Origin of the sequence: Micromonospora humida (genome assembly GCF_016901255.1) — a bacterium.
Classification (GTDB): domain Bacteria; phylum Actinomycetota; class Actinomycetes; order Mycobacteriales; family Micromonosporaceae; genus Micromonospora; species Micromonospora wenchangensis.
On the sequence record NZ_JAFEUC010000017.1, the window covers coordinates 56,546 to 114,046 of the forward strand.

The 57,501-nt window shown below is 73.0% G+C and carries 51 protein-coding genes (2 of these 51 only partly in view); 22 read left to right on the forward strand and 29 right to left on the reverse strand.

Annotated elements, in window-relative coordinates; translation table 11 throughout:
- Positions 1-963 carry the 5' portion of a deoxyguanosinetriphosphate triphosphohydrolase family protein gene (locus JQX11_RS28040; protein WP_204927934.1) on the reverse strand. It extends 549 nt beyond the left edge of the window, so only the first 963 of its 1,512 coding nucleotides appear in the window; its start codon is at positions 961-963; its stop codon lies off the left edge, out of view.
- Between the two features lie 132 nt (positions 964-1,095).
- Here JQX11_RS28040 and JQX11_RS28045 point away from each other — a divergent pair, with 132 nt between their 5' ends.
- The gene (locus tag JQX11_RS28045) at positions 1,096-3,564 is read left to right on the forward strand and encodes a Tex family protein (RefSeq protein ID WP_204927935.1); all 2,469 of its coding nucleotides are present in this window, start codon (positions 1,096-1,098) and stop codon (positions 3,562-3,564) included.
- A gap of 59 nt (positions 3,565-3,623) precedes the next feature.
- Positions 3,624-4,058: a hypothetical protein gene (locus JQX11_RS28050; protein ID WP_204927936.1), complete on the forward strand. Its 435-nt coding sequence runs from the start codon at positions 3,624-3,626 to the stop codon at positions 4,056-4,058.
- Here the strand turns inward: JQX11_RS28050 and JQX11_RS28055 are convergent.
- From JQX11_RS28055 to JQX11_RS28065, 3 genes are read right to left on the reverse strand one after another with little or no spacing between them, the layout of a single operon-like run.
- A complete protein-coding gene (locus JQX11_RS28055; protein WP_204927937.1) occupies positions 4,033-5,292 on the reverse strand; it encodes a glycosyltransferase family 4 protein in 1,260 nt (419 codons plus the stop codon). The genes JQX11_RS28050 and JQX11_RS28055 overlap by 26 nt on opposite strands.
- A 5-nt stretch (positions 5,293-5,297) precedes the next feature.
- Entirely contained in the window at positions 5,298-6,227 is a 930-nt protein-coding gene (locus tag JQX11_RS28060; RefSeq protein WP_204927938.1) for an NAD-dependent epimerase/dehydratase family protein, read from the reverse strand.
- Positions 6,224-7,006 carry a sugar transferase gene (locus tag JQX11_RS28065; protein ID WP_204927939.1) on the reverse strand — a complete coding sequence of 261 codons (783 nt, stop codon included), beginning with the start codon at positions 7,004-7,006 and terminating at the stop codon, positions 6,224-6,226. Before JQX11_RS28065 ends, JQX11_RS28060 begins: the two co-directional genes overlap by 4 nt.
- A gap of 220 nt (positions 7,007-7,226) precedes the next feature.
- On the opposite strand from JQX11_RS28065, the gene JQX11_RS28070 reads away from it, so the two are divergent.
- Genes JQX11_RS28070 through JQX11_RS33510 form a run of 3 tightly spaced genes read left to right on the forward strand, consistent with a single transcriptional unit; the run spans position 7,227 to position 10,790 of the window.
- Positions 7,227-8,270, forward strand: a complete 1,044-nt coding sequence (locus JQX11_RS28070) for a polysaccharide biosynthesis protein (protein ID WP_204927940.1) — start codon at positions 7,227-7,229, stop codon at positions 8,268-8,270.
- Complete coding sequence (locus JQX11_RS28075) at positions 8,267-9,265, forward strand: dTDP-4-dehydrorhamnose reductase family protein (RefSeq protein WP_204927941.1); 999 nt, start codon at positions 8,267-8,269, stop codon at positions 9,263-9,265. The genes JQX11_RS28070 and JQX11_RS28075 overlap by 4 nt, the downstream gene beginning before the upstream one ends.
- A gap of 55 nt (positions 9,266-9,320) precedes the next feature.
- Positions 9,321-10,790, forward strand: a complete 1,470-nt coding sequence (locus tag JQX11_RS33510; protein WP_204927942.1) for an O-antigen ligase family protein — start codon at positions 9,321-9,323, stop codon at positions 10,788-10,790.
- A 56-nt stretch (positions 10,791-10,846) separates the two neighbouring features.
- Here the strand turns inward: JQX11_RS33510 and JQX11_RS28085 are convergent, their stop codons facing one another.
- Genes JQX11_RS28085 through JQX11_RS28100 form a run of 4 tightly spaced genes read right to left on the reverse strand, consistent with a single transcriptional unit; the run spans position 10,847 to position 15,724 of the window.
- Positions 10,847-12,100, reverse strand: a complete 1,254-nt coding sequence (locus JQX11_RS28085; protein WP_204927943.1) for a glycosyltransferase — start codon at positions 12,098-12,100, stop codon at positions 10,847-10,849.
- A 5-nt stretch (positions 12,101-12,105) separates the two neighbouring features.
- Positions 12,106-13,296, reverse strand: coding sequence for a glycosyltransferase (locus JQX11_RS28090; protein ID WP_204927944.1), 1,191 nt, complete (start codon positions 13,294-13,296; stop codon positions 12,106-12,108).
- Positions 13,281-14,771 (reverse strand): lipopolysaccharide biosynthesis protein, encoded by a 1,491-nt coding sequence (locus JQX11_RS28095; RefSeq protein ID WP_204927945.1) that lies wholly within the window; start codon positions 14,769-14,771, stop codon positions 13,281-13,283. The genes JQX11_RS28090 and JQX11_RS28095 overlap by 16 nt, the downstream gene beginning before the upstream one ends.
- Positions 14,768-15,724 (reverse strand): NAD-dependent epimerase/dehydratase family protein, encoded by a 957-nt coding sequence (locus JQX11_RS28100; protein ID WP_204927946.1) that lies wholly within the window; start codon positions 15,722-15,724, stop codon positions 14,768-14,770. The genes JQX11_RS28095 and JQX11_RS28100 overlap by 4 nt, the downstream gene beginning before the upstream one ends.
- Before the next feature lie 225 nt (positions 15,725-15,949).
- Here JQX11_RS28100 and JQX11_RS28105 point away from each other — a divergent pair, with 225 nt between their 5' ends.
- Positions 15,950-17,980 (forward strand): hypothetical protein, encoded by a 2,031-nt coding sequence (locus JQX11_RS28105; RefSeq protein ID WP_204927947.1) that lies wholly within the window; start codon positions 15,950-15,952, stop codon positions 17,978-17,980.
- 24 nt (positions 17,981-18,004) lie between these two features.
- Here JQX11_RS28105 and JQX11_RS33205 read toward each other — a convergent pair whose 3' ends face one another.
- A complete protein-coding gene (locus JQX11_RS33205) occupies positions 18,005-18,523 on the reverse strand; it encodes an acyltransferase (RefSeq protein WP_204927948.1) in 519 nt (172 codons plus the stop codon).
- 138 nt (positions 18,524-18,661) lie between these two features.
- Complete coding sequence (locus JQX11_RS28115; protein WP_204927949.1) at positions 18,662-19,870, reverse strand: glycosyltransferase family 4 protein; 1,209 nt, start codon at positions 19,868-19,870, stop codon at positions 18,662-18,664.
- A 250-nt stretch (positions 19,871-20,120) separates the two neighbouring features.
- Here JQX11_RS28115 and JQX11_RS28120 point away from each other — a divergent pair, with 250 nt between their 5' ends.
- Positions 20,121-20,837 carry a NeuD/PglB/VioB family sugar acetyltransferase gene (locus JQX11_RS28120; RefSeq protein ID WP_307826396.1) on the forward strand — a complete coding sequence of 239 codons (717 nt, stop codon included), beginning with the start codon at positions 20,121-20,123 and terminating at the stop codon, positions 20,835-20,837.
- Here the strand turns inward: JQX11_RS28120 and wecB are convergent.
- Positions 20,766-21,890 (reverse strand): non-hydrolyzing UDP-N-acetylglucosamine 2-epimerase, encoded by a 1,125-nt coding sequence (gene wecB, locus JQX11_RS28125; RefSeq protein ID WP_204927951.1) that lies wholly within the window; start codon positions 21,888-21,890, stop codon positions 20,766-20,768. The two genes, JQX11_RS28120 and wecB, sit on opposite strands and share 72 nt — an antisense overlap.
- Positions 21,891-21,954: 64 nt before the next feature.
- Positions 21,955-23,196 (reverse strand): glycosyltransferase, encoded by a 1,242-nt coding sequence (locus tag JQX11_RS28130; protein ID WP_204927952.1) that lies wholly within the window; start codon positions 23,194-23,196, stop codon positions 21,955-21,957.
- 181 nt (positions 23,197-23,377) lie between these two features.
- Here JQX11_RS28130 and gmd point away from each other — a divergent pair, with 181 nt between their 5' ends.
- From gmd to JQX11_RS28145, 3 genes are read left to right on the forward strand one after another with little or no spacing between them, the layout of a single operon-like run.
- On the forward strand, positions 23,378-24,391 hold the full coding sequence (gmd, locus tag JQX11_RS28135; protein ID WP_204927953.1) for a GDP-mannose 4,6-dehydratase: 1,014 nt from the start codon (positions 23,378-23,380) through the stop codon (positions 24,389-24,391).
- Positions 24,388-25,590, forward strand: a complete 1,203-nt coding sequence (locus JQX11_RS28140; RefSeq protein ID WP_204927954.1) for a glycosyltransferase — start codon at positions 24,388-24,390, stop codon at positions 25,588-25,590. The genes gmd and JQX11_RS28140 overlap by 4 nt, the downstream gene beginning before the upstream one ends.
- Positions 25,587-26,711, forward strand: coding sequence for a DegT/DnrJ/EryC1/StrS family aminotransferase (locus JQX11_RS28145; RefSeq protein WP_204927955.1), 1,125 nt, complete (start codon positions 25,587-25,589; stop codon positions 26,709-26,711). Before JQX11_RS28140 ends, JQX11_RS28145 begins: the two co-directional genes overlap by 4 nt.
- A 39-nt stretch (positions 26,712-26,750) precedes the next feature.
- Here JQX11_RS28145 and JQX11_RS28150 read toward each other — a convergent pair whose 3' ends face one another.
- The 5 genes from JQX11_RS28150 to glgC all read right to left on the reverse strand — a co-directional run bounded on the left by JQX11_RS28150 (position 26,751) and on the right by glgC (position 33,839).
- Positions 26,751-28,055 (reverse strand): MATE family efflux transporter, encoded by a 1,305-nt coding sequence (locus tag JQX11_RS28150; protein ID WP_204927956.1) that lies wholly within the window; start codon positions 28,053-28,055, stop codon positions 26,751-26,753.
- On the reverse strand, positions 28,052-29,374 hold the full coding sequence (locus JQX11_RS28155) for a hypothetical protein (RefSeq protein WP_204927957.1): 1,323 nt from the start codon (positions 29,372-29,374) through the stop codon (positions 28,052-28,054). Before JQX11_RS28155 ends, JQX11_RS28150 begins: the two co-directional genes overlap by 4 nt.
- Positions 29,374-30,738 (reverse strand): hypothetical protein, encoded by a 1,365-nt coding sequence (locus JQX11_RS28160; RefSeq protein ID WP_204927958.1) that lies wholly within the window; start codon positions 30,736-30,738, stop codon positions 29,374-29,376. The genes JQX11_RS28155 and JQX11_RS28160 overlap by 1 nt, the downstream gene beginning before the upstream one ends.
- 160 nt (positions 30,739-30,898) lie before the next feature.
- Positions 30,899-32,536, reverse strand: coding sequence for a phosphoglucomutase (alpha-D-glucose-1,6-bisphosphate-dependent) (gene pgm, locus JQX11_RS28165; protein WP_204927959.1), 1,638 nt, complete (start codon positions 32,534-32,536; stop codon positions 30,899-30,901).
- Positions 32,537-32,606: 70 nt separating this feature from the next.
- Positions 32,607-33,839: a glucose-1-phosphate adenylyltransferase gene (gene glgC, locus JQX11_RS28170; protein ID WP_204927960.1), complete on the reverse strand. Its 1,233-nt coding sequence runs from the start codon at positions 33,837-33,839 to the stop codon at positions 32,607-32,609.
- Positions 33,840-33,934: 95 nt separating this feature from the next.
- Between glgC and glgA the strand changes: the two genes are divergently transcribed.
- Positions 33,935-35,137 (forward strand): glycogen synthase, encoded by a 1,203-nt coding sequence (gene glgA / locus JQX11_RS28175; RefSeq protein WP_232378743.1) that lies wholly within the window; start codon positions 33,935-33,937, stop codon positions 35,135-35,137.
- Positions 35,138-35,198: 61 nt separating this feature from the next.
- On the opposite strand, the gene JQX11_RS28180 is transcribed toward glgA, so the two are convergent.
- Both JQX11_RS28180 and JQX11_RS28185 read right to left on the reverse strand, forming a co-directional pair.
- Positions 35,199-35,654, reverse strand: coding sequence for a type II toxin-antitoxin system VapC family toxin (locus tag JQX11_RS28180; protein ID WP_204927961.1), 456 nt, complete (start codon positions 35,652-35,654; stop codon positions 35,199-35,201).
- Entirely contained in the window at positions 35,644-35,883 is a 240-nt protein-coding gene (locus JQX11_RS28185) for an AbrB/MazE/SpoVT family DNA-binding domain-containing protein (protein ID WP_088645399.1), read from the reverse strand. The genes JQX11_RS28180 and JQX11_RS28185 overlap by 11 nt, the downstream gene beginning before the upstream one ends.
- Before the next feature lie 184 nt (positions 35,884-36,067).
- Here JQX11_RS28185 and JQX11_RS28190 point away from each other — a divergent pair, with 184 nt between their 5' ends.
- Positions 36,068-36,343 (forward strand): type II toxin-antitoxin system Phd/YefM family antitoxin, encoded by a 276-nt coding sequence (locus JQX11_RS28190; RefSeq protein WP_204927962.1) that lies wholly within the window; start codon positions 36,068-36,070, stop codon positions 36,341-36,343.
- The gene (locus tag JQX11_RS28195; protein ID WP_204927963.1) at positions 36,340-36,597 is read left to right on the forward strand and encodes a Txe/YoeB family addiction module toxin; all 258 of its coding nucleotides are present in this window, start codon (positions 36,340-36,342) and stop codon (positions 36,595-36,597) included. The genes JQX11_RS28190 and JQX11_RS28195 overlap by 4 nt, the downstream gene beginning before the upstream one ends.
- 9 nt (positions 36,598-36,606) lie before the next feature.
- Here JQX11_RS28195 and JQX11_RS28200 read toward each other — a convergent pair whose 3' ends face one another.
- Complete coding sequence (locus tag JQX11_RS28200; protein ID WP_204927964.1) at positions 36,607-37,809, reverse strand: helix-turn-helix domain-containing protein; 1,203 nt, start codon at positions 37,807-37,809, stop codon at positions 36,607-36,609.
- A gap of 16 nt (positions 37,810-37,825) precedes the next feature.
- Positions 37,826-38,023 carry a hypothetical protein gene (locus tag JQX11_RS28205; protein WP_204927965.1) on the reverse strand — a complete coding sequence of 66 codons (198 nt, stop codon included), beginning with the start codon at positions 38,021-38,023 and terminating at the stop codon, positions 37,826-37,828.
- Between the two features lie 216 nt (positions 38,024-38,239).
- Here JQX11_RS28205 and JQX11_RS28210 point away from each other — a divergent pair, with 216 nt between their 5' ends.
- Positions 38,240-38,467, forward strand: coding sequence for a winged helix-turn-helix domain-containing protein (locus JQX11_RS28210; protein ID WP_204927966.1), 228 nt, complete (start codon positions 38,240-38,242; stop codon positions 38,465-38,467).
- A gap of 172 nt (positions 38,468-38,639) precedes the next feature.
- A complete protein-coding gene (locus JQX11_RS28215; RefSeq protein WP_204927967.1) occupies positions 38,640-39,005 on the forward strand; it encodes a GntR family transcriptional regulator in 366 nt (121 codons plus the stop codon).
- Positions 39,006-39,128: 123 nt separating this feature from the next.
- On the opposite strand, the gene JQX11_RS28220 is transcribed toward JQX11_RS28215, so the two are convergent.
- Both JQX11_RS28220 and JQX11_RS28225 read right to left on the reverse strand, forming a co-directional pair.
- Positions 39,129-39,440, reverse strand: coding sequence for a hypothetical protein (locus JQX11_RS28220; RefSeq protein WP_204927968.1), 312 nt, complete (start codon positions 39,438-39,440; stop codon positions 39,129-39,131).
- A gap of 67 nt (positions 39,441-39,507) precedes the next feature.
- Positions 39,508-39,783, reverse strand: a complete 276-nt coding sequence (locus JQX11_RS28225) for a hypothetical protein (protein ID WP_204927969.1) — start codon at positions 39,781-39,783, stop codon at positions 39,508-39,510.
- Positions 39,784-39,976: 193 nt separating this feature from the next.
- Here JQX11_RS28225 and JQX11_RS28230 point away from each other — a divergent pair, with 193 nt between their 5' ends.
- The 3 genes from JQX11_RS28230 to JQX11_RS28240 all read left to right on the forward strand — a co-directional run bounded on the left by JQX11_RS28230 (position 39,977) and on the right by JQX11_RS28240 (position 45,855).
- Complete coding sequence (locus tag JQX11_RS28230) at positions 39,977-42,205, forward strand: alpha-1,4-glucan--maltose-1-phosphate maltosyltransferase (protein WP_307826386.1); 2,229 nt, start codon at positions 39,977-39,979, stop codon at positions 42,203-42,205.
- Positions 42,193-44,295 carry a 1,4-alpha-glucan branching protein GlgB gene (gene glgB, locus JQX11_RS28235; protein WP_204927970.1) on the forward strand — a complete coding sequence of 701 codons (2,103 nt, stop codon included), beginning with the start codon at positions 42,193-42,195 and terminating at the stop codon, positions 44,293-44,295. The genes JQX11_RS28230 and glgB overlap by 13 nt, the downstream gene beginning before the upstream one ends.
- 72 nt (positions 44,296-44,367) lie before the next feature.
- A complete protein-coding gene (locus JQX11_RS28240; protein WP_204927971.1) occupies positions 44,368-45,855 on the forward strand; it encodes a M48 family metallopeptidase in 1,488 nt (495 codons plus the stop codon).
- A gap of 15 nt (positions 45,856-45,870) precedes the next feature.
- On the opposite strand, the gene JQX11_RS28245 is transcribed toward JQX11_RS28240, so the two are convergent.
- Positions 45,871-46,911 (reverse strand): App1 family protein phosphatidate phosphatase, encoded by a 1,041-nt coding sequence (locus JQX11_RS28245; protein ID WP_204927972.1) that lies wholly within the window; start codon positions 46,909-46,911, stop codon positions 45,871-45,873.
- 149 nt (positions 46,912-47,060) lie between these two features.
- Here JQX11_RS28245 and yaaA point away from each other — a divergent pair, with 149 nt between their 5' ends.
- From yaaA to JQX11_RS28260, 3 genes are all read left to right on the forward strand, one after another.
- Positions 47,061-47,861, forward strand: a complete 801-nt coding sequence (gene yaaA / locus JQX11_RS28250) for a peroxide stress protein YaaA (RefSeq protein ID WP_204927973.1) — start codon at positions 47,061-47,063, stop codon at positions 47,859-47,861.
- Positions 47,862-47,958: 97 nt separating this feature from the next.
- On the forward strand, positions 47,959-48,624 hold the full coding sequence (locus tag JQX11_RS28255; RefSeq protein ID WP_204927974.1) for a hypothetical protein: 666 nt from the start codon (positions 47,959-47,961) through the stop codon (positions 48,622-48,624).
- Positions 48,625-48,719: 95 nt separating this feature from the next.
- Positions 48,720-49,682 (forward strand): TAXI family TRAP transporter solute-binding subunit, encoded by a 963-nt coding sequence (locus JQX11_RS28260; RefSeq protein WP_372444645.1) that lies wholly within the window; start codon positions 48,720-48,722, stop codon positions 49,680-49,682.
- A gap of 4 nt (positions 49,683-49,686) precedes the next feature.
- Here the strand turns inward: JQX11_RS28260 and JQX11_RS28265 are convergent, their stop codons facing one another.
- The 5 genes from JQX11_RS28265 to JQX11_RS28285 all read right to left on the reverse strand — a co-directional run bounded on the left by JQX11_RS28265 (position 49,687) and on the right by JQX11_RS28285 (position 56,826).
- Positions 49,687-51,108, reverse strand: a complete 1,422-nt coding sequence (locus JQX11_RS28265) for a sensor histidine kinase (protein ID WP_204927975.1) — start codon at positions 51,106-51,108, stop codon at positions 49,687-49,689.
- Positions 51,109-51,118: 10 nt separating this feature from the next.
- Positions 51,119-51,775 (reverse strand): response regulator transcription factor, encoded by a 657-nt coding sequence (locus tag JQX11_RS28270; RefSeq protein ID WP_204927976.1) that lies wholly within the window; start codon positions 51,773-51,775, stop codon positions 51,119-51,121.
- A gap of 172 nt (positions 51,776-51,947) precedes the next feature.
- Positions 51,948-53,702 carry a CDP-glycerol glycerophosphotransferase family protein gene (locus tag JQX11_RS28275; RefSeq protein WP_204927977.1) on the reverse strand — a complete coding sequence of 585 codons (1,755 nt, stop codon included), beginning with the start codon at positions 53,700-53,702 and terminating at the stop codon, positions 51,948-51,950.
- A gap of 252 nt (positions 53,703-53,954) precedes the next feature.
- Entirely contained in the window at positions 53,955-55,961 is a 2,007-nt protein-coding gene (locus tag JQX11_RS28280; RefSeq protein ID WP_204927978.1) for a DUF6077 domain-containing protein, read from the reverse strand.
- Between the two features lie 229 nt (positions 55,962-56,190).
- On the reverse strand, positions 56,191-56,826 hold the full coding sequence (locus JQX11_RS28285) for a TetR/AcrR family transcriptional regulator (RefSeq protein WP_204927979.1): 636 nt from the start codon (positions 56,824-56,826) through the stop codon (positions 56,191-56,193).
- 178 nt (positions 56,827-57,004) lie between these two features.
- On the opposite strand from JQX11_RS28285, the gene JQX11_RS28290 reads away from it, so the two are divergent.
- Positions 57,005-57,501, forward strand: the 5' portion of a protein-coding gene (locus tag JQX11_RS28290; RefSeq protein ID WP_204927980.1) for an ABC transporter permease. The gene runs 397 nt beyond the window's last position; 497 of the gene's 894 nt are visible here — the first part of the coding sequence; its start codon is at positions 57,005-57,007; its stop codon lies beyond the right edge, outside the window.

Sequence of the window (57,501 nt, forward strand, 5' to 3'; positions counted from 1 at the left end):
GTCGTCGTCGGCGATCCAAGCGTCCTTGCGGTGCAGCTGCCGGCGCAGCGCCTCGATCGCCGAGCCGGGTCGGCGGGCCGCGCCGGCCAGCGCGGCGTCGGTGACCGCGCGCAGGTGTCCGCCCTCGCGCTGCCAGGCCATCAGCTCGGCGGCGACGGTGCCCTGCTGGAGCACCCCCACCCGGTAGAAGTCCTCCACGTCGTGGATGGCGTACGCGATGTCGTCGGCGGTGTCCATCACCGACGCCTCGACGGTCTGCTGCCACTGCGCGATCCGCCCGGCGAACGGCGCGCGGGCCTGCCGCAGGTCGGCGAGTTCCGTGCCGTACGCGCCGAACTTCAGCGAGCCGCTGTCCGGGTCGTCGGGTGGGGCGGCGGCACCCCGGGGCGCGGGACGCAGGTGCCGGGGGTGCGGGTCGGGGTGGTCCAGCCGGGTCCACGGGTACTTCAGCATCGCCGCCCGGACGGCGGCGGTCAGATCGAGGCCCGTGGTGGCCGCGCCGCGAATCTCGGTGCTGGTGACGATCCGGTACGACTGGGCGTTGCCCTCGAAGCCGTCGGCCAGCCCGAGCCGCTGCCGGGCCAGCCGGTCGAGCACCCGTTCCCCCAGGTGCCCGAACGGCGGGTGGCCGAGGTCGTGGGCGAGGGCGGCGGCCTCCACCACGTCCGGGTCGCAGCCGCCCAGCTTGTCCAGCAGGTCCCGGTGCGTCGGGTCGGCGGTCAGCCGTTCGGCGATCGCGCGGGCCACCTGGGCGACCTTGAGACTGTGGGTGAGCCGGTTGTGCACCAGCAGCCCGGAGCCGACCGGGCTGATCACCTGGGTCACCCCGCCGAGCCGGGCGAAGAACGGTGAGGCGACGATCCGGTCCCGGTCGGCCCGGAACGGGCTCGCGGCCAGGTCGCCGAGGGCTCGGGCGCTGCCACCGAAGAGCCGACGGGCACGCGGGTCCGCAGGTTGCTCCATGATCGCCACGCTAGCGCAGCCGACCGCCCGGCTGCCGCGTCCCGCACCGGGTCACCGGCGGGGGTGGCACACCGCGTCGGGGGTGGGCGGCACAATGCAGCAGGGAACCCGAAACGAAGGCGGATCAACATCGTGACCCAGTCAGTCCATCAGCGGATCGCCGACGAGCTCGGCGTCGCCGAGCGCCAGGTGCGCGCGGCCGTGGAGCTGCTCGACGGCGGCGCGACCGTGCCGTTCATCGCCCGTTACCGCAAGGAGGCCACCGGCCTGCTCGACGACGCCCAGCTGCGCACCCTCGAGGAGCGGCTGCGCTACCTGCGGGAGCTGGACGAGCGGCGGGCCGCGGTGCTGGAGTCGATCCGCAGCCAGGGCAAGCTGGACGAGGCGCTGGAAGCGCAGATCATGGCGGCCGACTCGAAGTCCCGGCTGGAGGACATCTACCTGCCCTACAAGCCCAAGCGGCGGACCCGGGCGCAGATCGCCCGGGAGGCCGGGCTGGAGCCGCTGGCCGAGACGCTGCTCGGCGACCCGACCCGGGACCCGAAGGAGACGGCCGCCGGGTTCGTCGACGCCGGGCGCGGGGTGGCCGACGCCGCCGCCGCGCTGGAGGGCGCGCGGGCCATCCTCATCGAGCGGTTCGCCGAGGACGCCGATCTGATCGGCGCCCTGCGCGAGCAGATGTGGTCGCGGGGCCGGCTGGTCGCCCGGGTACGCGACGGGCAGCAGGACACCGGCGCGAAGTTCGCCGACTACTTCGACTTCGCCGAGCCGTACCCGAAGCTGCCCTCGCACCGCATCCTGGCGATGTTCCGGGGCGAGAAGGAGGGCGTGCTCGACCTCACCATGGCCCCCGACGCCGAGGAGGACCCGGACGCCCCGCCCACCGGCCCGACCCGCTACGAGGCGGCCATCGCCGGCCGGTTCGGCATCAGCGACGCGGGCCGGCCCGCCGACCGGTGGCTGGCCGACACGGTGCGCTGGGCGTGGCGTACCCGGATCCTGATCCACCTCGGGGCCGACCTGCGGATGCGGTTGTGGCAGGCGGCCGAGGAGGAGGCGGTCCGGGTCTTCGCCACCAACCTGCGCGACCTGCTGCTCGCCGCCCCGGCCGGCAGCCGCGCCACGATGGGTCTCGACCCGGGTCTGCGGACCGGGGTGAAGGTGGCGGTGGTCGACGCCACCGGCAAGGTGGTCGCCACCGACACGATCTACCCGCACGAGCCACGTCGACAGTGGGACGCCTCGATCGAGACGCTGGCCCGGCTGGCCGGGGCACACCGGGTGGAGCTGGTCGCGATCGGCAACGGCACCGCCAGCCGGGAGACCGACAAGCTCGCCGCCGACCTGATCAAGCGGTATCCGCAGCTCGGTCTGACCAAGGTGATGGTCTCCGAGGCCGGCGCGTCGGTCTACTCCGCCTCCGCGTACGCCTCGCAGGAACTACCCACGTTGGACGTGTCGCTGCGCGGGGCGGTCTCCATCGCCCGCCGGCTACAGGACCCGCTGGCCGAGCTGGTCAAGATCGACCCGCGCTCGATCGGCGTCGGCCAGTACCAGCACGACCTGTCCGAGGTGAAGCTGTCCCGCTCGCTGGACGCGGTGGTGGAAGACTGCGTCAACGGCGTCGGGGTGGACGTCAACACCGCCTCCGCCCCGCTGCTGACCCGGGTCTCCGGCATCGGTGCCGGGCTCGCCGAGAACATCGTGCTGCACCGGGACGCCAACGGGCCGTTCCGCACCCGCGCCGAGCTGAAGAAGGTGGCCCGGCTCGGCCCGAAGGCGTTCGAGCAGTGCGCCGGCTTCCTGCGCATCCCCGGCGGTGACGACCCGCTCGACTCGTCCAGCGTGCACCCGGAGGCATACCCGGTGGTGCGGCGCATCCTGGCCAGCACCGGGCAGGACCTGCGCTCGCTGATCGGGAAGTCGGCCCTCCTGCGCGGGCTGCGGGCCACCGACTTCGTCGACGACACCTTCGGCCTGCCCACCGTCACCGACATCCTCGCCGAGCTGGAGAAGCCCGGCCGGGACCCGCGACCGGAGTTCCGTACCGCCACCTTCGTCGAGGGGGTGGAGAAGATCGGCGACCTCACCCCCGGGATGCTGCTGGAGGGCGTGGTCACCAACGTCGCCGCGTTCGGCGCGTTCGTCGACGTGGGCGTACACCAGGACGGCCTGGTGCACGTCTCGGCGATGTCGCACACCTTCGTCAAGGACCCGCGCGACGTGGTGAAGTCCGGTGACGTGGTCCGGGTCAAGGTGCTCGACGTCGACGTGCCGCGCAAGCGGATCTCGTTGACCCTGCGGCTGGACGACGAGGTGCCGGCGGGCGGTGGCCGACCGGCCACCGACGGGCAACGGCGCGAGCGCGGCACCCCCCAGGGCGGGCGCGGCGACACCCCGGGCGGCCGGCGCGGCGGCGCGGCCGGGTCCGGCGGCACGGCCAGGTCCGGCGGCACGGCCGGGTCCGGCGGCCAGCGGGAGCAGTGGAGCGGTTCCCGGGGCGGGCCGCAGCAACGGCAGGGCCAGGGCCGGGGCGGCTCCGCGTTGGCACCCGCCAACGACGCGATGGCCGAGGCGTTGCGCCGGGCCGGCCTGGCCTGACCCCCGTCGCCCCGCCCGGCACCCACCGGGCGGGGCGTCGGTGGGCGTACCGTCGCGGCATGGACGGTGACGGCGATCCGCAGTGGCGGGAGCGGCAACAGCGGGCGGTCCGGGCGCACGCGGCGGCCGACGCCCGTCGGCGCGACGGCGAGCACGCGCAGGCCGAGGAACTGGTGGCCCGGTTCACGGCCGAGGCGACCCGGCGCGGGCTGCGCACCACCCGCCTGGTGGCCCGGGGCTACGACGGGCGGGGCCGGTACCGGACCGGGCTGACCGGCTGGTACGTCGACCGGGCCGGCCTGCGCGCGGTCGCCGTCGACGGCCGGTTCTACCTGCTCACCGTGCCGTCGGGCGTGCGCGCGCGGCTGTTCGGCGTCGACGTGCCGCCGGCCCGGCCGCCCCTGGTCGTCGGGCGCGGCGGACGCGACGGCGAGTCGATCCCGCTGGCCGACCTGCTCACCCGCCGGCTCACCGCCGGCGACGACTGGCCCTGAACCCCGGGTCCGCCACCATCTCGCGCAGGGTCCGCTCGACCCGGTCGGCACCCACGGCCACGGAGAACATCCGGTCGTAGTACGCCCGGCCGGCCTGCCCGAGCAGTTCCAGCTTCTCCCGGCCCAGGTCGCAGACCTCACGCAGGGCGTCGGCGATCGAGTCGGGGTCACCGGGCCGGGCGGTGATCCCCGCGCCGCTGTCCCGCGCCACCGCGGCGGCGTCGCCCTCCGCGGCGACCAGCAGCGCCCGTCCGGCGGCGAGGGTCGCCTGCACCTTGCTCGGCATCGTGTACGCGGACATGCCGCCCCGACGCAGGCTCACGTAGTGGACGTCACCGGTGGCCATCAGCGCGGGCATCCGTTCCCGGGGCAACTGCCCGAGGAACCGGACGTTGGACGCGCCCACCGCCGTGGCCCGGCGACGCAGCCGGTCCTGCGTGGTGCCGGAGCCGGCGATCAGGCACACCAGCCGGGGGTCGTCGGTACGGGCACAGGCGTCGACCAGCGAGTCGAGCCCCTGCGCCTCGCCGAGCGCGCCCGCGTACACCAGCACCACCTGGTCGGGCCGGAGCCCGAGTTCGGCGCGCAGGTCGGCGGCGCGGACACCCAACGTCTCGTCCGCCCACACCGGTATGTGCACGAGCCTGTCCCGGGGCACGCCCCGGTCGGCGAGCAGGTCGGCGGCACCGGGTGCGACGTGGGCGACCCGGGAGGCGCTGCGGTACATCGCCCCGCACCAGGCGGCCATCCCCCGCTCGACGGTCCGCGACACCGGGCCGGTGCCGAGGAACCCGCTCGCGACCACGCTGTCCGGCCACAGGTCCAGCACGTGCAGCAGCACCGGCACCCGGTGCACGTAGCGGGTGAACCACATCGGCAGGGCGACGCTGATCGGCGAGTTGCCGACCCAGAGGGCGTCCAGACCGCGCAGCGCCGGGGTGCCGGAGACCAGCGCGGAGACCGCGAAGGAGCCGTAGTTCGCCATCCGGCGCAGCGCGGAACGGTCGTGGCTGGGATAGAGGGCCACCCGGCGGACCCGGGTCGCATCGACGACCTCGTCGTGGCGGCGGGCCAGCCGGTAGCCGGGGGCCAGCCGGCCGGTCGGGTAGTTCGGGAACCCGGTCAGTACCCGGACCTCGTGGCCCCGTTCGGCGAGGGCACGGGCGAGCATCCCGGGCAGGGCCGCCGGGCCGGGCTCCGGGTCGTACCACTGGGTGAGCAGACCGATCCGCATCCGCCTCACCCCGCCGCCACGCCGGCAACCGGCCGCTCCGACCGTTCGCCGTCGGCCCGCCACAGGGCGCGCAGCGATTCGGCCAGGTCGTACGCGGGGGCCCAGCCGAGCACCCGGCGGGCGCGGTCGATGTCGGCGCACATCCAGGGCACGGCGGCCGAGCGGGTGGCGTCGGGCGGGAACCCGCCGGGGCGGATCTGACCGGTGAACCCGGCCACGTCGGCCAGCAGCCGGACGACGTCGCGGGTGGCCGTCGCCCGCCCGCTGCCCACGTTGACGACCCGTTGCGCGCCGACGGGGGCGCACCGCGTCGCGGCCAGCACCGCCGTCGCCACGTCCCGCACGTCGACCAGGTCCCGGTACGTGTCGTGCAGTCCCAGGGCGATGTCGTCCGCGCCGTCGGCCATCGCCGTACGGACCATCGCGGTCGCCCGGGCCAGCATGTTGCCCGCCGGCATCCCCGGCCCGACCGGGTTGAAGACCCGCAGCACGACCGTGTCGACCCGGCCGGCGTCGCCCGCCAGCTCGGCCAGCCGGGTGGCCGCCAGGTGGCTGAGCCCGTACTCGCTCACCGGTACGGCCGGATGGTCCTCCCCGACGGTCAGACCGTGCGGCACGACGCCGTACTCCGCCGCCGAGCCGATCCGGACCAGCCGTGCACCGGGCGCGGCGACGGCCACCGCCTCGATGAGCTTCGCGGTCGTCACGACGTGCGCCTGGACGAAGTCGTGTCCGGAGCCGACGATGCGGCCCGCCGCGCTCACCACCACGTCGGGGCGTTCCCGAGCGACCAGCGCGGTCAGCTCGGACAGCTCCATCCGGGCCGGGTCGCACCGGGTGCGGGAGGGGGCCCGGACGGTGGTGTGGCCGGCCAGCGTGGCGTGGATGTGCCGGCCGAGGAATCCACCCGCGCCCAGCAGCAGCACCCGGTTCATCGGGGCCGCACGACGTCCCGGTCGTCGACCGACGACCCGGTCCGCTGGCCGGCGGCCGGCCCGTCGGCGGGCCGGTCGTCGGCGGCCGACGGAGTGTTGCCGGTGAACTCGTGCCAGGTGGCCGCGCCGGGGGCGGAGATGCCCTCCCGGGTGAGCACCACCCTGACGGTGGCCAGCAGGATCCTCAGGTCCAGCAGGAAGGACCGCCTGTCGACGTACTCGACGTCGGAGGCGAACTTCGCCTCCCAGCTCAGGGCGTTGCGTCCGCGTACCTGGGCGAGCCCGGTGATGCCCGGCCGAACGTCGTGCCGCCGGGCCTGCTCGGGGGTGTAGAGGGTCAGGTACCGCACCAGGTGCGGGCGGGGGCCGACCACGCTCATCTCGCCGCGCAGCACGTTCCAGAACTCGGGCAGCTCGTCGAGGCTGCTCGCCCGCAGCCAACGCCCCACCCGGGTGAGGCGTTGCGCGTCGGTGACCAGGCCGCGCTGCGGGTCGGGGTGGCGCATGGTGCGGAACTTCACCACCTCGAACAGTTCGCCGTGCAGGCCGGGCCGGGTGTGCCGGAACAGCACCGGACGGCCGTGGGTGACCAGCACCAGCAGGGCGACCAGGGCCAGCAGGGGCGCACCGAGGGTCAGCACGACCAGCGCGCCGAGCACGTCGAGCAGCCGCTTGCACCTGTCGTACGGGCGGCGGGTCGACGGGTCGGTCGCCCGTCCGGTCACCGGGCCGGCGTCACCGGCGCGCGGCTGTGCCGCGGGGGCAGCAACTTTGGACATGGAACAGACCTACCACCTTCCCGGCGGCCGTTCCGCAGTTTCACATTTGCCGCACCGGCGGGTCGGCAATGGTCGCCGCGCAGCACCGCGCGAAACGTGAAACGTGATTGTTCCTCCCTTTACCGGAAGCGTGCACGGTCTCGTTATCGCAACAGTATGGTCACCATTGACGAGATCGTGATCCCCGAGGATGGTCCGACGGGAAAAGGCAGGAGGAGATATGCTTTCCTCGCTTGCGGACAGGCGTTTCCTGGTCACCGGGGGCACTGGTTCGTTCGGCCAGACAATGGTTTCCCGACTGCTCGACGCCGGCGCCGCCGAGGTGCGGGTCCTCAGCCGGGACGAGTCGAAGCAGGACGCGATGCGCCACCGCCTCGGCAACGACCGGGTCCGCTACTACATCGGTGACGTGCGCGACTACGACAGCGTGCTCAAGGCCGCCCGGGGCATGGAGTTCGTCTTCCACGCCGCGGCGCTGAAGCAGGTGCCCTCCTGCGAGTTCTTCCCGCTGGAGGCGGTCCGCACGAACGTGCTCGGCAGCGCCAACGTGGTGGACGCCTGTGAACGTGTCGGGGTGGAGACGCTGGTCCTGCTGAGCACCGACAAGGCCGTCTACCCGGTCAACGCGATGGGCATGACCAAGGCGTTGATGGAAAAGGTGGCGCAGGCGCACTCCCGTAACAACGCGACGGCCCGGACCAGGGTCTGCTGCGTGCGTTACGGCAATGTCATGTACTCGCGCGGATCGGTGATTCCGTTGTTCATCGACCAGATCCTGCGCGGTGGTCTGCCGACGGTCACCGAACCGTCGATGACCCGTTTCCTGATGTCGTTGCCCGAATCGGTGGAACTGGTGGAGCACGCGTTCACCTTCGGCCAGCCGGGGGACGTGTTCATCCGCAAGGCCGACGCCTGCACCATCGGCGACCTGGCCACGGCGCTGTGCAACCTGTTCGGGGTGCCGGCGAAGTTCACCGTGCTCGGCATCCGGCACGGGGAGAAGCTCTACGAGACCCTGGCCAGCCGGGAGGAACTCGCGTTCGCCGAGGACCTCGGCGACTTCCTGCGGGTGCCGGTGGACAGCCGCGACCTCAACTACTCCCTCTACTTCGAGGAGGGCGACGTCGAGCACGGCGGGCTGGCCGACTTCCACTCGCACAACGCCCGCCGGCTGTCCGTACCCGAGATCGAGTCGTTGCTGATGACGCTGCCCGAGGTGCGCGCGCAGGTCGCCGCCGCCACGGCGGCCGTGGTGACGAGTTGAGCGCGGGCACCGAAGCCGCCCGCCCGGACCGGGTGCCCCGCCGCCGCACCGACCACCGGGCGGACCAGCGGGCCGCCGACCCGGTGCGGCGGGTCCTCGTCGTCGGGGTCACCGGCATGCTCGGGCACGCCGTGCTGCGCGAACTCGCCGACGACCCGACGCTCGACGTGCACGGCCTCGCCCGCAGCATCGACGACCGGGCGGGCTGCTACCCCCCGCACCTGCTGGCCCGCATCGTCCCGGCTGTCGACGTGACCCGGTTCGACGACGTCCGGCGGCTCGTCGACGAGCTGCGGCCCGACGTCGTCGTCAACTGCGTCGGCGTCATCAAGCAACGGCCGGACGTGCAGGACGCGGTGCCGACGGTCACCCTCAACGCGCTCTTCCCCCACCTGCTGGCCGACGCCTGCGCACAGGTCGGCGGCCGGCTCGTGCACGTCAGCACCGACTGCGTGTTCTCCGGCCGGCGGGGCGGCTACCTCGAGGACGACCTGCCCGACCCGCCCGACCTCTACGGCCGCTCCAAGCTGCTGGGCGAGGCGACGGGCGCGTCGGCGCTGACCCTGCGCACGTCGATCGTCGGGCACGAGCTGACCACCCGCCGCTCCCTGGTCGACTGGTTCCTCTCCCAACGGGGTCAGGTGCGCGGCTTCACCCGGGCGGTCTACAGCGGGGTGACGACCGTGGAGTTCGCCCGGCTGCTGCGCACGGTGGTCCTGCCCCGGCCGGAGCTGACCGGCCTCTACCACGTCGCCGCCGAACCGATCACGAAGTACGACCTGCTCCGGCTGGTCGCCGAGGTGTACGGGTGGCCCGGTGAGCTGGTGCCGGACGACACGTTCGTCTGCGACCGGTCGATGCGCGCGGACGCCCTCGCCCGCGCCACCGGTTACCGTCCGCCGAGCTGGCCGGACATGATCACCGCGCTGCACGCCGCCCGGGAACGCTGGGCGTCCGACCCGGCCCGGCCGGGCCTTGCGGGCGTACCGCGCTGACGCAGCTAGCGACCATCGCCGGCGTTGCCGGCCCGTCGGAGTCGAAGGACATCACGTGGGGAACCGAGTGGGTCAACTGTGCCTGGTCGTCGGGGCGGTCCTGGCCGTGGTGCTCACCACCGTCGCCAGCGTCACCGTCCCGCTGATCGCGGTCGGCGCGGTGGCGCTGCTGCTGCTCGCGCTGTTCGCGCTCGCGCAGCAGATGGACGGCTGGCGCTGGCTGCTGGGCCTGACCATGGCGCTGCTGGTCTGCGCCTCGTCCAAGCTGCCGGGCCTGGTGGAGGCCAGCTTCTATCCCCGGTACGCGGCGGTGGCCGCCCTGATCGTCTGGGCGCTGGGCGCGCCGGGCCGGACGGCGGCACGGGTCGACCCCTGGACCCGCCTGCTCGTCGGCGCGCTCTGGGCGATGGCCGGCCTGGCCACGGTGAGCTTCACCTGGTCGGTGGTGCCGTTGGAGACCCTGCAACGGGGGGTGGCGCTGCTCCTGCTGGCCGCGCTGGTGCACGTCCTGGTCCGCCGCCGGTGGCCCGACCGGGCGGTCATGCTGGCCGACCTGCGCATGGTCTACCTGGTGCTCAGCGGGTCCGCCCTGATCAGCCTCGGCGTCGGGTTCACCGACGGCACGCTCGTCGCCGCGTTGTCGCGGACCGACCGGTTCGAGGGCCTCTACAACAACCCCAACATGCTCAGCATCGTCTGTGCCCTGACCACGCCGCTGGGCTGGGCGGTCTACCGGCAGTCGCGCCGGCGGGTGGAACTGCTCGGCATGGTGCCGGCCGTCGCCTGCCTGCTGCTGTCGCAGTCCCGCACCGGTCTGATCGCCGTGCTCGCCGGGGCCTGTTGGGTCGTGCTGCGCAACGGGCTGGGCCGGGTGGTCCGGCTGGGCGCCGGACTGGCCGTGGGGCTGCTGGTGGCGTACCTGTTCAACCTGCTGCCGGTCCTGTTCACCGGCCCCTGGGTGCGGCAGCTCGTGCTGCGCTTCACCGACCCCACCGGCGGTGACCTGTCCAACGGCCGCACCGAGATGTGGCAGGCCACCGTGGACCTGTGGTGGCAGAACCGCCCCACCCTGGGCTTCGGGTACGCCTCCCGCAACCACCTGTTCGCCCTCGCCAGCCTCGACGAGTCCTTCGGGACCGGGGTGAGCGTGGTGCACAACAGCTACCTGCAACTGCTGCTGGAGTTGGGGCTCGCCGCCGTGGCACCGCTGGTGCTGCTGCTGCTGGCCGTCGGACGGGTCGCCCTGCGCTCCCCGGTGCGCCGGGCCGACTCCGGGCTGGTCTGGCTCGTCGTCACCGGCCTGCTGATCCAGATCACCGAGTCGGCCATCTTCGGCACCGGGCAGACGTACCCGTACGTGTTCTGGTGCGTGGTCGCCGGGGTGCTGCTGCACCTGCCCGGCGAACGCGCCGACGCCGACGGACCGGACGCGGACCCGGCGGCGACCCCGACGACGGCGGCCCCGCCGGGGGTCGCTGCCCCGGCCGGCGACCTGACCCGCCTGCCGGTCCCCGCCCTGCGCTGAGGTCACCCGACGGTGGGCGTCCCGACCGGGACGCCCACCGCTCGTCCGTGCCCGGCTCAGCGCCGCTCGTCGGCCACCAGGAAGGCGCTGACCTCGTCCCGCCAGGCGCGGTGGTCGAACGACCCGCGGGCCCGGGACCGGGCGGCCCGGCTCATCGCCGTCCACTCCTCGTCGCGCAGCCGCAGCGCCCGCTCGATCCCCCACCGCACGTCGTCCGGCCCGTTGCCGTCGAGCACTAGCCCCTCGACGCCGTCGTGCACGTGGGCGGCCAGGTCGCTGGTGTGGTTGAGCAGCACCGGGCAGCCGGCGGCGAGGCTCTCCGGCACCTTGGACGGGAAGCCGTTGGCCGCGTACCCGCCGGTGGGGCGGACCAGCATCGAGAAGTGCGACTCCGCGAGCAGCGTCAGCACGGTGTCGCGGGGCACCCGACCGAGGAACCGCACCTCGGCGACGATCCCGTCGAGGACCGCGACGTCCAGGTCGGAGTGGGTGGCGGCATCCTCGCGGGTGACCCCGGCGATGGTGAGGCTGACCCGGCGCTGCTGCTGCGGGGTGAGCCGGCTGATTCCGCGCAGGATCACGTCCAGCATGTCCTTGCGGCCGGGGGTGCCGGCGTAGAGCAGCCGCAGGCCGGTGGCGAGCGCGGGTGGCCGGGAGGTCGGGAAGTCGTCGCAGTCCACCTGCGGCGGCACTACCAGCACCGTCATCCCGTGCCCGGTGAGGTAGCCGGCCAACGTGGTGGAGACCGCGGTGGCCCGGTCGACCAGCCGGGCGGCCAGGAACGTCGACCACCGGTGCCGGACGTAGTACGGGGTGAGCCAGCCGTGGCGGAACTGCCGCCGGTCGTGGCGCTCGCTGGCGTCGACCACCACCGGGCAGCGCAGCGCGAGCCGCAGGACCGCCCAGTTGCCCAGTGTCATCAGCGCCATCGGGAGCAGCACCACGCTCACGTCGCCCCGGCGTACCCCCTGCCGGCGGGCGGCCCGCAGCACGCGGACCGGGCGGGCCAGCCGGGCCGGCAGCCGGGTGAGCCGGTGCCGGCCCCGCACGTGCAGGGTGACCAGGTCGACGCCGGCCGGCTCGGGTGACCGGGCGGGGAAGGCCAGTTCGCAGGGCCAGTCGTTGACGACGAGCGTGCGGGTGCCCTCGGGCGCGGCAGACCGGGCGAGCTGCAACAGCCGGTTGGAGGTGGCGTCGCCGTGCGGGAAGGCGTAGGCCCCGACGAGCAGCGGACGCGGTGGGCCGGTCCGCCCGGTCGGTCCGCCGTCGGGCAGGGGTCGCCGACCCGCGACCACGGTCTGTTCGTTCATCTCTGTCACCGTCCCGAGCCGACCGGTGGCCGGCTGCTCTGTCGTGGCGTGCGGTCCGCCGCCGCCCACCGGTGGTAGATCTCCAGGTGGGTGGTGGCTGCCGTGTCGATGGCGAAGGCGCTCTGGAAGAACCGGTCGGCGGCCACCGCGGGGGCGGTCGACGCGGTGTACGCCGCCGCCCGGCCCACCGCCCGCGCCCACACCTGCGGCGGGGCGTCGACCCCGACGACGGTCACGCCGGGCAGCCGCTCGTCGATGAAACGCACGCCCGGCAGGTCGGCGGCGACCGTGCCGACGCCCAACGCGACGGGCTCCAGCACTCCCCCGGGCAGCCCCTCCAGGCAGGACGGGTGGACGACGACGTCGGCCTGCCGTAGCAGCCCGCCCACGTCGTCACGGGGACCCAGCAGGTGCACCCGGTCGCCCAGCCCGGCGGCGTCCGCCGCCGCGCGGACCCGCTCGTCGTCGGCCGGGTCACCCGGTCCGACGAGCACCGCGTGCGCGGACACGCCCCGGTCACGCAGCGCGGCCAGGATCGGCGGCAGCAGCCAGCGGCGTTTCTCGGGTGAGGCCCGGCCCACGGTCACGCAGACCAGGTCGGCCGGTCCCGCGCCGATCAGGGCCCGCAGGTCGTCGGGGCTGGGGCGACGGAGCCGGTCGAGGTCGAGCCCGTTGAGCACCACCCGGCACCGGGGGTCGGCCCGCCAGCCCGGGTGGTAACCGAACGTCAGCGAGCTGGGCGAGACACCGAGGATGTCGGTGGCGCAGACGCGCAGCAGCCGCCCGCAGGCCCACCGGTAGACCCGGCGGCGCAGGGTGCGCGAGGCGTTGTCGTCGCCCCGGAAGTGCGCGACCCGCCCGGGTACGCCGCGCAGCGCGCCCAGTGCGAGCGGCACGCCCGAGAAGTTGGCGCAGTCGGCGTGCACCACGTCCGGGCGCAGCCGCCCGAGCAGCCGCAGGAACCGCAGCGGGAAGCGCGGGTCGAGGGGGATCGCGGTGACGCTGCCGCCGTGCCGGGCGACGACGTCGGCCAGCGGTCCCGGGCCGATCCGGTCGCTGAGCGTCACCAGGTGCAGGTCGACGCCGCCGGCCGCGAGCCGGGGCAGCAGTTCGGCGGTACGCATCTCGGTGCCGCCGAAGTTCAGCTCGCCGACGACCCGCAGCACCCGCAGCCGGCCGGTCACGACGGACCGCACCGGGCCAGCGCCCGCCGGTAGCCCACCAGCGCGGCCGGCACCATGGTCGACAGGTACGCGACGCAGGCCGCCGCCGGCAACCCGGCCAGGCCGAACTGGCGCAGCCCCCAGACCTTGAGCACGGTGGCCAGCACCAGGAACGCCGCCCATCCGACGAACTGCGGCCGGAGCAGGCCGATGCTGTTCTGCACCATGATCAGCGGGGAGGTGACCGCGACCAGCAGCGACCACCCGGCCAGTCCGACGAGGACGGGCAGCCGGATCGTCGACCGGTCGACGGACCCGAGCCAGAGCGCGATCAACCGGTGGCCCGTCCCGACCAGCGCCAACCCGACCGAGCCCACCACCACCCCGTAGAGCAGCACCATGCGCCGGGTGTTGCGGCGTACCCAGTCCACCTCGCCCCGGGCCAGGGCGGCGCCGTTGACCGGCCAGACCGTCATGCCCACCAGCCCGACGAAGACCCACAGCACGCCGAACAGCTTCCCCACGACCGCGTAGTGCGCCGCCGCCGCGAGCCCCAGCACGTTGGCGACCAGCGGGTTGTCCACGTTCAGCGCGATCGACGACATCGTGGTGAGCACGAAGAACCGCACGCCCAGCCGGAGCAGGCCGACGACGGTGTCGCGGTGCACGAGTCGCGGCCCCGGCCGGTGTGCCGGCGGGCAGGACCAGAAGTAGGTGACGGTGTTGAGCAGGTTGGTCACCGGCACCGCCAGCACCGCACCGGCGACGACCACCAGCGGTGGCCAGCCGGCGGTGATGGCGGCGAGCACCACGGCCAGGGCGGCCAGGGCCCCGGCCGACTGCCAGGCGTTGCTCTGCACCATCTGGCCACGGGCGTACTGCACCCGCTGGACCAGCGAGAGCGGGATGTTGACGACGAAGGCGCCGAAGCAGATCAGGACCAGGGTGGGGGTCTGCGCGGCGACGCCCGGGTCACCGACGGCGAACAGCTCCACCCAGGGCACCACCGGCGTCACCACCAGCAGGGCGGTCAGCAGCAGCACCGCGACCACGCCGAGGGTGGCGAACGCGCCGGAGATCTCCCGGGCCTGCTGGCGGGGGTCGTCGGCCAGTTGGCCGAGCCGGGTGAGCAGCCCGTTGCCCAGCCCCAGGTCGGCGAACCAGGCCATCCCGGTGAGCGCGGTGATCGCCATCCATAGGCCGTACCGCTGCTCGCCGAGGTACCGGAAGCAGGCGGGGGTCATCACCAGCGGCGCGGCCAGGCCGATCCCCTTGGCCACCATCGCGGTGGCGATGCCCACCGTGACGGTCCGGTCCCGGCCCGGCCCCGACGCCGGGAAGCCGGCCGGCGGCGCGGCGGCGGCCACCGTCCCGGCAGTGACCATCGTGGGGGCAGCGGCCGTCGTGGCGGTCGCGGCGGTCGCCGTCGTGGCTTCGGCCTTGGCGGCTTCGGCCGTCGCGGCGGTGGGGGCCGTGCCGGCGGCGGCCCGGCCCACGGCCCGGGTCACCGGAGGGTGGCGGGGGCGACGGCCAGCCGCTCGGCCAGCCACTCGGCCGTGGCCCGCAGTCCCTGCCGGCGCGCCACCGGGGTGACGTCCGGGAACAACTCCCGCAGGGCGGTGTTGTCGGCCAGCGAGTGCGGGACGTCCCCGGTACGCGGTGCCACGTGTTCCCGGGCGATCGGCCGGCCGAACAGCTCCTCCAACTCGTCGAGGACCTGGAGCAGGCTGGCCCGCGCGCCGAAGGCGAGGTTGACCGGATGCGGATGGTGCACCCGGCGGCGCAGCGCGTCGAGGATCACCTCGCAGACCGTGCCCACGTAGGTGAAGTCGCGGGACTGGGTGCCGTCGCCGTGCACCTCGACCGGCTCACCGCGCAGGGCGGCGTGGGTGAACCGGGGGATGACGGCCGCGTACGGGTGGTCGTGGCGCTGCCCGGGGCCGAACACGTTGAAGAACCGGAACGCCAGCGTGGGCAGCCCGAACGACGCCTGGTGGGCCAGCGCGTACGCCTCGGTGGCGAGTTTGCTGGCCGCGTACGGGCTCATCGGGCGGGTCCAGGTCAGCTCCGCCTTGGGCAGTGCCGGGTTCATCCCGTACACCGACGAGGAGGAGGCGACCAGCACGTGCCCCACGTCGTGCCGGCGGGCCGCCTCCAGCACCATCAGCGTGCCGGTGGCGTTGGCGTGGTGGGAGGCGAGCGGGTCACGCAGCGACCGGGGCACGCTGGGCAGCGCGGCCAGGTGGACCACCGCCTCCCGGCCCGCCATCGCCGCGTCCAGGGCCGCCGGGTCCAGGATCGACCCCTCGACGAGGTCGACGTCCAGCCCGGCGAGGTTGCCGCGCAGCCCCACCGAGAAGTCGTCGAGGACGCTGACCTCCTTGACGGCCGGCTCGGCGAGCGCGGCGCGGGCCAGGTTGGCGCCGATGAAACCGGCACCACCCGTGATCAGAATGCGCATGAACCACCCCCATGTACGCACATCACCTGTACATCGAGCCGGGACACGGCGCGTTACGGCGGCGGCGCGAAATTCACCCTGCCCACGGTGGGGACACCGGCCTCCGGGCGGGCCGGCATCCGCCGAACGGCCGACGGTGCTGTCCGGGAGCCGACCGAGAAACGCCGTGAGCTGCGGAAACGCGCACAGTGACAGCATCGTCGTGTGTCGCGGTGGAGGTGTGGGATGCCCGAGCTGATCGTCTACCGGTCCAACGCCCTGATGTCGGTCAGGTCGCGGTTCGACGCCACCCGGGACGTGGTGATGCCGGCCAACCTCGCGTACCCCGAGGGGATGGTCGGCCTGTGGCACTCCGGCCTGCCGCAGGTGAGCCTCGTGCCCTCGACCGCCACCGACGCCCAGGTGTGGCCGGTCATGTCCGCCGTCGGCACCCGCATCCACGACACCTCCGACGACAACTGCCCGATCAACACCGGCTGGTCGTACGTCGGCGGCAACCACGGCTACAACGTCGGCAACCAGATCGTGGTGGCCAACCACGGCAAGACGACCGCCGACGTGGGGTCGCAGTGGAGCGACGGGACCCGCATCTTCACCCTGCTGGCCGTCACCAACGCCAGCAGCCTGCTGTTCGGCAACCCGTACACCGTGGTGGACGGCATCGCGCAGGGCGCCCGGGTGAAGCCGACCGGGCCGCTCACCCACGTGTCGGGGGCGACCAACCGGACCACCGTGCCGATCACCGGTCTCACCCCGGACGTGCAGATCCGCCCCGCCACCCACTCGCACACGGTCGCCGTCGAACTCGACGGCCGGCCGGTGCCCGACGGCCGGTCGACGGGCCTGGAACTGGTGATCCGGGAGTCCTACCTCATCCCGACCTACCAGGGGATGATCGACACGGCGCGGGCGAACGTCGGCACCCCGATCGCCACGATCATGCCGAGGATCCCGTCGCTGTGCCGGATCGCCAACGTCTACCGCTGGTCACCCGGCGGCGGCCTGCTCGTCACCCAGACGGTGACCGCCCTGACCCGGTTCACCCTCAACGCGGGCGTCACCCAGTGCACGCCGCTGACGCCGGTGACGGGCGGCTCCCGCCGGCAGTTCATGCCGAACGTGGGGGTTGCCGGCGGCCTGAACTGGTCGGTCTGGGCCAACATCGACACCCTCCCCGCCCTCACCGACTTCACCCCGGCGACGCTCACCGACCGGACGATGCCGGCGAGCAGTATGACCCAGTGGGTGGTCAGCAGCGGCGGGGTGCAGCAGTGGGGCATCGCCGTCGGGTTACTGCCGGTCGCGGACGGGGTCCCCACCGTCCGGGCCCGTTACACCACCGCCAAGAGCTGGTTCATCAGCTCCAGCCTGAAGAAGAACTACCCGCAACTGGTGTGGGGGCGCACCCTGGCCGCCGGTGAGTCGGTGACCGGCACCGCCTACCGTCGCTATCTGGCCCCACCGTCGACCGCCACCGAACTCGTCGTCTCCGCCGGCGACGACGACTTCGTGGTGATCGAACGGGTCGGCGCGGTCGCCCAGGCCGAACTGGCCGCGCCGCAGCTGTTCCACCGGCTGCTGGTCCCGGTGGGCCCGACGAACCTCACCGTGCCCGACCGGGTCACCGTCGCCGGGGTGCCGTACTCCGTGCCGGTCTCCCCCGGGTACGGGATGTGGCGCGCCGACCCCGACGAGGCCCTGCCGCAGTCGCTGCCGGGGGCGTACCGGACCCGGGGCGGCTACTTCCTCGTCCGGTCCGGCCCGACGGTGGAGAGCACCTGCACGGGTGCCTACCAGCGGCTGCTGCTGCACCCGTTCTTCCTGGCCGAGCCGGTCCCGGTCGACCGGGCGTGCGTGGAGGTGACCCGGGTCGGCACCGGTGTGCTGCGCCACGGTGTGTACGCCCACGACCCGGCCACCGGCCGGCCCACCCTGCTCGGCCCGGTCGCCGACTTCGGCACCGTGGTCGTCACCACCGTCGGGGTGAAGGAGTCGGTGCTGGGCGCGCCCGTCCTGCTGCCGGCCGGCTGGCACTGGTACGGGCAGGTGTGGCAGGTCAGCGGCGTCACCGCGCCCACGGTGCGGGCCGGTGGTGGCGGCTGCGCCACCGTGCTGAACCTGGGTTCGACGGCGGCGGCGATGACCGGCGACCGGTTCGGCTACGAGGCGACCGCGGTGACCGGCGCGCTGGGGGCGATCACCATCGGTGGGGTGCACCAGTTCCCCCCGCCGCAGGTCGCCTACCGGCGGGCCTGACCCGACTCCGCCGTGTCGCCGGCGTCAGCCGGTGGGGACGCCGTAGATCCGCTTCATCGCCTCGTGCTTGGCCGGGACGGGCAGGTGCCCGATGCCCAGCGACTTGGCCCGCAGCCGTTCCAGGTACTCGTCGGTGGTGCGCACCGGCCGGGCCGGGACGCCAGCCGCCACGGTGTTGTCCGGGACGTCCCGGGTGACCACCGAACCGGCCCCGATGACGCACCGGTTGCCGATGGTGACGCCGGCCAGGATCATCGCGCGCATGCCGATGTAGACGTCGTCGCCGATCGTGATCGGCGCGGTCCAGTCGAGGTCGGGGTACTCCTTGCGGAGGATCAGCGTGCCACCGTCGTGGGTGATGAACTGCACCTCGGAGGTGACGTAGACGTTGTCGCCGATGGTGATCAGCCAGGGTTCCGAGCCGAACATCGCCCGGTTGACCCCGTAGAACCTGACCCGGCCGGTGAGGTTGACCCCCAGGGACCTGACGAACGCCTCGGGGTCGCGCGACGCGGCCAGATGGTCCCGTACGCGCCGGGCCATCGTACGAACACGACTGGGCACTGACTGTCCTCGATCGCAGGTCAGGTACGGTCACGGGCTGCCGGCCCCCGCCGGGTCCGGTCACTGGTACAACGAGCCGGGTCCGGCCCCGGTGACGGGTGGCCGCCCCCTCGGCGGTCAGCGGCAGAACTGGCGGGCGTGTTCCAGCACGTGCAGTTCCCGGTGCCGCTGCCGCCAGTGCCGGTAGCGTCGCCCGGCGGTGGCCTTGGCCGCGGCGCGTTCGGCGGGTGTCCGGTCGGCGAGCAGGTCCAGCGCCCGGCTGAGGCCGGCCGCCGTCGCCGGCCGGACCACCATCCCGCCGGTGTCGGCGATCAGGTCGCTGAACGGCGTGTTGTCCGAGCAGACGACCGGGCAGCCCGAGGCCAGGCTCTCCAGGATCACGTGGCCGAAGTTCTCGCCGAGGGTGGGGAAGAGGAAGGCGTCGTACCGGCTGAACGTCGGCATGACGTCCGCCGCCACGAGTTCGCCGAGGTAGCGGACCCGGACGTGTCCCGGCATGCCCGCAATGAGCCGTCGGCAGCGCGACCAGTAGTGCGGGTCCTCCGGCGGGCCGAAGATGTCGAACTCCACCGGCCGGGTGACGCCGGCCACCGCCTCCAGGGCGGTGGACAGGTTCTTCATCGGCGAGATCCGGCCGACGAAGACCAGTCGCAGCGGACCGTCGTGCGCGACGGCGGGTGGGGGCGGGTCCGCCGGGATCGGGCTCTCGTTGCCGTTCACCATCACCTGCGCCCAGGGCAGGTTGGCCCGGATCTGCTGCTCCTCCAGCCCGCTGCACGCCTGCCAGCGCACCCGCAGCCGACGCAGCAGCGGCGCCCACAGCGCCAGGAAGATCCGCTTCTTGGCCGACCTGATCGCCAGGGCGCCGGGCGACAGCTCGCCGCGCGGGGCGACCAGCACGGCCCCGACCCGGACCAGCCGCAACGCCACCGCCAGGATCGCCAGCACCGAGAACAACGACCAGATGCTGTTGACGTAGAGCAGGTCGACCGGGCGGGCCCGGACGTGGCGGACCAGCCGGACCCAGTGCCGGGGCGTCCACGGGTTCAGGTAGAAGACGGCGGACCGCCCGTCGCGTCGCAGCAACCTTCCGGACAGACCGGGGTACGGTGCTGACGAGCCGAGGTCCCGGTCCCGGGTGATCAGGGTGACGTCGAGGTCCCCCGGCAGGGTGTCCAGGATGAACCGCAGCGAGCGGATCGGGCCGCCGCCCCGGAAGCCCGGCTCGAACACCCCCGCGGTCGCGACCACCCGGTAGGTGCCCACGGACCGTCGTGGCGTGCCGGCGACGTCCAGGGAGGGCAGCCTTGTCAACTTGTTCACCATCGGCCCACCTTCACCATGCCGCCCGGATGGGGGCATCCCGTAGGAATGTCTGCGCCGCACGGGCGGCGGCCGGAGGGCCCGGCCCGTGCCGGAGGTCGCCGTCGAGGGGAAGGGTGCGTTCGCGGGCCGCGGACTCGACCCGTGCCGCCGCGCACGTCGGACGGGCACCGGCGGTGCCGTGCGGGGCCGGCTGGCGGAACGCGACCGGTGTTCTCCGTGGCCGAGGGGGCAACGGTTGACCACCGACGTAGTGATCGTAGGCGCGGGTGGCATGGGCAGGGAGATGTTCGGGGTAATTCGGCTGCTCAACGCCCAGGCGGCCGGTTCGGCCCCGTGGCGGGTCCTCGGCTTCGTCGACGACTACCCGACCGAGGAGAACGTGGCCCGGGTGCGGCGGCTCGGTGTCCCCTTCCTCGGCCCCACCCGCTGGTTCGCCGGTGGCCAGGCGGGCCTGACGGTGGCGCTGGGCGTCGGGCATCCCCGGCTGCGCCGCGAGACCGATCTGGCCCTCCAGCGGTACGGCCTGCCCGCCGCCACGGTGGTGCACCCGGCTGCCGAGATCGGGCCGGACTGCGTCTTCGGGGAGGGGCTGTTCGCGGCCGGCGGGGCCCGGGTGACGACGAACGTGGTGCTGGGCCGTCAGGTGCACCTCAACCAGAACTGCACCGTGGGGCACGACTGTGTGCTCGGCGACCACGTCTCGGTCAATCCGCTCGCCGCGGTCTCCGGCTACTGCCGGCTGGACGACGGCGTCATGGTGGGCACCACCGCCGCCGTCCTGCCGGGACTGCGGGTCGGTCGGGACGCCGTGGTGGGCGCGGGCGCGTGCGTGACCCGGGACGTCCCGGCGGGCACGGTGGTCACCGGGGTGCCCGCCCGGCCGGTGACGCCCGGGTCAGCGGCGGATGCCCGCCCAGTCGTGGTGCCGGCGCACGGTCGACAGGATGAAGTCGACCACCCGGCGTGAGGTGTCCGGGACCCGGTAGTCCGGCGGGCAGTCGACCGGACCGGCCGCCACCTGGTCCACCACGACCCGTACGCCCTCCACCACGCCGGCCGGGTCGAGGCCGGTCATCACGATCGCCCCGGCGTCCAGCGCCTCGGGGCGTTCGATGGACTCCCGCAGGGTCACCGCCGGGAAGCCGAGGATCGCCGCCTCCTCGCTGACGGTGCCGCTGTCGGACAGCGTGCACCGGGCGTGCCGTTGCAGGGTCACGTAGTCGAAGAAGCCGAACGGCTCGTGGAAGGTGATGCCGTCCAGGAGCGTGCCGTCGACGGCGAGCACCTCCAGCCGCTTGCGGGTACGCGGGTGGGTGGAGACCAACAGCGGCAGCCGCCACTCGTCGCGTACCGCGCACAGGCAGTCGAGCAGCCGACGGAGCCGGTCCGGGTGGTCGACGTTCTCCTCGCGGTGGGCGCTGACGACGAAGTAGCCGCCCGGTTCGAGGGCGAGCTGCGCCAGGATGGTGGACCGTTGGATCTGCGGCAGGTAGTGGTCGAGCACCTCCCGCATGGGTGAGCCGGTGTGCAGGATGCGGCGCGGGTGCAGGCCCTCGGCGAGCAGGTTGCGCCGGGCGTGCTCGGAGTAGACCAGGTTGAAGTCGGCGACGTGGTCGACCAGCCGGCGGTTGGTCTCCTCCGGCACGTTGAGGTCGAAGCAACGGTTGCCCGCCTCCATGTGGTAGACGGGCACCTTCATCCGCCGGGCCATCAACGCCGCGATGGCGCTGTTGGTGTCACCGAGCACCAGCAGCGCGTCCGGCCGCAGCTCGCCGATCGCCTTCTCGGTGCCGACCAGCACCGCGCCGAGCAGGCTGCCGAGCGACCGGGTGTCGGCCCGCAGGAAGCGGTCGGGCGGGCGTACGCCCAGCTCGGTGAAGAAGATGTCGGACAGCGCCGGGTCCCAGTTCTGTCCCGTGTGCACCAACGTGTGCTCCACGGTGCGGTCCAGCGTGTCGATCACCCGGGCCAGGCGGATGATCTCCGGCCTGGTCCCGACGACGGTCATCACCCGGGTCACGGACGCCTCCTCGTGGTTGGTCTCGGTGGTTGCGGGCACCGCCGGCCGGACGGGGCGGCGATGGTCACGACGTCCGGCCCTGCGGGGGCACCCGGTGCGGCGGTTCGTCGACCGCCCGCCACGCCTGGTCGAGCACGCTGACCCGGGGCCGGCTGAGCCGCCACCGGCGGTAGGCCTCCCCCGCGCTGAGCCGGGCCGCCCGCCGCTGGGCGGGCGGGGCGGTGGCGACCCGGGTGAGCAGCGCGCCCAGCGCCGCCGGGGTCAGCTCGGTGAGCACCTGCCCGCCGCCGTCGCGCAGCACGGGTGTCCACGGCGTCCGGTCCGAACAGATCACCGGGCAGTAGGCCGCGAGGCTCTCCGCGATGGCGTTGCCGAAGTTCTCGCCCCGCGTCGGCAGGACGGACGCGTCGTACCTGGCGAACGTCGTGCCGACCTGCCCGGGGGACAGCTCACCCCGGTAGCTGACCACCGACGGGTCCGGCAGGGCCGCCCACAGTTCCCGGCACCGTTGCCAGTACCTCGGGTCCTCGACCGGGCCGTAGACGTCCAGCCGGACCGGGGCCGGGACGTGGGCGAGCGCGGCGAGCACCAGGTCGAGGTTCTTCATCGGGGAGATCCGGCTGATGAAGACCAGCCGCGTGTGGTCGGTGGCTGGCAGCTCGGCCGGGACAGGCTGCGGCTCGGGGCCGGCGGCGAGCGCCACCACCCCGATGCGGGCCCGGGGCAGCACCCGGCGGATGTCGGCGACCTCCTGCGGTCCGGTGGCGTGCCACAACACCCGGGGGCCGCGCAGCATCCATCGCCAGCCGGCCAGGAACACCCGCTTGCGCAACCGGTGCAGGCCGAGGGCGGCCGCGCCGAACTCGCCCCGGGGGGCCACCAGGATGCGTTCGGCCCGCAGCAGGCCGAGCCGGGCCGCGACGATGGGCAGGATCGAGAAGACCGACCAGACGCTGTTGACGTAGAGCAGGTCGAACCGGGCCGAGCGCAGCGAGCGCCAGAGCGTCCGCCAGTGCGCCGGGTGCCGTACGCCGAGATAGAAGATGTCGGTGCGGCCCCGGCGTACCCAGGTGCCGGACAGGCCGGGATAGGCCGCGGGGCAACCGAGGTCGCGGTCGCGGGTCAGCAGGACGGTGGAGACATCGGCGCTGGCCGTGTCGAGCACGTCGGAAATGGAGCGGACGGGCCCTCCGGCGCGCCAGCCGGGGCTGAAGTAGCCGGCCGTGACGAGGACCCGGAAACTCTTCCCCCCGGCTTCGGCCAACCGTTCGTCGACTTCCGTCGCGGGGCTGGTGTCGCCGGCCATCCTCGCTCCTCGCTGAAGACACGAAACTGAATGGCTCAACGAGTGGAGGCGCTTTTCGTGACTGTGTTCCGCAATTATCGCGAAGCTGTCGAACATTAGCCGGGAAATCCGCAGCCAGCAGGGCGTCAGCCGGTATAAGGAAGTCGGCGCACACACATCGACCCGGCACGAGAGGACCCCCATGTCGCGAGTGGCACTCATATCCGGCACCACCGGTCAGGACGGTAGTTATCTGTCCGAGTTCCTACTCGACAAGGGCTACACGGTGCACGGGATAAAGCGAAGGTCGTCCTCGTTCAACACCGAACGGATCGACCGGGTCGACGTCCATCCCCGCGACGGCGAGGCCCGGCTGTTCCTCCACTACAGCGACCTGTCCGACCCGGCGTCGTTGAGCGCGCTGATCCGCGACATCCGGCCGGACGAGATCTACAACCTCGGCGCGCAGAGCCACGTCCGCGTCTCCTTCGACATCCCCGCCTACACCGCCGACGTCACCGGGCTCGGCGCCCTGCGGATGCTGGAGGCGGCCCGGGCGGCCGACGTCGACTGCCGCTTCTACCAGGCGTCCTCGTCGGAGATGTTCGGTTCCGCCCCGCCCCCGCAGCGCGAGCAGACCCCGTTCCACCCCCGCAGCCCGTACGCGTGCGCCAAGGTCTACGCCTACTGGACGGCGGTGAACCACCGCGAGTCGTGGGGCATGTTCTGCGTCAACGGCATCCTGTTCAACCACGAGAGCCCCCGGCGGGGCGAGAACTTCGTCACCCGCAAGATCACCCGTGCGGTCGCCCGGATCGAGGCCGGCATCCAGGACAAGCTCTACCTGGGCAACCTCGACGCCGTCCGGGACTGGGGCTACGCCCCGGAGTACGTCGAGGCGATGTGGCTGGCCCTGCAACAGGACACCCCCGACGACTACGTGGTGGCCACCGGCGAGGGGCACTCGGTGCGGGAGTTCGTCGAGGCCGCCTTCGACCGGGTCGGGCTCGACTGGCAACGGTACGTCGAGATCGACCCCCGCTACTTCCGGCCGGCCGAGGTCGACGCGCTCATCGGCGACTACACCAGGGCCCGGCGGCGGCTGGGCTGGGCACCCAAGACCCTCTTCGGCGACCTGGTACGGATCATGGTGGACGCCGACCGGCAACTGCTGGAGGACGAGCGGATGGGGCGCCTGGTGCGGGTGGACCGATGAGGATCACCGTCGAGGCCACCCCCATCCGGCCGGGCCACGCCGCCGGCGTCGAGGCGTTCACCTACGGCCTGCTCACCGGCATGGCCGCCGACACCTCATGCGAGCTGCGGGTGAACATCCTGCGGGGCACCCTGGACCGGTGGCGCGAGCAGGTGCCCGCCGACCGGCTCGGCTGGGCCGAGGTCACCCAGCCGCTGCGCTCGGACACCGCCGGCGGGCAGCTGCTGCGCCGGTGGACACCGACCCGGGTCCGCGACTCGATCGCCGTACGCCGGGCGGTCAACGCGGTCCGGCAGCGTTCGGTGCCCCGGCAGCGCGGCGCGGACGTCACGCTCCACCCGTTCCACAGTGCCCCGATCGGTCCCGGCCCGTCCGTCGTCGTCGTGCACGACCTGCGGCACATGCTGGCCGCCTTCCACGCCCCCGGTTTCGCCGCGGTGGTCCGGGAGAACGTGGCCCGCGCCGACGCCGTGGTGGTCACCTGGCCGCACCCGTACCGGGAGATGTTGCGGCTGTTCCCCGAGGCGGCGGAGCGGACCGCGCTCATCCCGACCCCGACGTTCCAACCCGCGCCCGCCCGCGCCGCCGCGCGCCCCGAACCGGGCCTGCTGCTCTACCCGTCGTCCACCGCGAGCCACAAGAACCACGCCACGCTGCTGGAGGCGATGGCGCTGCTGCCGCAGTGCCGGCTGGTCTGCCCCGGGCCGCTGGTCGAGCCGGACGCCAGCCGGCTGCTCGCCCGCGCCGCGCAGCCCGACCTGCGCGGCCGGGTCTCCTTTCCCGGTTTCGTCACCCTCGACGAGCTGAACGCCCTCTACGCCCGCGCCGACGCGGTGGTGATCCCGTCGCTGTGGGAGGCGGCGAGCGGTGCCATGCTGGAGGCGTTCAGCTGGGGCCTGCCCGTCGCCTGCGCGGACGCCGAACCGCTGCTGGCCCAGTTGGAGTTCACCGGGGCCGAGGCGGCCGTCTTCCGGGCCACCGACCCCGCCTCGCTGGCCGAGGCGGTCTACCGGCTGCTGGCCGACCGGGCGCACTACGCCGCCGCCGCCCGGCACGCCGACGGCCGGCTGGCCACCCGCACCTGGACGGCGACCGGCGGCGACTACCTCGACGTGCTGCGCTGGGTGGCCGACGGCCGGCCCGGACCGATGCCGCGCTCGGCGTTCGCCGCCGAACTGACCGGGGAGGAACCCTCGTGAGCCTGACCGACGACCGCTATCCGGTGGCCCGTCCGAGCCTGTCCGACCTGGAGGAACGGTACGTCGTCGAGGCCGTGCGCAGCGGCTGGGTCTCCTCCCAGGGCCCCTTCCTCACCGACTTCGAGGACCGCTTCGCCCGCCGGTGCGCCGCCGGTACGGCGGTCGCCACCGCCAACGGCACGGTCGCCCTGCACCTCGTCCTCGCCGCCGCCGGGATCGGTCCGGGCGACGAGGTCATCGTGCCCGCGCTGACCTACGTGGCGACCGCGAACGCCGTCGCGTACTGCGGGGCGCGGGCGGTCTGCGTGGACGTCCTGCCGCAGAGCTGGTGCGTCGACCCGGCCGCGGTCGCCGCGGCGATCGGGCCACGCACCCGGGCGGTCGTCGCCGTCGACCTGTACGGCCACCCCGCCGACTACCCGGCCCTGCGTGCGCTGTGCCACCGGCACGGCCTGCTCCTGGTCGCCGACGCCGCGGAGTCCTTCGGGGCCACGCTCGACGGGGTGCCGACCGGTTCCCTGGCCGACGCCACGACCTTCTCGTTCTTCGGCAACAAGGTGATCACCGCTGGCGAGGGCGGCTGCGTGACCACCTCCGACACCGCGCTGGCCGAGCGGATGCGGCTGCTGCGCAACCAGGGCATGGACCCGCGGCGGCGGTACTACTTCCCGGTGCTGGGCTACAACTACCGGATGACGAACCTGTCCGCCGCGCTGCTCTGCGCCCAGCTCGACCGGGCCGACGAAATCATCTCCCGGCGGGACGCGGTGATCGCCGGCTACGAGGCGCAGCTCGCCGACGAACCGTCGCTGTCGGCCCAGCCGGTGATCGCCGGCGTCCGCCGCGCGCCGTGGATGGCCTGCTTCCTGGTCGGGCCCGCCGGGGACGCCACCTCCCGGGACGCGCTGGCGCTGGCGCTGGACCGGCTCGGCGTGGAGACCCGGCCCTTCTTCGTGCCGATCCCCGAGCTGCCCGCCCACCACGATCCGACGGCGCACTGCCCGGTGACCGTCGACCTGAGCCGGCGGGGCATCAACCTGCCCACGTATCCGGAGCTGACCGAGCCGGGGGTCAAGACGGTGGTGGAACGCGTCCGCGCCGCCCTGGCGGCCGTCGGCTGAGCCGTCGTCCCGGCCGACGCCACCCGGTCCCGCCCCCGATCAGCCCATGGGCGGGACCGGGTGGTGTCGACGGTGAGCCGGCGGGTGGGACCGGGCATCCCACCGGTGGGCCGGCGTGTGCCCAGCCACCCGCCGCAGCAGCAGCAGGTAGCTGCCCGCCCAGGCGACCGCGCTGACCAGGGCCAGCGCCGCGAGAGCACCCGCCGCGCCGACCGCCCCGCCCAGGACCGCCGCACCGACGACCACCGGCACCCGCAGCCCGCCCAGCAGGACACCGAGCAGGATCGCCCGGCGACTCGCCTGCTCCACCCGCAGCCCGGCGAAGCCGACGGCAGCCGGCACCGCGAACAGGCTCTCCAGCGCCAGCAGCACCAGCAGGCTACGGGCCAGTTCCCAGTTGCCGCCGAGCAGCATCCTGCCCAGCGGGTCGGGCAGCAGGGCGACCGCCGCCGTCATCGGCAGGACACCGACGGCCACCAGCAGCGAGACCCGCACGGCCGCCCGGGACCGGACCGAGCGGGACGCGGTACGGGTGCGGGCCAGGTAGGGCAGGGTCAGCGTGGCCGCGGTGGACAGGAGCAGATTCACCGGCCCCAGCAGGGTCCGCCCGGCGCTCAACGCGCCGACCACCGGGGTGCCCGCGAAGGCGGCCACCGCGCTCAGCGACACCTGCGCCGACCCGGTGGTGAGCAGGAACTGCGTACCGAATCCCAGCGCGACCCGGCGCTGCGCCCGGTCGACGTACCAGCCGGGCCGCAGGACGTAGCCGCGCCGGACCGCGACGACCACGCCCACCACGCCGCCGCCGACCGCCCAACCGGCCACCACCCACGGCGCGTCGACCAGGCCGAGCAGGCCGGCCAGCGCGGCGCAGCCGGTGACCGCCCCCCAGGTCGCCTCCTGCCACAGCGCGCCCGACGGGACGCCGAGCCCAACGGCGACCGCCTTCGCGTGGTCGTAGAGCACCAGGCCCGGCAGGGCGAGGCCCACCCCGACCAGATAGGGAGACCCGTAGGCCACCCCGGCGGCACCGACCGGGCCACCGCAGAGCACGCCGAGCAGGACGACCCGTCGGGTGGCCGTGGCGACGCCCGTCCCCGCCGCCAGCGTCGCCTCGGTCACCATGCTGCGCACCAGCCCGGAGCCGAGCACGTAACACGAGAAGGCCAACGCGAACTCGCCCACCCCGCCGATCGACTCCAGCCGGGTGACGGTGACCGCCACCAGCAGGTTGCCCCCGCTGGACAGCCCTCCGACGACCAGCGCGAGCAGGGCCCGGCGACCGCGTCGGGGGGCACCCGGGGGACCGGCGCGGCCAGCCCGGGAGCGGACCGGAACGGTCACCGGACGGCACCCACCGGCAGGGTCACCTCGTCGTCGCGACCGGCGGGGCCGCTGCGGGTCAGCCACAGCAGCAGGAAGACCGGTGCGGCCGACACCACGTGTTGCAGGAACCCGATGGTGCAGTCGGGATAGGTCCCCGACCAGAGCAGCACGTCGGAGAAGACCAGGCAGAACAGCGTCAGCCGGACCGGGCCGGGCCGGCTCCGCCAGCGCAGCAGCAACGCCACGAAGCCCGCCCAGAAGGCGTGCACGGCCACCATGCCGGCGGGCCCGTCGAAGAACCAGATGTTGCCCAACAGCAGGAAGGTGTACGCCGACGTCGGCCCCCCGCCGAGGAACTGGTTGATCTGCTGCCCGGTGGACAGCGCCGGCCGGTCCGGATCGAGCACCCGGGGCACCAGCCCGTACCTGAAATAGTCGGCGACACCGGGCTGGCCGATCTCGACCGGCACCGCGAACGCCACCACGGCGGTGAGCTGGCTGTCCAGCCGGAGCCGGTCGGCAGCGGTGACCTGGGTGTCCACCACCACCCCCTGCTCCTCCCGAATGGCGTTGCGCTGGGCGAACATGGCGGGCCAGGCGAGCAGGAGCACCACCGTCCAGAGCAGGAGGTGACGCAGCCGGAAGACCCCGCAGACCGCCCCGGCGGCGGCCACGAAGAACACCAGGGCCACCAGGGGCGCGGACCGGGCCGTCAGCACCGCGACGTACGCCTCCACGCCGACGAGCACGGCCACCCAGCAGTACAACCGCCGCGACGACAGCCGGCCGCTGAGGTGGCTGCCCACCAACAGGGCGAAGCCCAGGGTGCCCCAACCGGAGAAGAGTGCGCACACCATCGCGAGCGGGCTGTCGGACAGGTCGCCGGACACCTGGGTGACGATGGTCCCCCGCCCGAGGTGGGCGCCGATGATGCTCGTCACCATCCCGGTCAGGGTCACCAGCCGGGCCACCGGGTAGATCCGGGGATAGCGGGCGGTCGCCTGGCGCATCCCCCGTCGCCACTGCGGGTCGGGACGCCCGAGGAACAGGCCCATCGTCTCCACGCTGACGCTGCCCAGCAGGGCCAGCCCCACCAGGAGCACGATGAAGCCGGTCTGCGGGTTGTCGTTGAGCACCGCCATCGGGAGGATGAACACCGCGTACGGGGCGAGCACCAGGAAGCTGACCGGATAGCACCGCAGCAGCCCGCCGACCAGCTCCCGCTGCCGTCGGGACCAGCCGCCACGGCCCGGCCCGGCCGACCCCGCGCCGCTCACCCCGAGCCCGGTTCCACAGTCGACGACCAGCTGTGCTCCGGCCGCCCTGGGCCCGATCATCAGGCGTCCCCCTCGCGGTGAGCGCCATGCCGACCGGGGCCACGCAACGCTCCCGAACGCGTACGCCCGCCGGCAGGCAGCGCCAGACGGTCACCTGCCCCGAGGGGGATCCTGCGGGTCAGCCACAGCAGGAAGAAGACTGTCATGGCCGACACCACGTGTTGCAGGAAGGCAATCGTCGACTCGGGGTAGGTTCCGGACCACAGCAGCACGTCCGAGCAGACCAGGCAGAACAGGCTCAACCGGGCCGGCCCGGGCCGGGCCCGCCACCGCAGCAACAACGCCACGAAGCCCGCCCAGAAGGCGTGCACACCCAGCACCCCGACGGGCCCGTCGAAGAACCAGATGTTGCCCAGCAGCAGGAAATTGGAGGCGGACGTCGGGCCGCCGCCGAGGAACTGGTTGATCTGCTGCCCGGTGGACAGCGCTGGCCGGTCGGGATCGACGATCCGGGGCACCAGCCCGTACCGGAGGTGGTCGACGAGGCCGGGTTGACCGAGGTCGACGGGGACCTCGATGCCCGCGACGAGGGTCAACTGCCGGTCCAGGCGGATCCGGTCCACTGCCGTCACGGCGTCGCTCACCTCGATGCCCTGGTCCTGGCGGATCTCGTTGCGGTATTCGAAGATGGCCGGCCACAGCAGGACCATCACCACCGTGCCGAGCAGCAGGTACCGCAGCCGGAACACGCCACAGACCACCCCGGCGGAGACCACGAAGAAGAGGAAGGCGACCAGGGGGGCGGTGAGGGCGGTCAGCATGGTGACGACCGCCTGGGTGGTGACGAGCGCGGCGAGCCAGCCGTACAGCTTGCCCCGGGACAGTCGGCCGCCCAGGTGGCTGGCGACCAGCAACGCGAAGCCGAGCGCGCCCCAGCCGGAGAAGAGCTTGGTCAGCGCCACCATCGGCGCGTCGGACAACTCCCCGGAGATCTGCGCGACGATGCTCCCCCGCCCGAGGTAGGTGCCCAGCAGATCGGCCGCGATGCTGGTCAGCGTCACCAGCCGGGCCACCGGATAGATCCGGGGATAGCGGGCGGTCGCCTGTCGCATCCCCTGCCGCCACTGCGGATCGGGACGTCCGAAGAACAGACCCAGCGTCTCCACCGAGACGCTACCCAGCAGGGCCAACCCCACCAGGAGCACGATGAAGCCGGTCTGCGGGTTGTCGTAGAACACCGCCATCGGAAAGATCAGCAACGCGTACGGGGCGAGCACCAGGAAGCTGACCGGATAGCAGCGCAACAGCCCACCGACCAGCTCCCGCTGTCTTCTCGACCGGGCGCCTCGGGACGGGCGGACCGCCCGGGGGTCGATGGCGTCGATCTGCGGTCCAGGGTCGGTGACCACCCTGGACCAGACCATCAGATGTTCCCCTCGCTGTTTTCGGTCGCCTCATGCGCAACGAGGCAGCGGGAGCGGCGACACGCTCACCGGGAGAAAACCCCGGGAAACGGGCGCAGACGACGACGCCCCGCCGGTCACCGTGCGGTGACCGGCGGGGCGCGACGACCTCGTCCGGCTGCTAGCCCAGCACCTCGTCGACCAGGGACTTCGCCTCGTCCTGGATGCGGGCCAGGTGCTCCGGGCCCTGGAACGACTCGGCATAGATCTTGTAGACGTCCTCGGTGCCCGAGGGGCGGGCGGCGAACCAGCCCGACTCGGTGGTCACCTTGAGCCCACCGATGGACGCGCCGTTGCCCGGGGCGCTGGTCAGGATGCCGGTGATCGGCTCGCCGGCCAACTCGGTGGCGGTGAGCTGCTCCGGGGACAGCCGGCCCAGCACCGCCTTCTGCTCCCGGCTGGCCGGGGCGTCGATCCGGGCGTACGCGGGTGCGCCGAAACGCTCGGTCAGCGCGGCGTAGTGCTCGCTCGGAGTCTTCCCGGTGGTCGCGATGATCTCGGCGGCGAGCAGGCAGAGCAGGATGCCGTCCTTGTCGGTGGTCCAGGTGCTGCCGTCGCGGCGCAGGAAGGACGCCCCGGCGCTCTCCTCGCCGCCGAAGCCGACCGTGCCGTCGAGCAGCCCGAGGACGAACCACTTGAAGCCGACCGGCACCTCCAGCAGCGGCCGGCCCAGGTCGGCGGCGATCCGGTCGATCATCGAGGAGGAGACCAGGGTCTTGCCGACGGCCGCCGCCGGACCCCACTGCGACCGGGTGCGGAACAGGTGCCCGATCGCCACCGCCAGGTAGTGGTTGGGGTTCATCAGGCCCCCGTCGGGGGTGACGATGCCGTGCCGGTCGGCGTCGGCGTCGTTGCCGGTGGAGACCTGGAACCGGTCCCGGGCGGCGATCAGCGACGCCATCGCGTTGGGCGACGAGCAGTCCATCCGGATCTTGCCGTCGCCGTCGAGGGTCATGAACCGCCAGGTCGGGTCGACCAACGGGTTGATCACGGTGAGGTCGAGCCGGTGCCGCTGCGCGATCTCACCCCAGTAGGCGACGCTGGCCCCGCCGAGCGGGTCGGCCCCGATCCGCACCCCGGCGTCGCGGATCGCGTCGATGTCGAGCACCGACGGCAGGTCGTCGACGTAGCCGGCGAGGAAGTCGTACGTGCCGGTGGTGTCGGCGGCGCGCGCCCGCGCGTACGGGATGCGCCTGACCTCCTTGAGCCCGGCGGCCAGGATCGCGTTCGCCCGGTCCTGGATCCACCTCGTGACGTCGGTGTCGGCGGGCCCGCCGTTGGTCGGGTTGTACTTGAAGCCGCCGTCGTCGGGCGGGTTGTGCGAGGGGGTGATCACGATGCCGTCGGCGAGCCCGTCGGTGCGTCCCCGGTTGTGGGTGAGCACGGCGTGCGACAGCGCCGGGGTGGGGGTGTAGCCGTCGCGGCTGTCCCGCAGCACGGTCACCCCGTTACCGGCGAGCACCTCCAACGCGTCGGCCTCGGCGGGGGCGGACAGCGCGTGGGTGTCCCGGGCCAGGAACAGCGGGCCGGTGAGGCCCTGCTGGCGGCGGTAGTCGCAGAGCGCCTGGGTGACCGCCAGGATGTGGTCGGAGTTGAAGGCGTTGCGCAGGCTGGACCCCCGGTGGCCGGAGGTGCCGAAGGAGACCTGCTGCGCCGGGTCGTCCGGGTCCGGGTGCTCGGCGTAGTAGGCGGTCACCAGCCGGGGCACGTCGACCAGGTCGGCGGGCTCGGCGGGCTGTCCGGCACGGGGGTGGGCCACTGCGGAAACCTCCTCGGTGGTACGGGACGGGAACGCTGTCTTCCCCGGCGGCGACCGGGTCACACCCGGCTCAGGGCTCGACGCGCTGACCCTTGCCGATGACGACGACGCCGTTGTCGGAGACCGTGTAGCGCTGCCGGTCCTTCTCCAGGTCGACGCCGATCTCGGCGCCCTCGGGCACGAAGACGTTCTTGTCGAGGATGGCCCGGCGGACCACCGCGTGCCGGCCGATCTCGACGCCCTCCATCAGCACCGCGCCGTCGACCTGCGCCCAGGAGTGCACCTTGACCTTGGGCGAGACGACCGAGTTCTCCACCAGCGAGCCGGAGATCACCGCGCCGGGCGAGATCATCGAGCCGACCGCCCGGCCGACCCGCTCGCCCCACTGGTGGACGAACTTCGCCGGCGGGTACGGCGGCTGGTCGGTGTAGATGGGCCAGTCGAAGTTGTAGAGGTTGAACACCGGGTGCACGTTGATCAGATCCATGTGCGCGTCGTAGAACGAGTCGAGCGTCCCCACGTCCCGCCAGTAGCCCCGGTCCCGGTCGGTGCTGCCGGGCACCTCGTTGTCCTTGAAGTCGTAGACGTTGGCCTCGCCCCGCTCGACGAGCATCGGGATGATGCTGCCGCCCATGTCGTGCTTGCTGGTCTTGTCGGCGGCGTCCCGCTCGACGACCTCGCAGAGCGCCCGGGTGGAGAAGACGTAGTTGCCCATCGAGGCGTAGATCTGGTCGGGGGCGTCGGGCAGGCCGACTGCGTCGGTGGGCTTCTCCCGGAACGCCCGGATCCGCTTGCCGTCCTCGCCGACCTCGATCACGCCGAACTGGTCGGCCATCGACAGCGGTTGGCGGATGCCGGCGACGGTGACCGCCGCGCCGGAGGCGATGTGGTCGTCGACCATCTGCCGGGGGTCCATCCGGTAGATGTGGTCGGCGCCGAAGACGATCACGTAGTCCGGCTGCTCGTCGTTGATCAGGTTGAAGCTCTGGTAGATCGCGTCGGCGGAGCCGGCGAACCACCACGGGCCCCGACGCTGCTGGGCCGGCACCGGCGTGACGTAGTTGCCGAGCAGCGTCGACATCCGCCACGTCTTGGTGATGTGCCGGTCCAACGAGTGGGACTTGTACTGGGTCAGCACGACGATCTTGAGAAAGCCGGCGTTCGCCAGATTGGACAGGACGAAATCGACCATGCGGTACATCCCGCCGAACGGGACGGCCGGCTTGGCCCGGTCCGCGGTGAGCGGCATCAGGCGCTTGCCCTCTCCACCGGCCAGGACGATCGCGAGCACCTTGGCAGCCATGACCAGACGCTATCCATACCGCTGCGACTTCACCACTCGTACGGGCACAGTTCCGCGACCGGTGCGCGGCCGGATTCTGCACTAGGGTGCCGGGCATGACCGACTCCGCCCCGCTGCGCGTGGACCTGCTGACCCGCGAGTATCCGCCGGAGGTGTACGGCGGGGCCGGGGTGCACGTCGAGTACCTGGCCCGGGAACTGCGCCGGCTCGCCGACGTCCGGGTGCACTGCTTCGGCGCGGCCCGCGACGAACCGGGCGTCACCGCGTACCCCGAGCCGGCCGCCCTGGACGGCGCGAACGCGGCGCTGCGCACCATGGGCGTCGACCTGGCGATGGCCGCCGGGTGCGCCGGCACCGACGTGGTGCACAGCCACACCTGGTATGCCAACCTGGCCGGGCACACCGCCAAGCTGCTGTACGGGGTGCCGCACGTGGTGACCGCGCACAGCCTGGAGCCGCTGCGCCCGTGGAAGGCCGAACAGCTCGGCGGCGGCTACGCGCTCTCCTCGTGGTGCGAGCGGACGGCGATGGAGTCCGCCGACGCGATCGTCGCGGTCAGCGCGGGGATGCGCCGGGACGTGCTGACCGCCTACCCGGCGGTGAACCCCGACCGGGTGCGGGTGGTCTACAACGGCATCGACACCGCCCAGTACTCCCCCGACCACGGCACCGACGTGCTGGACCGGCTGGGCATCGACCCCGCCCGCCCCAGCGTGGTGTACGTCGGGCGGATCACCAGGCAGAAGGGCCTGCCCTACCTGCTGCGGGCGGCCCGGGAGCTGCCCGCCGACACCCAGCTCGTGCTGCTCGCCGGCGCCCCGGACACCCCGGAGATCGCCGCCGAGGTGGAGGGTCTGGTCACCGAGTTGCGGGCCAACCGGTCCGGGGTGGTCTGGGTGGCCGAGATGCTGCCCAAGCCCGAGGTGATCCAGGTGCTCACCCACGCCACGATCTTCGTCTGCCCCTCGGTCTACGAGCCGATGGGCATCGTCAACCTGGAGGCGATGGCCTGCGAGACGGCGGTGGTGGCGACCGCCACCGGCGGCATCCCCGAGGTGGTCACCGACGGCGAGACCGGGCTGCTGGTGCCGATCGAGCAGGCCGGCGACGGTTCCGGCAACCCGCTGGACCCGGACCGCTTCGTCGCCGACCTCGGCAGGACGATCAACGGGTTGCTGGCCGACCCGAAGCGCACCGAGGCGTTCGGTCTCGCCGGCCGGCGGCGGGCCGTGGAGCACTTCTCCTGGGACGCGATCGCCGTCCAGACCCTGGAGCTGTACCGCTCACTGCTCGCATAGGGCGGGTTCTTCTCCCCGTCCTCCCGCCGCTGCCACGCAGGCTGGGCGGAGCAGGGGCCGGTTACTCCCCGGGCGCGATCAACTTCAGCGTCGGGAAGTACGAGCGGTAGCGGCTGCTGTCGCGGGTGAGCAGGCGGTAGCGGCAGACCGCCGCGTGCGCGCCGATGTAGAAGTCGGCGATCGGCGAACGCTTGGCGCCGCCCTGCCGGCGGTATCGCGCGTACGCCTTGCCGGCCAGGAAGCCCGCCGGGTACGGCAGTTCCTCGCGGAGGAAATCCGTGGCAGGTAGCGCATCGTCGAGTTCCTCGACACCGTCGAACCGCACGGATACCTCGGCGTACACGATCGGATTGATCACCAGAACGCCCTCGTCGCGGGCGCTGGCCAGGGCCTCACCCGACCAGTCGGCCCATTGCGGGTCCTCGGTGAAGACGTCCAACAGGACGTTGGTGTCTACCAGCGTGGCAACCGTGTCCGGCACCCGACCGGCGACAGCCCGGATCCGTTCACTCCCCACGGAGAAGGTCCATCAGATCCTCGGTCGACATGCCCCGCACCTCCTGGGCGCTGCCCCTGCCGCGCATGTGTCGGACCAGACGCTGGCCACGGGTGTCGGCTTCACTGACGCGCACGATGCGCAGCGCGCCGCCCTCCTCGATCACGTCTACCTCATCGCCCTCGTGCAGGTTGTACCGCACCCGCAGTTCCGCCGGGATCGTCACCTGACCCTTGCTGTTCAACCTCATGGCAGGCCCCCTAGATACGTAATACACATAATACGTGTCGCAGGTCTCTGCCTGGCTGCTCTCCGGTGACGTGGAGGGTGGCGGCGAGGCGGCCCCGGCGTCGCGGGCGGCCCGACCGGTACCGCTCGCTGCGGGCGTAGGGAGAGGTTCGGTACAGTTTTCTGTACCTACCTCGGAGGTGGTCATGCGGACCGTGAACTTCACCCAGCTACGGCAGAACCTGGCCGCCGAGCTCGACAGCGTCATCAACGACGCGGAGGAAGTGGTGGTGACCCGGTCGGGTCACGAGCCGGTGGTGATCGTGCCGCTGGCGGAGTACGAGTCGATGAAGGAGACCGAGTACCTGCTGCGCAGTCCGGGCAACGCCGCAGCCCTGCGCAGATCGATCGCGGAGCTCGAAGAGGGTGACGCCACCGAGCGGGAACTGGTTGACCCGGCGACCGTCCGGGACGTCGCGTGAGGCTGGTCTTCACCGCGACGGCGTGGAACCAGTACCTCAGCCACACGGACCGCAAGCTGGTCAAACGCATCAACGATCTCATCGCCGACGTCACGCGCAACGAATACGAGGGCATCGGCAAGCCGGAGCCCCTCCGGGGTGAGCTGTCCGGCTTCTGGTCCCGCCGGATCGACCGCGAACACCGGCTGGTGTACCGGATCACGAAGGACGACGTCGAGATCATCGCCTGCCGGTACCACTACGGCGACAGGTAGCCCCCAGACTCAGGTGACGTGGAGGGTGGCGGCGAGGCGGGTCAGGGCGGGCGGAGCGGCGGCGGAACGGGCCACCACGGCGACCAGGGGGCGTACCGCCGGGCGGTCGTGGACCTCGCTGCGGGCGGTTCGCTCCGCTTCGAGCACCGCCCGGCCGGCGCGGAGCAGGTTACCGTCGAGCACGTAGGCACGGGCGGCGTCGAGCAGGTACGCGGCCCGGTGCTCAGGGGGCAGCCACCGCCACTCGTCGCCCGCCACCAGCCGCTCGTGGCGTACCGTCGCCGCCGTGACCTCGCCGAGGGCGGCCTCGGCGACCACCCGCGCGGCCTCGACCGCCGCGCCGCCGCCCTCGGCCCCGGCATCCCGGGCGGCCCGGCCGGCCCGGCCGAGCAGGTCCCGGGCGGCCCGGCCGTCACCCCGCCCGGCAGCGGCCAGGCCGGCCTGGAGCAGCAGCGTGGCGAGCAGTGCCGGATCGGCCGACTGGTCGTCACCGGTCGTCGACGAGGTCGCCCGTGGCGTGCCCGGGGAACACCCCAGCAGGAGGCGGTGCGCGGCGACGGCGGCGGCCTCCATCGCAGCCCGCCGCCGGCCGCCGTGGCGCAGGGCCTGGGCCAACGGCACCGTGGCGGCGGCGGCCACCCACGGGTCCTTCGTGAGCTGCGCGGCGGCCAGCGCCCGGTCGGCGGCCAACCAGGCCACCTCCGGCCGGTCGACCTTGAGCAGCACCAGCGCGACCAGGCCGTACCCCCGGGCCAGTAGGCCGTCGGTAGCCCGACCGGGCCGCAGTGCCCGCGCCGCGCGGACGGAGTCGACCAGGCCAGGCAGCAGGACGAGCAGTTCCGGGTACCGGGCGTGCCGGTAGCTCTGCTCCGCGTGGACCAGGCGGGTGCGCAGCTCCGCGATGTCGGGCGGCCGGGCCGGCGGCTCGACGTGGTAGCGGGCCAGCGCCGCCAGCACCGCGTCGACCCCGGTGGTGGCGGTCTCCGGTCGCGCCGACTCCCCCGCCGACCCGGCGAGCAGCACCTCCAGGTCGATCCGGAGCGTCTCGGCGACCATCCGGAGGTTGGACACCTGCTCCAGCCGGCGTACCCCGCGCTCGACCTTGTCGACCCAGCTCTTCGACTTGCCGAGATGGTCGGCGAACTGCTGTTGCGTCATGTTGCGCCGCACCCGCCACTGGGCGACCCGGCGGCCCACCGGCAGCTCGTTCACCGCCGGCCCGTCCCGCTCACCGCGAAACCCCCACCACGAGCAGCACGAGTACGCACACCGCGACCGCGATGCCGTAGGCGAACCGCCGCCGACGCAGCGCCGTACGACGTGGCCGGACCGGCACCGGCACCCGGTCGCCGTCAGGCAGCGGAGCAGAACCGCCCGGCACCGGATACGCCCCTCGCAGCGGCCCCTGATGTGGACGCCCATCCATCCATACCTCCTCATGAGTGTGCCAAAGATGCAGGTCATGGCCGACGGCCGGATGGTTGTGCATGTTTGCCGATTCCGACCGGGAGGCGATCCGCTGCTGACGAGAAAGCCCTCCTGGCAGGGACCAACTTAGGACCCTAAGGCACCTGAGTCAACACAGAGTCCACACCGTGTCGCGCCTGGTGAGATTCTGGAACGGCTGACGAGAGGTGGTCCCATGCCCCGCAAGCCCGTCTATGAACAGGTCGTTGACGACGTCATCGCGTCGATCCGCAGCGGCACGCTCAAACCCGGCGACAGACTGCCGACGATCGCCCAGCTCGCCCAGCAGTACAGCTCTTCCGACAACCCGATCAAGCGAGCCCTCTGGATTCTGGATGAGCGGGGCTGGATCGAGGTACACCAGGGTAAGGGCTCGTTCGTGGCACCGAAGCCGCCCGCGTAGCGCGTGGACCGCTGTTGGGCACTCGACAGCCCGGAATGGCGGTGCCCGCACGCACGCTGCGTAACCCCGACAGGCGTACCACTCTCAATAAGGTCGTATGACTGTCAGGCATATTCATGCCTGACAGGAATACAGGTTCTCCGACGATAGTGTTGCCGAACGGCGCCGGTCCATGACCATCCCGATGGGCTATCGGAAGATCGCCGCCGACCTGCATGCCCGCATCCAGCAGGGCGAGTACCCACCGGAGAGCCGGCTGCCCACCTACGCCGAGTTGGCCCAGCTCTACTCGGCAAGCGTCTCGACCGTGCAGCGAGCGGTGATGCTGCTACAGGCCCACGGGATCATCATCGGCGTTCAGGGAGCCGGCCTGTACGTCGCCACGACTCCCACCACCCGAGCATCTCCGCTCGGGCGCAGCGGATGCGGCGGGCCACCCGGCAGTGGGAGACAGCATCCTCCGCCAGCCACTCGCCAATACGGCGTGCCCGGCTGGCAGGGACATGCCAGCCGGGCACACGTGTCTCCGGATAGGTGACGCGGGGAGGGAATTTCCGACGCGGGCAGGGGCCTGAAGGGGGGAGGGACCTACCGCACGGCCGGCCACGCGGCAGCCGCCGGAGAGCTACGGGCAGGTCGGACGCCTGCGCGCAACCGAGGGCTACGAGCAGGGCCGGACCCAGGCGGTGCTGACCCAACCGTTGGTGTCACCCGAGGCGTCCCAGAGCGAGACGTGGTAGCGGCCGTTGGCCTCCTGCGCCGCGAACATGCGGGTGTTGTAGCCGACCGAGTGCGGCCACTTCGTGGTCGACGAGGTGCTGTCCACGAACACGGACAGGCTGACGGCGGTGGAGCACTTGCTGTACTGGTAGTAGGCGGCCTGGGCGGCACCGCCGGTCGCCACGGCCGCGCCGAGGCTGGTCAGGGCGGTCGCCGTCACCAGGGCTGCCGCGCGCTTGCCGATCGTGCTCATGGATACCTCCGGGTCGTCGGGTGGGTGGGTCCGGGCCGCGCCGTCGTCAGCGCCGGCGTCGGGTCGCTCAGCAGGCGCGGACCCAGGCGGTGCTGACCCAGCCGTTGGTGTCACCCGAGGTGTCCCAGAGCGAGACGTGGTAGCGGCCGTTGGCCTCCTGCGCCGCGTACATGACGTTGTTCCAGCCGATCGAGTGCGGCCACCGCGTGGTCGACGAGGTGCTGTCGACGAAGAAGGAGAGCGAGACCGCGGTGGAGCACTTGCGGTACTGGTAGTAACCGGCCTGGGCGGCGGTGCCGGGTGCCACGGCCGCGACGAGGCCGGCGATCGCGGTGCCTGCCACGAGGGTCGCCGTGCGTGATTTGAGCCGATTCATCCTACCTCCAGATCGCGACCTGTCGATTGACCCGGCCGACCATACACACATGGTGATCTCACAGCAACGCCATGTGTCCGGACCTGGGCGGGGACGCCAGGGCGGGGCGAAGGGGACGCTTGGTTGAGCGCGAGGGGATCTCGCACAGTAGGTTGAGCGGGTGAGCGGACGGTTCCCGATCGAAGACGTCTCCCCTGTCGTCGCCTGCGGTCGCTACCCGGCCAAGGCGGTGGTCGACGAGCTGGTGCCGGTGTCGGCCCGCGCCTACCGGGAGGGGCACGACGCGCTCGGCTGCAACGTGGTCTGGCACGGCCCCGACGGCGTGACCCGCCCGTTCACCCGGATGCGGCCCGGCGAGCCGGGGCAGGACCGCTGGCACGCCACCATCCGGCCGGACGCCGTCGGCGAGTGGTCGTTCACCGTCGAGGCGTTCCAGGACCCGTACCTGACCTGGCACAACGCGGTGACCAAGAAGGTCGCCGCCGGGCAGGGCGCGGCCGAGCTGGCCAACGACCTGGCCGAGGGCGTGCGGGTGCTGACCGCCGCCCTGGACCTCGTGCCGGCCGACGCGGCCGGGCGGGTCACAGCCGCGGTGGAGGCGCTGGGCGACCAGCAGGCCGAGCTGGCCCGCCGGGTCGCCCCGGCCCTCGACCTGGCCGACCTGCTCTGGGCCCACCCGGTGCGGGAACTGGTCACCACCGGCACCCCGCACCTGCTGTGGGTGGACCGCCCCCGGGCGCTCTTCTCCGCCTGGTACGAGTTCTTCCCCCGCTCCGAGGGCGCGATCCCGGCCACCGTCGACGCCCCGGCCCGCTCGGGCACCTTCGTCACCGCGATGGACCGGCTGCCCGGGGTCGCGGCGATGGGCTTCGACGTGCTCTACCTACCGCCGATCCACCCGATCGGCCGGGTCAACCGCAAGGGCCGCAACAACGCGCTGACCGCCGGCCCCGACGACGTCGGCTCGCCGTGGGCGATCGGCGCGGCCGAGGGCGGCCACGACGCCATCCACCCCGACCTGGGTACGCCTGAGGACTTCCGCGAATTCGTCGCCGCCGCCGCCGAGCAGGGGCTGGAGGTGGCGATGGACCTGGCGTTGCAGTGCGCCCCCGACCACCCGTGGGTCACCGAGCACCCGGAGTGGTTCACCACCCGCGCCGACGGCAGCATCGCGTACGCGGAGAACCCGCCGAAGAAGTACCAGGACATCTACCCGGTCAACTTCGACAACGACCCCGAGGGCATCCGGGCCGAGGTGCTGCGGGTGGTGCGGCACTGGATCGGCGAGGGCGTCCGGATCTTCCGGGTGGACAACCCGCACACCAAGCCGTTCGACTTCTGGCACTGGCTGATCGCCGAGGTCAAGCGCACCGACCCGGACGTGCTGTTCCTGGCCGAGGCGTTCACCCGGCCGGCGATCATGCACGGCCTCGGCAAGATCGGCTTCACCCAGTCGTACACCTACTTCACCTGGCGGACGACGGCTGCGCAGATGCGGGAGTACTGCGAGGAACTGGTCGCCTCGGTCGACTGGATGCGGCCCAACTTCTGGCCCAACACCCCGGACATCCTGCACGAGTCGTTGCAGCACGGCGGACCGCCGATGTTCAAGATCCGGGCGGTGCTGGCCGCGCTGCTCAGCCCGTCCTGGGGCATCTACGCCGGTTTCGAGCTGTTCGAGCACGTCGCCCGGCCCGGGGCCGAGGAATACCTCGACAACGAGAAGTACGAGCTGCGCCCCCGCGACTGGGCCGGCGCGCAGGCACACGGCCGTTCGCTCGCCCCGTTCGTCGCCACCCTCAACCGGGTGCGCCGCGAGCACCCGGCCCTGCACCAGCTGCGCAACCTGGTCTTCCACGACATCGACAACCCGGCACTGCTCTGCTGGTCCAAGCACGACCCGGACACCGGCGACACGGTCATCGTGGTCTGCTCGTTCGACTCGCACACCGTGCAGTGGGGCAACACGACACTGGACATGCCGGCGCTCGGCTTCGACTGGCACGAACGGTTCACCGTGCACGACGAGCTGACCGGGGCCGGCTACGAGTGGGGCCAGCGCAACGCGGTCCGGCTCGACCCGTACCTGCAACCCGCGCACGTGCTGACGGTCCGCCGCCCGCCGACGCCGCCGGCCGAGATCCCGGCCGGTGCGGAGCCGGCCGAGTTGACCGTGGCGGAGGTGCCCACGGAACTCTCCGGCGGCACCGCGCCGACCACCCCCGCCCCGGAGACCGACCAGCCGGCCGGCCCCGCCGCGACCGACCTGCCCGCGCCCGGCCCCGCCAGGGCCCGCCGCGCCAGGGCCGGCGGCACCAGGACCGGCCGTGCCCCGCACGGCAGCACCCCGACCGACCCCGCCTCGAAGGACGACCGATGGACCAGCTGATCGCCGGCGCGACGCACGACCCGCACGCCCTGCTCGGCGCGCACCCCGCCGACGGGTGGACCACGATCCGCACCCTGCGGCGGGGCGCCGGTGACGTGGCGCTGCTCGTCGGCGACGACCGGCACCCGATGAAGCGGGTGCACGACGTCGGCGTCTTCGAGGCCCGCGTCGAGGGCAGCGTGCTCGACTACCGGGTCGACGTCGACGGGTGGGTCACCGACGACCCGTACCGCCACCCGCCGACCCTCGGCGAGCTGGACCTGCACCTGATCGGCGAGGGCCGGCACGAGCGGCTCTGGGAGGCACTCGGCGCGCGGGTCCGCGACGGCGGCGTCGCCTTCGCGGTATGGGCCCCGAACGCCGGTGGGGTGCGCGTGGTCGGCGACTTCACCGGCTGGGGTCCCGACGACGGCTGGCCGATGCGCAGCCTCGGATCCAGCGGCGTCTGGGAGATCTTCGTGCCCGGCGCGCCGGAGGGGGCCCGCTACAAGTACCGCGTCCTCGGCGCCGACGGGCGGTGGCGGGACAAGGCCGACCCGATGGCCGCGTACGCGGAGCTGCCGCCGGCCACCGCCTCGGTGGTGCACCGGTCCCGCTACGAGTGGACCGACGCGCAGTGGCTGGAGCAGCGGGCCCGCCGGCAGCCGCACCGGGAACCGATGAGCGTCTACGAGGTGCACCTCGGCTCGTGGCGACCCGGCCTCGGCTACCGCGAGCTGGCCGACCAGCTCACCGCGTACGTCACCGAGATGGGCTTCACGCACGTGGAGTTCCTGCCGGTGATGGAGCACCCGTTCGGCGGTTCCTGGGGCTACCAGGTCACCGGCTACTTCGCGCCCACCTCCCGGTTCGGTGACCCGGACGACTTCCGGTACCTGGTCGACCGGCTGCACGCCGCCGGCATCGGGGTGCTGCTGGACTGGGTGCCCGCGCACTTCCCCAAGGACGAGTGGGCGCTGGCGCGCTTCGACGGCACCCCGCTCTACGAGCACCCCGACCCGCGCCGCGGCGAGCACCCCGACTGGGGCACGTACGTCTTCGACTTCGGCCGCCGCGAGGTCCGCAACTTCCTCGTCGCCAACGCGCTCTACTGGTGCGACGAGTTCCACGTCGACGGCCTGCGGGTGGACGCGGTCGCCTCGATGCTCTACCTGGACTACTCCCGCCCCGAGGGGCAGTGGCTGCCCAACCGGCACGGCGGCCGGGAGAACCTGGAGGCGATCGCCTTCATGCAGGAGGTCAACGCCACCGTCTACAAGCACCACGCCGGGGTGGTGATGATCGCCGAGGAGTCGACCGCCTGGCCCGGGGTGACCCGACCCACCAGCGACGGCGGGCTCGGCTTCGGCTTCAAGTGGAACATGGGCTGGATGCACGACACCCTGCTCTACACCGCGAAGGACCCGATCTACCGGCAGCACCACCACCACCAGCTCACCTTCTCCCTGGCGTACGCCTGGAGCGAGAACTACGTGCTGCCGATCAGCCACGACGAGGTGGTGCACGGCAAGGGGTCGCTGGCCGGCAAGATGCCCGGCGACACCTGGCAGCGGCTGGCCAACGTGCGGGCGCTGCTGGCGTACATGTGGGCGCACCCGGGCAAGCAGCTGCTCTTCATGGGCTGCGAGCTGGGCGACGACCGGGAGTGGAGCGAGGAACGCGGCCTCGACTGGTATCTCCTGCACGATCCGGCGCGGGCCGGGGTGCAGCGGTTGGTCGCCGACCTCAACGCCGCCTACCGGAACACCCCGGCGCTGTGGGCGCAGGACACCGACCCGGCCGGGTTCCGCTGGATCGCCGGAGACGACGTCGCCAACAACACGGTCTCCTTCGTCCGGATCGCCCCGGACGGCGCGACCCTGGTCTGCGTGGCGAACTTCTCCGCGAGCCCGCTGGAGGACTACCGGGTCGGCCTGCCGGCCGCCGGCACCTGGACCGAGGTGATCAACACCGACGCCCACCACTACGGCGGTTCCGGGGTGGGCAACCTCGGCGCGGTACACGCCCAGGACGTCCCCTGGCACGGCCTGCCCGCCTCGGTGTCGCTGCGGGTGCCCCCGCTCGGCGTGCTCTGGCTGCGCCGCGACTGACCGTCCGAAAGGGCCTTGTGGCGCATCTCCTCCGGTCGATACTGTGCACGCCGCACCGGGGGAGGAACGCGCGTGAAGACGTGGTTGCAGGCCGTGCTGTCCGTCGTGCTGCTCGTCGGTTTCCTCGTCCTGGCCGTCGCGCTGGTGGTGGCGGTCGGGGCGTTCGGCCTGGGCTACGGCACCGACGGGGACGGCTCCGGCACCCGGGAGATCCGGCCGCTCATCGTCGGTGCCGCCGGCACCGTGTTGTTCGCATTGGTCTTCACCCTCGGCCGGGTGCTGACCCGACGCCCGGCCCCGCTGACCGGCATCCTGCTCAGCCCGGAACAGGCACCCGAGCTGTGGCGCATCGTCCGGGACCTCGCGGCCCGGGTGGGCACCCGGGAGCCGGACGACGTCCGCCTGGTCGCCGAGGCCAACGCTGCGGTGACCGAGGAGGTGCGGCTGCTCGGCCTGCTCCCCGGCCGCCGTACGGTGATCCTCGGACTGCCCCTGCTGCCGGCGTACACCGTCGACCAGATCCGGGCGGTCCTCGCCCACGAGATGGGGCACTTCTCCGGCCGGCACACCCGCAGCGTGCGCATCGCCCTGCGGGCCCGGATGATCATCGTCGGGGCCGCCCAGAACACCGTGGACGGCGTGCTGCGCGCGGTCCTCTCCGCGTACGCCCGCCTGTTCGTCGCCGTCGAGCAGGGCATCAGCCGGCAGATGGAGTACGAGGCGGACCGCTACGCGGTGGCCGTCGCCGGGCGGGACGCCATGGTGAACGCCCTACGCGAGATCCGGTTGGTGGGCACCGGCTGGGACGGGTACCTCGCCGACCACGTGCTGCCGGCGTACGACCGGGGGCACCTCCCGGAGGACCTGTTCGAGGGGTTCGCCGCCTACCTGGCCGAGTGCCGCGGGGAGATCCGCGAGCGCAGTGTCGAGGTGGCCCCCGCCGAGCCCGCCTGGTGGGAGTCGCACCCGCCGCTCAGGGAGCGGATCGCCGCGCTGCGTTTCGTGCCGGACGTACCCGTCATCCCGGACCGCCGCCCCGCCACCGTGCTGGTTCCCGACCTCGACACCGCAGGTCGCCGGCTCCGGGAGAGCCGGTTCGACCGGCCCGGAACCCGGCTGCTGCCCTGGGACCGGCTCACCCCGACCCTCGCGCACCGGTCCGCCCGGGAGCAGGCCGACCCGCTGTACCGGGCGGCGGCGCGGCTGACCGGGCGACCCGACGCCGATCTCGGCCTGCTGCTGGACCTCCTCGCCGAGGACCGGTGCCTCGACCTCGCCCGTGAGCTGGCCCCGGATGCCGCCGAGGAGGACGCCCTCCGGTCCCTGACGGTGGCCTACGAGGGGGCGCTGGAGGCTGCGGCGGTCGACTCCGCCGCCGCCTCGTGGCGGCATTCCTGGTCTGGCCAGCCCGAGCTGTCCACCACCGCCGGCGAACCGCTGCCGCTCGGCGAACTGGTGGACCTGTCGGCCGACCCCGCCACCGTGCCGGCCGCACGGGACCGGCTCGCCGCGCTCGGAATCCGGACGACTGTCACCCCCGCAGCCGCCCCGACCACCTGACCGTCGGGCCGGGGATCAGACCAGGCCGGCGTCGCGGAGCAGCTTCCACAGGCCGGCCCCGTCAGGGGCGGAGAGCCACTTCTGCCCCACCGGCCCCGCCGAGGACGGCCGGTCGTTCGGCACGGGCAGGCTACCGGCGAGCACCGACTGGGTCGGGGAGAGCCGGCGGATCGCCACCCCGGCGACGTTCTCCGGGTGGGCCGCGGCGAACTCCCGGTAGATCTCCTGGTCGTGCTGCCCGTCGTCGCCGATCAGCAGCCAGCGCACGTCGGGGAACTCGGTGGCCAGCCGGGCCAGGGTGGCCCGCTTGTGTTCCCGGCCGCTGCGGAACCAGCGGTCGGCCGTCGGCCCCCAGTCGGTGAGCAGCAGCGGACCGGCCGGGTAGAGGTGCCGGGACAGGAACCGGGTCAGCGTCGGCGCGACGTTCCACGCGCCGGTCGACAGGTAGAACACCGGGCTGCCCGGGTGGGCGGTGACCAGGCGTTCGTAGAGCACCGCCATGCCGGGCACCGCCGTACGGGCGTGCTCGTCGAGGACGAAGGTGTTCCAGGCGGCCAGCATGGGCCGGGGCAGCGCGGTCACCATCACCGTGTCGTCGATGTCGGAGAGGATGCCGAGGCGCACCTCCGGGTCGATCACCCGGACCAGCGCCTCGACCGGTTCGGCGTCGGCGACCCGCAGCCGCACCGACGCCCAGCCGGGGGTGAAGTCGGCCTTGACCACGGTGTCGACGAAGCCGCTGCGGTCGGCCTGGGCGGTGTGCACGCTGCCACCTGCCTCGATGGTGACCTCGACGTGCTTGGCGGGCAGGGTGGCGAAGCTGCGCCAGCCACGGACCTTCTCCAGCCGGCCCTGCCGCCGGTCGGGGCGGCTGAGCAGCACCCGGCAGAGCACCCGGGCCCAGCCGGGGGCGCCGTAACCGGCGTACGCGACGATGTTGGGCTGCCACCCGGTGCGCCGCAGCCGGCGCTCCACCAGCTGGTGCAGGGCGTCCTCGATCCGCGCGGCCCGGTGCAGGGTGGGTACGGCCAGCTGGATCGCGGTGGTGGAGGGCACGGTGCAACCCTGCCACAGGTGTCCGGGAGCGGCCAGGCGAGCGCCCCGGTCGTCACCGGCAACACGCCGGGCCGACGACCCGGGTGGGAGCGGGAGCGGCCCGAGCGGCGTCCGGCCGGGACGCCGACCCCGGCCCGTACGCTGTGCCGGTGCTCATCCTGCTGCCGCCCTCCGAGGGCAAGGCTGACGCCGGCACCGGTCGTCGGCTCGACCTGGCCCGGCTCTGCCTGCCCGAGCTGACCCCGGCCCGCGAGGAGGTGCTGGGCGCGCTGATGACGCTCTGCGCCACCGGCGGGTCCGACGCCGCCGCGGACGCCGCCCTGGCCGCCCTCGGATTGACCGCCGGGCAGCGGGGCGAGCTGACCCGCAACGCCCGGCTGGACCGGGCCGCCACCGCGCCCGCCGGGCAGGTCTACACCGGGGTGCTCTACGAGGCGCTCGGCCTGGCCACCCTGCCGCCCGGGGCGCTGCGGACGGCCCGCCGCACCGTGCTGGTCAGCTCGGGGCTGTGGGGCGCGGTCCGGCTCGCCGACCGGATTCCGCCGTACCGGTGCCCGATCGGGGCGCGGTTGCCGGGGGTGGGGGCGCTGTCGGCGTACTGGCGGCGGGTGCTGTCACCGGTGCTGACGGCGGCGGCCGGCGGCGGCCCGGTGCTGGACCTGCGCTCCGCCGCCTACGCGGCGACCTGGACGCCGCCGGCGGAGCTGGCCGGTCGGACGGTCACCGTGCGGGTGCTGCACGAGCGCCGGCCGGGCGAACGCACGGTGGTCAGTCACTTCAACAAGGCCACCAAGGGGCGGTTGGTCCGTGACCTGCTGCTGGCCGGGGCCCGGCCGCGGACCGCGACCGCGTTGATCGGCGCGTTGCGTGACCTGAAGTATCCGGTCGAGGAGCAGCCGGTGAGGGCGGGGCGGCCCCGGCAGATCGACGTGGTGGTGACCGAACTCTAGGAACGCAAGATTTCCTCAAATCCGGTGCCGATGGCTGGAGGCGGGCCGACCGGCAGGCGACCGTTAGGGGAATCCCCCGTCGAGAAGGAGCGGTCCGATGGCCTCCGAACCCCGCCTGCTCGACCGGCCACGCCTCCCGTCGTCCCCGCCCCCGCTGGACTGGCTGACCCTGGCCGACGCGTTCGAGGTGGCCTGCCTGGTGCGCTGCACCCCGGCACCGACGGCCCGCCCGCACGTCCCCACGCCGCCGGAGCGGGGGGCCGTGGAGTTCAACCGGGAGGACGCGGCGCTGCGGATGCGGCAACTGCTCGCCCGGCTCGACGTGCCCGTCGAGCACGAGGTGGTCACCGGTGGCCTGCGCCGTCGGTACGAGCTGCACCGGCTGCACGTGCCGGCGGGTCACCGCGCCGGGTTCACGCAGCTCCGGGAGGCGGGCTGGCGGCAGGGACGTCGGGAACTGCTCGGGCCGGCCGTCGGGTCCTCCACCCCCCGGGCCGCCTGGCGGACCCGGCTCGCCTCGGCCGCCTGGCGTTCGGCACTGCTGGCCGGCGGCCGGCACGTCCGGCGGCACATCCTCGGCATCCGGCTGGCCGACCGGGAACTCGCCGCCGTGCTGATCCGGTCGGCGGCGCTGCTGGAGGTGCCGGCGCTGCTGCGCCCGGGGGCCGGCTGCCTGGTGGTGAGCGTCGCGGACGGACCGGACCGGCTGCGGATCATGGAACGGGCCGCGTTGGCGCCCGCCCGGACCCCCACCCTGGTCTGATACCGGCCACCACAGCGCGCACCGACCCGGGGCCCGGGCCGGTCACCGGCGGCCCGAGCTTGCGCCGGAGCCGGTGACGGCGCAGAGTGCACCGCGTGAGCCGTAGCCGGACCGGGCGCGGCCGGCGGTCCGCCTCCGCCGGCGGGGCGCTGCTGATGCTGCTGGTCGTGGTGCTCGGTGGGCTGGCCGCCTGCCAGGAATCCCCCGACGAGCCGATCCCGATCCGGATCGCCACCGGCAGCCCGACCGCCGTCTACCACGCCTTCGGCCAGTCGCTGGCCACCGTCCTCAACCGCGAGCTGCCCGGCGTCCGGGCCAGCGTGGTGGTCACCGCCGCCTCCGCCGAGAACGTCCGGCTGGTCGGCTCCGGCGCCGCCGAACTCGGCTTCACCCAGGCCGACGTGCTCGACACCAGCCCAACCACCCCGCCGAGGGTGCTCGCCGTGGCCCGCGTCTACGACGACCTGCTGCACCTGGTCACCACGGCCGGTGGACCGATCCGCGACCTCGCGGACCTGCGCGGGCGACGGGTCTCGGTGGGGGCGGCCGGCTCCGGCACCGAGGTCACCGTGACCCGGCTGCTGGAGGTGGCCCGGCTCGGCGGGGACCAGGTCAGGCAGGAACACCTCGGGCTGGACGACTCGGTGGCGGCGTTGCGCGCCGGCCGGATCGACGCCTTCTTCTTCTCCGGTGGCCTGCCGGTACGCGGGGTGAAGGCGCTGGCCGACGCCACCTCGATCCGGCTGGTGAACCTCGGCGAGTGGACCGAGCCGCTGCGCCGCGCCTACCGGGAGGTGTACGTCTCCCGGGACGTCCCCCGCTCGGTGTACGGGGTGGACCCGGTCACCACCGTCGCCAACCCCAACTACCTGATCGTCCGGGCGGACCTGCCCGAGCCCCTGGTCCGCGAGGTGACCCGGCTGCTGATGGAACGCCGGTCGGAGCTGGCCGCCGCCCACCCGGCGGCCGGCCGGATGAGTCCCCGCTCGGCGATCGCCACCACGCCGTTACCGCTGCACCCGGGCGCGGCCGACTGGTACCGGTCCGCCAAACCCTGACCGCTCAGCCCGCCCCGGCGGGCAGGGCGGGGGCACCGGCGTCCGACGGAGGGTCGGCGTCGGACGGGCCGGGGAACCACAGCTCGGCGACCAGGCCCCGTGGCTGCCCCGGGTGCATGGTGAGCCGGCCGTCGGAGGCGTCCACCAGCACCGCCACGATGGTCAGGCCGAGGCCGGCGCCCTCGATGTTCTGCGCGTCCGGGGCCCGCCAGAACCGCTCGGTGGCCTGGTCGAGCTGGCCCGAGGTCATTCCCGGGCCGGTGTCGCGCACCTCCAGCGCGGTGCCCCCGTCGACGTGCCGGACCGCGACGGTCACCTCACCGCCGTCGCCGCTGAACTTGATCGCGTTGTCGATCAGCGCGTCCAACGCCTGGTCGACCGCGGTCGGCACGGTCCGGGCGAAGGCCGGACCGGACGCCACCAGGCGCAACGTGACCGACCGGTGCCGGGCCAACGGCTCCCACGCGGCGACCCGGGACGCGGCCACCGCCGCCGCGTCCACGGTGACCCGCTCGTTCTGCTCCCGCTCGGCGCGGGCCAGGGTGAGCAGCCCGTCGAGAACCAGCGCCAACCGGTCGGTCTCCTCCAGGGCGAGCCGGTGCTCGGCCCGGCCGTCCTGGTCGACCACGCTCGGCCCCAGCTCCTCCACCCGCAGGCGCAACGCGGTCAGCGGATTGCGCAACTGGTGACTGGCGTGCGCGACGAAGGCCCGCTGCCGGTCCATCACGTCGGCGACCACCGCCGCCATGTGGTTGAAGTTGGCCGCCAGCCGGCGCAGCTCCGGCGGCCCCCACCGGTCCTGCACCCGGGCGCCCCGGTCCCCCTCGGCGATCTCGTGGGTCACCGCGTCCAGCTCGGTCACCGGGCGCAACACCCAGCCGGCCAGCCCGAACGCGGTGGAGACGCAGGCCAGCACGGCGAGCAGGCCGATCCCGGCGAGCAGCAGCCACCACGCGGTGACCGTGCGGCGCACCTTCGCCACCGGCGTGGCGGTGACCACCGCGCCGAGCACCTCACCGCCGTCGTTGATCGGCACCGCCACCACCAGCGGACCGTCCACCCACGGCCACACCGAGTCCGGCCCGTTGAACTGCTGCCCGGCCAGGGCGGTGTCCAGGGCCGCCCGGGTGTCCCGGCCGGTGCGCCAACTCGTCGACACCACCAGCGCCCGGCCGTCCCGGTCGACGACGGCGGCCCCGATGCCGTAGAGCTGGTCGTAGCTGACGAGTTCACCGGTCAGCGGTCCGGCCCCGCCGCCGCGCAGCGCCGGCCCGGCCAGCGAGGCGAACCGGGTGGCGTCGGCGAGCCGGTCGGCGCGGACCCGGTCGGTCTCCCGGGACGCCAGGGTCGCCGCGAGCGGCGTCTCCAACGCCAGGAGCACCAGCACCATCAGCAGCAGGTAGCTGATCACCAGTCGACGCCGCACCGGCTGCCCCTCACTCGCCCCGGAGCCGGTAGCCGACCCCGCGTACGGTCTCCACCAGCCGGGGGTCGCCGAGCTTGCCGCGAAGCGAACCGACGTGTACCTCGACGGTGTGCCGGTCGGCCCAGGTGGTGCCCCAGACGTCGAGCAGGATGCGGTCCCGGGGCACCGCCGTGCCGGGCTGACGGGCCAGCGAGAGCAGGATGTCGAACTCCTTACGGGTCAGCGCCACCGGCTGACCGGCGACGGCGACCGTCCGGGCGGCCACGTCGATCCGGACCGACCCGACCTCGATCAGGTCCCGGGCCGGCGCGGCGTGCGCCGCCCGCCGCAGCACCGCCTCGATCCGGGCCTGCAGCTCCACCATCGAGAACGGCTTCACCACGTAGTCGTCGGCGCCGAGCCGCAGGCCGAGCACCCGGTCGCGTTCCTCGCCCCGGGCGGTGACCGCGATGATGCCGAGCTGGCTGCTGCGCCGCCGCAACTCCCGGCACACCTCCGTGCCGTCCCCGTCGGGCAGGGTGAGGTCGAGCAGGACCAGGTCGCAGGGGGCGGCGGAGAGCGCGGCGGCGACGGTGGCGGCGTGCTCGACCTCGTAGCCGCGTCGGGTCAGCGCCGAGGCGAGGGCGGCGGCCACCCGTCGGTCGTCCTCGACCAGCAGGATGCGCACCGGTGGCCCCCATTCGTCGTACGGATGTCGAGCGAATGGTGGCAGAAGCGCCGGTGTGGGGGAAACGGTGGGCGGCCCCGCGCCGGTCACCGGCGTGCCGCCGCCACCGCCCGGGGAAACGCTGCGGGACCCGGGCCGGCGTCCGCCGCCCCGGGTCCCGCAGCATGGTCGGTCAGCGGCAGAGCCGGCCGATCTCCTCCTGGAACCGGTCCATCGGGTTGGCCTCGGCCGGGCCGAGCAGGTACGTCTTCAGCTCCCGCCGGGCGTCGGTCATCGGATCGTCGCCGGCCCGGGTCACCGCGACGATCTTCTCCAGCTCGCCGCAGTCCCGGGAGAGCAGGTACGCCCCCCGGGAGGTGGGGAACTCGCGCCGGAACTCGTCCTCCGGCAGCCCGCTCGGGTTGGCCACCACGTACGGCCGCTGGCTCTGCACAAAGTCGGACACCACGCTGGAGATGTCGCTGATCAGCAGGTCGGTCTGGTTGAAGCAGTCGAACAGGGCGGGGACCCGACCGGTGACCACCCGGTGCCCGGGGCCGTCGAGCGAACCGGAGTCGGGGTCACCGCCGGCGGCCCGGATCAACGACACCAGCCGCTCGTGCACCGCCCGGGCCTCCTTGGAACGGGAGCCGGTCAGCGGGTGCGGCTTGTAGACCAGGCGCACCTGCGGCGAGGCGAGCACCCCCCGGACGATCCGCTCCCCCATCAGCACCAGCGAGGTGTGGTAGGGGTCGTCGTCGAGCCAACCCTCCCAGGTGGGGGCGTACAGGACGGTGAACGGCCGGTCCGGGGCGGTCCCGCCGAAGGTGTGCACCCCGGCGAGCTGCGGCCGGCCGATCTCCACGATGTCCTCGTCGCGGACGCCTACCGCGGCCCGCGCGTACCGCTCCCGGCCGGCCAGGCCGGCGACCCACACCTCGTCGTACACCTTGCTGTACGGGTTGACGCTGGCCTGCTTGTCACTGTCGCCGTGGCCGACGAACACGTGCTTCATGCCCGGCTCGCGCAGCATGTGGATGTTCGCGCCGACGTTGGCCGCGTAGAGGGCGGCCCGCACCGTGCCCAGTTCGAGGTTCATGAAGTCCGGGCCGGTAGGCACGCAGATCACCGGCAGCCGGGTGTCGGCCAGCTCGAAGAACGCCTCCTTGCTGCGCATCAGCACGACCGACCGCTGGTGCAGCGCCTCGGTCGGGGCCAGCCACATGTTCGCCTGGTAGACGTCCTTGGCGGGGCCGGCGAAGTAGAGCGCCACCTCGGGGCGGTAGCCGTCGATCCAGCGCTGGAGCACCGGCAGCACCGGGCTCTTGCCGGTGCCCCTCCCCCGCAGCCAGGTCACCGCGACGACCGCGCCGACCAGGGCGGCGAGCCCGGCGGCCAACGCGGCGACCGCCAGCATGACGGTGACGTCGGTACGCACCGCCGCGACCACGGCGGCCGGGATCAGCAGCACGTTGAGCACCGCGAGCGGGACGCCGGCCAGGGCGGCGACCCACCCGGGGGGGCGGGGGGCCGACCGGATCGGCCCCAGCTCGATGTTGCGGACCAGTGCGGAGACCGGGTTCCGCCGGTCGATCATGGTGTTGAGGGCGCCCGAGAAGACGGCGGTCACCCAGACCGCCGCCGGCAGCACCAGCAGCCAGGTCAGCTCGACCCCGGTGAGCGGGACCGTGGCGGCGACCAGCAGCACGCTGGCCAGGTCGCGGCTGAGCTGCCGGTAGCCCCGGTTGAGGCCGACCTTCTCCAGCAGCACCTCCGAGGGGGGCGACCACCGGGTGACGGCGAACTCGCCGACGACTGCCGCCAGCCCGGCCACGGCGAACAGGGCCACCCATCCGAAACCGCCCGCGACGAGCATGACCAGGTAGGACAGCACCAGCAGCGCGCCTCGGGCGGCGGTGCCGGTGCGTTCCAGTAACGAGCCGAACAAGGGGGACGCTCCCTACGAGATCGATGACGGGCGGGGGCGGGGGCGGGGGCCGGGTCCTGGACGTCGAGGCGGACACGTCGCCCAGGGTGCTCGCACCGGGTCGGCGCAGACAGCCACCTTGACGGCCCCGCCACGCCGACGTGACTGCGACCTTAACGCGAAGGAACGAGTGGGTACCGCCCGGGTATCCCTTGGCATTCCGACCAAATCGCCCGGCGGCGTCGCTCCGGTGTCGGTCCTCGTGCCGGGGAATCAGGGACCGCTGACCGGTGTGACCGGCTCCTTGCTGCGGTAGCAGTACATGCCGCCGGGGGATTTCCTGGAGGCGAACCGCTCGAAGCCCAGCGCCGGTGCCGCATCGGCGACCGCCCGGTTGTTCTTCCACACACACACCACGCTGACACCGACCCGGCCCATCGCCGCCTTCACATCGGACACCGGCACCGCCTCGGTGCCGTCGGCGAACCTGCCGAGCAGCAGCCGGTCCTGCGAGAACTGGCTCTCCATGTCGTAGTCGGTCAGGTAGAGGTCACGCGCCATCACCACCCGAACCCGCGTGGTGACCTGCGGCAGCGCACGCATGACCGGCGTGGGGGCGAGCACCAGACCCGGGGGCCGGTCGAGCCGGGTGATCCAGAAGGCCACGTCCTTGCGGGTCTCGGGCATCCGCCAACTGGGCTCGGCCTGGACGACGTTCGCCGTCCACATGGGTGATCCGTAAACCGCGAAGACCAGCACGAGGACCGCGGGAAGAACGACGGCGAGCACCCGGTTCAGCACGCCCCACCGGGGTGGGCGGAGCACTGCCAGCATGCCCACGAGCGCCGGAACCGGCACGATCCACGGGATGCGCCACAGCACCGCCGTCAGCCCGGTCAGGCCGCCTGCTGTGGCCGCCACCCCCGGGACGAGCAGGAGCGTCACGGTCAGGGCCGCCCCGGCGACCAGGACCCGTGGAACACCACGACGGAGCAGGACCGGCCCGCACCACATGGCGATGCCGGCGATCACGCCGAGGATCCCCAACCACAGGGTGAGCTCGTAGATCGTGCGGAGCGGCCGCAGCTCGATGTAGGTCGCGACCGCCTCGTCGAGACCGCCGCTGGCGAATCTCGCACCGACGCCCACCAGGAGGGGGTACGTCGACGCGGCGGCGAAGCACAGCGCCGCGTCACGCCACCTCCGCGTGAGGACGAGCATCGACACCGCGGCCACCGCCAGCAGGGGCAACAGGATGACCGCCGTGGTGGTCAGCCCGACGGCGGCGACCGACAGCAGGCCCAGCAACACCAGCGCCCGCCGTGAGCGGGTTTCGAGGAAGTCGGTGAGGTACACCCAGGCGAGCGGAATGAGCGCATGGACGAAGACGCTCTTGCCCTGCGTCAACCGGGGCAGGTGATAGGTGTTCAGCGCGTCCGGGTATCCGGCCACCAGCACGATGTAGGTCAACGCCACGCCGAAGACCAGCAACGGCCGGCGCGGCGCCCAGCGCTGCACCAGCCGCCACAGGGCCAGGACCGCGAAGACCGCCAGCAGCGGAAGCACGATGTACCAGGTGGTCGATGCCGCATGCACGTGCAGGACCCGGGCCAGCGCCCCGATGAACACCTCGAAGGACGGGACCGGAGGGTTCGCCGAGCCCGCCGGGAGGACACCTTCGGTGAACAGGAAGTCCCGGTAGGGGATCTGGTCACGTTCGGCCACCCAGACCGACTTGCCGACGTAGAAGACGTCGTCGAGGGAGACCCGGGCGATGAACGTCGAGAACACCGCCGCAGCCAGGGCGGCGAGCATCACCACGTACGCCTGTGCCGGCGTCGTACCGGTCGGGGCCGGGTCGCCGGATTCGGTGGACCGCCGCGACGGCACCCAGGCGGAGATGACCGCCACCGAGCCGAGGATCACGGCCAGCCACCAACTCAGCGACCCGCTGCCGAGCGCGGCGAACAGCGCCGCACCGATTCCGGCGCCGATCGGCAGCGCATAGCGACGCAGCGATGCCGCCCGGCCGGTTTCCACAGGTGACGCCGGGGCCGGTCCGGCCGTCCCCACCTCACCCGCGAGCCGCCGGTCGCGGCGGCGACCGACCCGCCAGCCCACGTAGGCCGCAACCGGCAGGGTGAGCACCCAGGCGACGAACACGACGGAGGGGCGGAGACCCAGCACGAGGTTGAGGTGGTAGAGCAGCGTCCACAGGGCGAAGCCGACCACGGCGGCATCGGTGAGGACGACGGGGGCGGCCGACACCGAGACGTTCACCCGCCGCAGGAAACCCGTTCCGGACGTGGGCCCCCGTCCTCGATCGGCTGGCGCAGGTGCCCCGACAGCGACTTCGACTTCCGTCACGAGCCGTCCTTCTCGTCGTTCCGTGCTCGGACCGGGCGGCCACCCTGGTGTCGGCACGGGAGGTTCCCGGATGGGCGGGGAGAGCCCGACCGGCGCTCCCTCAGGTCAGTTTCGACGGCGCACGGCCGCTGAACACGGTCTCTCACCCTACCGAAGGCTCCCGCTGGCGGGGCACCGTGCCGTTCGCGGTCAGCCCGGCCGCCACCGACTCCACCAGCAGGTCCAGGTAGCTCGGGGTGAGCGGGGTCCGCGCGATGGCCAGCCGCCAATACAGCGGGCCGACGATCAGGTCGACGGCCGCGTCGGCGTCGGTGTCGGCGGGCAGTTCGCCGCGCTGCACCGCCAGCCCGATCAACCGGCCGCCGATCTCCTGCTGCTTGGCCCGCAGGAGCTGCTGGAGGGTGGCGTCGATGGTCGGGTTGCGGGCCGCCTCGGCGAGCAGGTCGGGGATGATCTGCGAGGCCAGCGGGTGGCTGAGCGCGTGGGCGATCACCTGGAACAGCAGCGTCAGGTCGCCGCGTAGGCTGCCGGTGTCCAGCGCCGGCAGTTTGTTGCCGGTGGCGGCCACCACGGTCTCGATCACCAGGTCGAGTTTCGAGTTCCACCGGCGGTAGATCGCGGTCTTGCTCACCCCGGCCCGGCGGGCCACCGCCTCGATGGAGAGCCGCCCGTATCCGACCGCGGCGAGTTCCTGCATCAGGGCACGGCGGATGGCTCTGGTGATGTCGCCCCGCAGCACTGCGGCACCGGCCGGCGGACGCCTCTTGTCGCTGGTCATCGGGGACTCTTCGCACCTGTCACGGGGGCCAATGTAGCGCAACGACGGTACGGTTGCGTCCCGACGTGTTTTGGACTACCGTCCACGCAGCGACGAGGCTGCCCCGGCACCGCGCCGACCCAGGGATCCCCATCGTCGCGCGCATCCCGTTGGTACGAAAGATCGGAGCGCCCTTCCCATGGCCACCACCGCGCTGGTCGACCCCGAAACGGGCCTGACCCAGGCGCAGCTGGCCGCTCGGCACGGACTACGGGTCGCCGGCGAGCGCCCCTCCCTGACCGAGTACAGCCGCAGACTGTGGGCCTACCGGCACTTCACCGCCGCGTACGCCAACGCCAAACTGGTCGCTTCGTACAGCAACGCCAAGCTGGGCCAGATCTGGCAGGTGCTCACCCCGCTAACCAACGCCGCCGTCTACTATCTGATCTTCGGCGTGGTGCTCGGGCAGAACACCATCCCGAACTTCATCGCGTACCTGACCACCGGGTTGTTCATCTTCAACTTCACCCAGAGCGCGGTGCTGGCCGGCACCCAGTCGATCAGCGGCAACCTGGGGCTGATCCGGGCGCTGCACTTCCCCCGGGCCTGTCTGCCGCTGGCCGCCACGCTCACCCAGTTCCAGCAACTGCTGGCCTCGATGATCGTGCTGGTCGGCATCGTCCTGGTGACCGGCGA

Coding starts and splice junctions, on each gene's coding strand:
- JQX11_RS28050 (WP_204927936.1), top strand. CDS start 3,624: ATGGACGGTGACGGCGATCCGCAGTGGCGGGAGCGGCAACAGCGGGCG.
- JQX11_RS28055 (WP_204927937.1), bottom strand. CDS start 5,292: ATGCGGATCGGTCTGCTCACCCAGTGGTACGACCCGGAGCCCGGCCCG.
- JQX11_RS28060 (WP_204927938.1), bottom strand. CDS start 6,227: ATGAACCGGGTGCTGCTGCTGGGCGCGGGTGGATTCCTCGGCCGGCAC.
- JQX11_RS28065 (WP_204927939.1), bottom strand. CDS start 7,006: ATGTCCAAAGTTGCTGCCCCCGCGGCACAGCCGCGCGCCGGTGACGCC.
- JQX11_RS28070 (WP_204927940.1), top strand. CDS start 7,227: ATGCTTTCCTCGCTTGCGGACAGGCGTTTCCTGGTCACCGGGGGCACT.
- JQX11_RS28085 (WP_204927943.1), bottom strand. CDS start 12,100: ATGAACGAACAGACCGTGGTCGCGGGTCGGCGACCCCTGCCCGACGGC.
- JQX11_RS28100 (WP_204927946.1), bottom strand. CDS start 15,724: ATGCGCATTCTGATCACGGGTGGTGCCGGTTTCATCGGCGCCAACCTG.
- JQX11_RS28105 (WP_204927947.1), top strand. CDS start 15,950: ATGCCCGAGCTGATCGTCTACCGGTCCAACGCCCTGATGTCGGTCAGG.
- JQX11_RS33205 (WP_204927948.1), bottom strand. CDS start 18,523: ATGGCCCGGCGCGTACGGGACCATCTGGCCGCGTCGCGCGACCCCGAG.
- JQX11_RS28115 (WP_204927949.1), bottom strand. CDS start 19,870: ATGGTGAACAAGTTGACAAGGCTGCCCTCCCTGGACGTCGCCGGCACG.
- JQX11_RS28130 (WP_204927952.1), bottom strand. CDS start 23,196: ATGGCCGGCGACACCAGCCCCGCGACGGAAGTCGACGAACGGTTGGCC.
- gmd (WP_204927953.1), top strand. CDS start 23,378: ATGTCGCGAGTGGCACTCATATCCGGCACCACCGGTCAGGACGGTAGT.
- JQX11_RS28140 (WP_204927954.1), top strand. CDS start 24,388: ATGAGGATCACCGTCGAGGCCACCCCCATCCGGCCGGGCCACGCCGCC.
- JQX11_RS28155 (WP_204927957.1), bottom strand. CDS start 29,374: ATGATCGGGCCCAGGGCGGCCGGAGCACAGCTGGTCGTCGACTGTGGA.
- JQX11_RS28160 (WP_204927958.1), bottom strand. CDS start 30,738: ATGGTCTGGTCCAGGGTGGTCACCGACCCTGGACCGCAGATCGACGCC.
- glgC (WP_204927960.1), bottom strand. CDS start 33,839: ATGGCTGCCAAGGTGCTCGCGATCGTCCTGGCCGGTGGAGAGGGCAAG.
- glgA (WP_232378743.1), top strand. CDS start 33,935: ATGACCGACTCCGCCCCGCTGCGCGTGGACCTGCTGACCCGCGAGTAT.
- JQX11_RS28185 (WP_088645399.1), bottom strand. CDS start 35,883: ATGAGGTTGAACAGCAAGGGTCAGGTGACGATCCCGGCGGAACTGCGG.
- JQX11_RS28190 (WP_204927962.1), top strand. CDS start 36,068: ATGCGGACCGTGAACTTCACCCAGCTACGGCAGAACCTGGCCGCCGAG.
- JQX11_RS28205 (WP_204927965.1), bottom strand. CDS start 38,023: ATGGATGGGCGTCCACATCAGGGGCCGCTGCGAGGGGCGTATCCGGTG.
- JQX11_RS28210 (WP_204927966.1), top strand. CDS start 38,240: ATGCCCCGCAAGCCCGTCTATGAACAGGTCGTTGACGACGTCATCGCG.
- JQX11_RS28215 (WP_204927967.1), top strand. CDS start 38,640: ATGACCATCCCGATGGGCTATCGGAAGATCGCCGCCGACCTGCATGCC.
- JQX11_RS28220 (WP_204927968.1), bottom strand. CDS start 39,440: ATGAGCACGATCGGCAAGCGCGCGGCAGCCCTGGTGACGGCGACCGCC.
- glgB (WP_204927970.1), top strand. CDS start 42,193: ATGGACCAGCTGATCGCCGGCGCGACGCACGACCCGCACGCCCTGCTC.
- JQX11_RS28255 (WP_204927974.1), top strand. CDS start 47,959: ATGGCCTCCGAACCCCGCCTGCTCGACCGGCCACGCCTCCCGTCGTCC.
- JQX11_RS28285 (WP_204927979.1), bottom strand. CDS start 56,826: ATGACCAGCGACAAGAGGCGTCCGCCGGCCGGTGCCGCAGTGCTGCGG.